This is a genomic window from Segatella hominis (assembly GCF_019249725.2).
In the GTDB taxonomy this organism is placed as follows: Bacteria; Bacteroidota; Bacteroidia; order Bacteroidales; family Bacteroidaceae; genus Prevotella.
Genome location: NZ_CP137559.1, coordinates 1,718,186 through 1,775,856, shown reverse-complemented (window position 1 = coordinate 1,775,856; position 57,671 = coordinate 1,718,186). Strand labels below are relative to the sequence as shown.

Genomic DNA, 57,671 nt, shown 5'->3' with positions numbered 1-57,671 from the left:
GACATCATCGGTATCGAGAAATACAGTTCTGTTTTCTATGGTGCCAAGGTGGACGGTGCCGTTGACCGTAACAATTCTGAGGGTCGTGGCGGTGCCATTCCTTCGCTCGGTGAAATCCGCAACTGCCACATCAATGTGGGTACTGGTAAGGAACTTACTATCCGTGAACTCTCTGAACTGATCGTGAAGACGGTGGGCTTCGAGGGTACGGTGGAGTTTGATGCTTCTAAGCCAGACGGAACTCCAAGAAAGTTGATTGATGTAAGCAAGTTGCACTCGCTCGGTTGGACCCATCAGGTGGAAATCGAGGATGGTGTAGAGAAGCTTTATGAATGGTACCAGAACAGTTTAAAGGACTAAGATATGGAAGTAATCAAAACTGATATAGATGGCGTGCTCATCATTGAGCCTCGCATCTTCAAGGATGCCCGTGGCTATTTCTTCGAGAGTTTCTCTCAGCGTGAATTTGACGAGAAGGTGGCTCCGATACTGGGCCATCCTATCCATTTCTGCCAGGACAACGAGAGTATGTCGTCCTATGGCGTGATGCGCGGACTTCATTTCCAGCGCCCTCCATTCACCCAGTCTAAGCTGGTGCGCTGCGTGAAGGGTGCCGTGCTCGATGTGGCTGTGGATATTCGCAAGGGTTCTCCTACCTATGGCAAGCATGTGGCTGTGGAACTGACCGAGGATAATCATCGCCAGTTCTTTATTCCACGTGGTTTTGCCCATGGTTTTGCCGTACTCAGCGAAACTGCTGTGTTCCAGTATAAGTGCGATGAATTCTATCATCCTGAGGCTGACGGGGGAATCTCTATCCTCGACGAGAGCTTGGGCATCGACTGGAAGATTCCTACAGAGCATGCTATTCTCTCTGAGAAGGATACCAAGCATGATATGCTGAAAGACTTTGACAGTCCTTTTTAAAGGTAAAAAAGTAAAAAGGTAAAAAGGGCTTTGAAGGGGCTTTTGGGGAAATGCTGATAAAGCTGGGTCTAATTGTAAATTGTAAATAGAAATGAATATATTAGTTACGGGTGCCAACGGTCAGCTCGGCAATGAGATGCGTATCGTTAGCAAGAATACTACTGATCATTATATCTTTACGGATGTCAATCAGGTGGAGGGTCTGGAGACTACTTATCTGGATATTACGGATATGGATGCCATCCGAAAGATGGTGAAGGACAATGAGGTGCAGGCTATCGTCAACTGTGCTGCCTGGACCAATGTGGATGCTTGTGAAACCGATGAAAAGTTGGCTGCACTGGCTGAGAAACTGAATGCGGATGCGCCAGAAAATCTTGCCAAGGCTATGAAGGAAGTGGATGGTCTGCTCGTTCAGATTTCTACGGATTATGTGTTTGGTAAGGAACCTTATAATGTGCCTTGCAATCCTGAACAGAAGGGCACTCCTACGGGCGTTTATGGTACTACTAAGCTCCACGGCGAACAGAAAATCATCGCCAGCGGCTGCAAGTATGTCATCATCCGCACCGCATGGCTCTATTCTGAGTTTGGCAAGAATTTCTGCAAGACTATGCTCAACCTGACTGCCACCAAACCGCAGTTGAAGGTGGTGTTCGACCAGTGCGGTACTCCTACTTATGCGCTGGATCTGGCTTATGCCATTGAGACCATCTTAGAGAAGATGAAGACGGCAGAAGCGCAGGAGAAACTGGTAGGAATCTATCATTTCTCCAACGAGGGAGTTTGCTCCTGGTATGATTTCACCCAGATGATAGCAAGAATCTCAGGACATACGGATTGCGACATCCAACCATGTTACAGTTCAGAATATCCATCTCCGGTAACCCGTCCGGCTTACTCCGTGCTCGACAAGCGTTCCATCAAGGAGACCTTCGGCGTGAAAGTGCCTTACTGGGTGGATTCACTTGAGAAATGTATTGCTCATCTGGAGGCTGCCAAGTAATATCCCGAACAGAAAGTAGCTAATTGAAATTATATACTAAAAACATATAGAAATGAAGAATATCATCATAACGGGCGGTGCTGGTTTCATCGGCTCACATGTCGTAAGACTTTTTGTGAACAAGTATCCTGAGTATCATATCATCAACCTCGACAAGTTGACATACGCAGGCAACTTAGCTAACCTCAAGGATGTTGAGGACAAGCCAAACTATACCTTCGTGAAGGGTGACATTTGTGACTTCGATCTGATGCTGAAACTGATGAAGGAGTATCAGGTGGACGGTATTATCCATCTGGCTGCAGAGAGTCATGTGGACCGCAGTATCAAGGATCCTTTCACTTTCGCTCAGACCAATGTGATGGGTACCCTGTCTTTGCTCCAGGCTGCCAAGATCTATTGGGAGAGTCTGCCAGAGGGTTATGAGGGCAAGCGCTTCTATCATATCTCTACCGACGAGGTGTATGGTGCCCTGCAGATGACTCATCCAGAGGGTGTTGCAGCGCCTTTCACAACCAAGGCTTCCAGCGGAAAGAACCACGAGGCTTATGGCGAGGAATTCTTCCTGGAGACTACCAAGTATAATCCTCATTCTCCATACTCGGCTTCTAAGGCAAGTTCAGACCATTTCGTACGTGCCTTCCACGATACATACGGAATGCCTACCATCGTGACCAACTGTTCCAACAACTATGGTCCATATCAGTTCCCTGAGAAGTTGATTCCATTGTTCATCAACAATATCCGTCATCGCAAGCCATTGCCAGTATATGGTAAGGGTGAGAATGTGAGAGACTGGTTGTATGTAGTGGATCATGCCCGTGCCATCGATATGATTTTCCACAAGGGTAAGATTGCCGAGACTTACAATATCGGCGGTTTCAATGAGTGGAAGAATATTGACATCATCAAGGTGGTGATCAAGACCGTAGATCGTCTGCTCGGACGCAAGGAAGGTGAGGACCTTGACCTGATCACCTACGTGACCGACCGCAAGGGACATGATATGCGCTATGCGATAGATTCACGTAAGCTCCAGAAGGAGTTGGGATGGGAACCAAGTCTGCAGTTTGAGGAAGGTATCGAGGAAACCGTGAAATGGTATCTCGACAACCAGGAATGGATGGACAACGTGACCAGCGGTGACTATCAGAAATATTACGAGAACATGTATAAAGACAGATAATAAAAACATTTAAATACGAAGGATGACAGTAAACACAACTCACACACAACCGGTGTGGACAGAAATCGAATATACAGCATTATGCAAAAATCCGTATCTATCAACACCATTCTATGTACCTAAGGAATCAAAGGTGTTTCAATGCAAGGAAGATGGTAGCCGCAAGGAAGCGAGAATGCTCTATCTCGTGTTTAAGGCAGCCAATGCTCCTGAAGATGCTGAATGGGAAGACGACCCTATGCCGGGAGAAATCCTGGTGGGAGTGCTGGATGATGACGATGAAGTCATAGAACCAGCCAAGGCAGTTTTCCTGGGTATGGATCTGGAAGATTTCATTGAGGTAACTGATGAGGATGAAAATACCATTACTTTCGACCTTTTCTGGCGTCATGGCGATATAAAGGTGGAAAAGGCGGAAAAGACAAGAGACGGTTTTGTCTGCAAGAAGGAAGATTTCGGCGATGAAGGTCTGCTGGTCACTTTGACTCCGAAGAAGGAGGGGGCGCCTGTCACCATGCGCCTACAGATTCCTTATCTCGGATTCTCGCTTTATGACAAGAGTGGCAACAAGATGCGCGGTGATGTGGAAATCCCACACGAGAAGGTGGATGATTATCGCTATGAATTTGTGGGCGACGATAGCAACGACCGTTTCTCCCTGCATCTGGACAATGATAGGTTGATCTATATGTGTGTGCTTCGCCAGCATGAGGGCAAGTTGGTTGTGCGCGATCAGCGTGATCGCCTGTCTGTGGTGGATGAACTGCCAAGCGAAGGTAAACTGTCTGAACTGATGATGAATGCCCATGAAGCATTGGTCAAGAACAAGAACTACCGTTGGCGTATTACCTTGGGAGGCAGTACGATGGATGAAGGAAGCGAGGAGGAATTTGTCCTGGAGCCTACTGCTTTGGGCAATTATGCCTACGAGCAGTTCCAGAAGGATCCTGGCAAAATAGATGAGTTGGGTGCTCATCTCATATCTTTGGAACAGAAATATGGTTTCCAATGGTTCTGGCTGAATGATGAAGACTGGCGTCATGATGATCCTATGTTTGAAATGTTCATGAAGCAGCTGTTGGCATTCTCCTATATCAATCAGAAACCTATACAGGGAGACCAGTTGCAGGCACGCAACAACAAGCGCAAGATACGTCGCTGCGCCAAGATGATATTGGCTCATCGCGCTGGTGAACTGAATCTCTGGGATGAGGAGGAAGAGGCACGTAAGGAAATCCTGCGTCTCTTCAGCACTTTCCATAAGGAGTTTACCGAGGAACTGGAAAAGGGTGATGAGGAATAGGGGGAACTCTGTAAGAGAAACATTCAGAATCGTAATGAAATGACAAAGGTTCTATCGGTGAAAATCGGTAGAACCTTTATAAAATAATGCAATATTTGCAAAAAAATAGCTGAATAGGCTGATAATTGGATTTTTTTGTCTAATTTTGCACCTTGGTAAATTATGCGTTGCCAGGAAGGGGCTTTCGGGCCTGTTTGATGGCAGCCGTTACTTGATGGAAAATCACTTGCAAAAAATAGATTTGTCAATCATTAGAATATAATACATTAATAAATAATGAAGAAGAAAATTCAGTTCAGTCTCGTTTATCGAGACATGTGGCAGAGTTCTGGTAAGTTCCAGCCACGTAAAGATCAGTTGGCTAAGATTGCCCCAGTTATTATCGAAATGGGCTGCTTTAGCCGTGTTGAGACGAATGGTGGTGCCTTCGAACAGGTAAATCTCCTCGCAGGCGAAAATCCTAACGAGGCAGTTCGCGCTTTCTGTAAGCCTTTCAATGAGGTAGGTATCAAGACTCACATGCTCGACCGTGGTCTGAACGCTCTTCGTATGTATCCTGTGCCTGACGATGTACGTGCCTTGATGTACAAGGTGAAGGCTAAGCAGGGTACTAATATCACCCGTATCTTCGATGGTCTGAACGATGTGCGCAACATCATTCCTTCTATCAAGTGGGCTAAGGAAGGTGGCATGACTCCACAGTGTGCGCTCTGTATCACCAATTCTCCTGTTCACACGCTCGATTATTATATGAATATCGCTGACCAGCTCATCGCTGCCGGCGCAGAGGAAATCTGCTTGAAGGATATGGCTGGTATCGGTCAGCCTGCATTCCTCGGTAAGTTGACCAAGATGATCAAGGACAAGTATCCTGAGATCATCATCCAGTACCACGGCCACTCTGGTCCTGGTCTCTCTATGGCTTCTATCCTCGAGGTCTGCAACAATGGTGCCGACATCATCGATACTGCTATCGAGCCATTGTCTTGGGGTAAGGTTCACCCAGACGTCATCTCTGTCATCAGCATGCTGAAGAACGAGGGCTTTGAGGTGCCTGAAATCAATATGAGCGCTTACATGAAGGCTCGTGCCATGACTCAGGAATTCATCGACGAGTGGCTCGGTTACTTCATCAACCCAGGCAATAAGATCATGTCTTCTCTGTTGCTCGGTTGCGGTCTTCCTGGCGGTATGATGGGTAGTATGATGGCAGACCTCGGTGGTATGCGCCAGACAATCAACAATATCCGCAAGAAGAAGGGTGAGGAAGAATTGTCTATGGACGACCTTCTGATCAAGCTCTTCGACGAGGTAGAGTATGTATGGCCACGCGTGGGTTATCCTCCATTGGTAACTCCATTCAGCCAGTATGTGAAGAATATCTCATTGATGAACCTCCTCACCATGGAGCAGGGCAAGGGTCGTTTCGTGATGATGGACGACTCTATGTGGGGTATGATCCTCGGTAAGAGTGGTAAGATTCCTGGAACCATCGATCCAGAACTCGTAGAACTTGCCAAGAAGCAGGGCCGTGAGTTCACAGACGTAGATGCTCATACATTGCTTTCTAACGCTCTCGATGACTTCAAGAAGGAGATGGACGAGAACGGCTGGGATTACGGTCAGGACGATGAGGAACTCTTCGAGCTCGCTATGCACCCAGAGCAGTATCGCAACTTCAAGAGTGGTCAGGCTAAGAAGAACTTCCTGGCTGATCTCCAGAAGGCTAAGGATGCTAAGCTCGGCAGCACCTTGACTCCAGCTCAGCTCGCAGAATTCAAGCATGCCAAGGCTGATGCGATTGTAGCACCAGTAGCAGGTCAGATCTTCTGGGAGTTCCAGGGCGAGGGTGAGTGCCAGCCTGCAGTAGAGCCATTCATCGGCAAGGAATATAAGGAAGGTGATGCTTTCTGCTACATTCTTGCTCCTTGGGGTGAATTTGAGACCGTTCCTGCAGCTCTTGGTGGTAAACTCGTAGAAATCAATGCTAAGCAGGGCAGCAAAATCCGCAAGGGTGATGTGATCGCTTACATTGAGCGCAACGCAGAATAATGATGGATTATCAAGCAATTATAGATAAGTATTATCCTGAGGATAATGAACTTCGTCATATCCTCATTACACATAGTCAATCTGTAGCGCGAAAAGCGCTACAGATTGTTTCGTATCATCCTGAATTGCAGCTGGATGCCCAGTTTGTCGAGGAAGCTGCTATGCTCCACGACTTGGGAATCTTCCTGACGGATGCTCCTGGCATACAGTGTTTTGGGTCTCATCCATACATCTGTCATGGCCGTCTGGGAGCTGAAATCCTGCGTGAAGAAGGATATGAACGCCATGCACGGGTATGCGAACGCCATACGGGGGCTGGCATTACATGTAAGCAAATCGTAGAGCAGAATCTGCCGCTGCCTCATCAGGACTTCCTTCCCGAAACGATGGAGGAAAAGGTGATTTGCTATGCTGATAAGTTTTTCAGCAAAACCCATCTCGACAGGGAAAAGTCGATAGAAAAGGCAGAGAAAAGTCTCGCTAAATTTGGCGAAGAAGGAGTGAAACGCTTCCAGGAATGGGAGAAATTGTTTGAAATATAACTTCTCAAAAGATATTGAATGAGAAAACAATCAACTATAGCTGTACTGCTCTTAGCTGCTGTCTGCATGATGGTGGCCAATCCGGGTATGCCTTCTAAGAAAAAGAAGAAGGCTATGGCTGATTCTACCGCTATGGCTGTGGGAGACTCTGTATGGGTGGATTCCTTAGGCAATGAAATCAAGGTGGACGCTGCTAATGATACCCTGCAGATGGATTCGCTGCAGAAGGCTATATGGAAACATAATAAAGTGGTCGATGACAGTATCCGACTGGATAGCTTGAATCGCAAGAAATCCGGTGGCGTGGATGCGCCGGTGCAATATACGGCGGAGGATTCTCTCGTCTATGATGCACCTCATAAAGTGGCGCATCTCTATGGTAATTCCAATGTGAAATATACCAACATGGATCTTTCGAGTGACAAGATTACCATGGACATCGACAAGAGCAATGTGAAGGCTACGGGTACCGCCGACTCTACTGCTGAAGGTGGCATCAAGGGTAAACCAGTCTTCAAGATGGGTTCTGATACCTACGATACGGATACGATTGCCTTCAATTTCAAGAGTAAGAAGGCACTTATTAATAATGTATATACAGAGCAGCAGGATGGATTCCTGACGGGTGCCCGATCAAAACGTGATTCTACTGGAGCTATCTATCTGCAACATGGTAGATATACGACCTGTGATGATCCTCATCCTGATTTCTATATTTCTCTTTCCAGAGCGAAAGTGAGACCGGGTAAGGATGTGGTTTTCGGACCGGCTTATCTCGTGGTGTGCGATGTGCCGATGCCTTTGGCAATCCCTTACGGATTCTTCCCATTTACCAAGAGCTACAGTAGTGGTTTCATCATGCCTACCTATGGTGATGAAAGCGACCGTGGCTTCTATCTCAGAGATGGTGGATATTATTTTGCCGTCAATGACAAATGGGACTTGAAACTCCTGGGTGAAATCTACACGAAGGGCTCCTGGGGTATTTCTGCTGCAAGTAATTACCGCAAACGCTATAAGTACTCGGGAAGTTTCTTCTTCAGTTACCAGGATACGAAGACGGGTGACAAGGGAATGCCTGACTTTGCTGAGCAGGAGAGTTTCAAGGTGCAGTGGAGTCATCGACAGGACTCAAAGGCCAATCCTTTCAGTTCTTTGTCGGCAAGTGTCAACTTTGCCACATCCAGCTATGAGCGCAACAATCTCAACTCGCTCTATAATCCGCAGACGATGACGCAGAGTACGCGTACCTCTTCTGTGAGCTGGAGTACAGGATTCTCAAGTATCGGTATGACGCTCAGCGCTACTGCCAACCTTTCGCAGAATATGCGTGACTCCAGTTTGGCTGTGACACTTCCTGACCTCAATATTTCCATAGCCCGTTTCTATCCTTTCCGCCGAAAGAAGATGGTGGGTGACGAGAAATGGTATGAGAAGATTGCGATGAGTTATACTGGACATATCAGCAACTCGATCAATACGAAGGAAGACCAGTTCATGAAGAGCAATCTCATCAAGGATTGGAGAAATGCATGGCAGCATCAGATTCCGGTGAGTGCTTCGTTCACGCTCTTCAAGTACATCAACATCAATCCAAGCTTCAACTTCTCTGACCGTATGTACACCAATAAGGTGACAAAGTCATGGGATGAACAGAAGCAGACTGAGGTGTGCGACACCACCTATGGTTTCCACAATGTTTATAATTGGAACATGAGTGTGGGTATGTCCACCAAACTCTATGGATTCTGGGTGCCTAATCGCAAATTGTTCGGTGATAAGATACAGGCCATTCGCCATGTTATCACGCCAACCGTAAGTTTCAGTTATGCGCCTGACTTTGGTGCTTCCCGTTATGGTTATTGGGAAACTTATCAGAAGACGGATGCCGATGGTAATGTTTCGCTCGTCAGCTATTCTCCATACCAGAATTCACTTTATGGTGTGCCTGGCAAGGGAAAGACCGGAAGCCTCTCTTTCACTTTAGGCAACAACCTGGAGATGAAGGTCAAGAGCGATAAGGACTCTACTGGTTTCAAGAAAATCAGTCTGATAGATGCGTTTGACATCAATATGAGTTACAATATGGCGGCGAAGGTAAGACCTTGGAGCGATATGAATATCAACCTGCGTCTGAAATGGTGGAAGAACTATACGTTCAATATGAATGCGGTCTTTGCTACCTATGCTTATGAACTGGACGAACAGGGAAATCCATACGTCGGTACTCATACAGAGTGGGGTAAAGGTCGATTCGGCCGATTCCAGGGTATGTCGCAGAACCTGTCTTTCACGCTGACACCTGAGAAACTTGCAAAGCTGTTTAGTGGAAAGAGTGATGATGATGAGAAGGACAGTAAGCGTAAGGACCAGGATGAGGATGAACTGGATACTGATATAGAAAGTAATGTGGACGATACCTTGGAGAAGGGAAAGACTGCTGCCAAGAAGAAGAGTGGTAAGGCTAAGACCGACTCGAATGGTTACATGGCTTTCAAGATGCCTTGGTCGCTGACTTTCGGTTATGGTGTTACCATGCGTGAGGATACGCGCAAGGAAAAGTTCAACAAGAAGTCTATGCGCTATCCATACAAGTTTACCCAAACGCTGAATATGAGTGGTAACGTAAGACTGAGTGATGGCTGGAATATCAGTTTCTCATCCGGTTATGATTTCGATAATCATAAAATGAGTATGACTACTGCAAGCTTGCAGCGTGATCTCCACTGCTTCAATATGAGTTGTTCGGTGGTGCTTTCGCCTTATACAAGTTATAATTTTACCTTCCGTTGTAATGCTTCTACATTGACGGATGCCTTGAAATATGATAAGCGCAGCGGTTATTCTAATGCAGTACAATGGTATTAGAATATTTCTGAAATCTAAGAAATAAAATCAAAAGAGGAATGTCTGGTAATAAAGACATTCCTCTTTTTTGTTTCTTCAATCCCTCTATGCTTCCTCCCTCTTCATTCTACTCCTCTCCCTTCATTTTCCTCTCCTTTTTTTCCTCTCCATTATTTCTCTCTTCCTCTTTCTTTTCCTCCTTCCCTTTTCTAAAATAAAGTAAGATGTGTTTTTTTAGAAGTTTTAATTCAAAAAATTTGGAAAGTTCTAATAAAATCCGTATTTTTGTCCCATTGGAATTATTAATAACTATAACCTAATGATATTCATAAGTATGAGAAAAATGTTAGCACTTTCCTTCATGCTCCTGTGTTCGCCAACTCTGTTCGCACAGACTGTAGCCAACATGGATAGCCTGAAGGCAGAAAAGAAAACAACGGCGATTTCCTTGAAGTTGACGGGCAACCTGACCACTCAAGGTAATTCAGATTTCCGGCAAATGAGAGATCTTTGCTGGCAACTCAGAAATGTAGATTTGAGTGAAGCGACTTGTCCTGTCATCCCTAAGAATGCTTTTCATTCTCGCCATCATCTGCAAAAAATTTTGCTGCCTCAAAGAGTGCAGCAGATTGGTTCGCAGGCTTTCTTTGCCTGTGATAACTTGCAGGAACTTCATCTTCCGATGAGTTTAAAGCAGGTAGATGCAGCTGCCTTTTCGGGTTGTAAAAACCTGAAACATATCGTCATCGAAGGAACTCCACAGTTGGCTGAATATGCTTTTGCCCATTTATCGGGTTTACAGACCGTGAAGGTGAATTCCAAGATTCCTCCTCGTGCAGACATCACGACTTTCTATGGCATCCATCGCAGTCAATGTAAGTTAATCGTTCCAAAGGGAAGCGAGAAGGCTTACCGGAAGGCACCGGGCTGGAGTCTGTTCTTTGCTGACATGAAGCAGGCTAAGGAAATATGTGATCCGATGAAATGCCTGATTCCTGTGCCTATGGATTTGCAGGTAAAGAAAGATGCCCACCTACTTCAGGTGCATGAAAATTGGAATATCGTGGCTGCTGATGGTCTTGCGAATGAAAAGGAACAGGCCGAAAGAATCCTTTCTGAACGTGGCTGCTTGACAAACAATAACACTCAGGTGGGAAATTCCAGACAGAAAGCAAACGTAAAGGGTGGAAGCAAAGAACAGTTGACTTTAACGATGGAAATAGATCCTTCTCTTGCTGACGTAGAAGCTTACACTCTCGAAGTTTTGCCGCAAGGAGTAACGATTAAGGGAAAAACGGCAGCTGGTGTATTTTATGGTTTAATGACCTTTGACCAGTTGCTGCGTGGTAATGGGGCAAAGAACTGCTGTGATGCGATTCCTCAACTGTCGCTTTCAGACCAGCCACGTACCCATGTCAGAGAACTGATGGTGGATCCTTGTCGTACTTTTATCCCTTATGAGCAGTTGAAGGCTTTCATTCCTGAGATGGCCCGCTACAAACTAAATGCCATCCATCTGCATCTGGTGGATGACCAGGCTTGGCGTATCGAAATCAAGAAGTATCCTCGTTTGACGGCTGAGGCAAGCAGCAGATGGGGAATGGATGACATGAATATGCCTATCAAAGGCTATTATACGCAAGAGCAGATGCGGGATTTGGTAAGTTATGCTGCGAAATATCATGTGCAGGTGGTTCCTGAAATCGAAATGCCTGGGCATGAAGTGGCTGCTATCAGCGTTTATCCTGAATTGACTTGCCATGGTGTGCAGGTGCCAATCCGAACTACTTGTGGTGTTTCTGATGAATTACTTTGTCCGGGTAATGAGTTCACTTACGAGTTCTTAGGAAATGTTTTCAAGGAATTGGCTGACGTGTTCCCTTCTCCTTATATTCATTTAGGTGGAGATGAGGCAGGTAATCCGGCACTGGATTGTTGGACCAATTGTCCTAAATGTCAGGCGCTGAAGAAAAAATTAGGTATTACCACGACCGACCGTTCTGAGAATTGGAAATTGCAAGGTTATCTCTTCGACCGCATGATAGAACTCTTGCGCAACCGATATCATAAGACTCCGATGTTCTGGTATGAACTGGATTTCAAGAAAATTCAACCGGGATGCGTTACCTTTGCCTGGCGTTCGGGTCTGACAGAGGAAGCTTTGAAGGCTGCCGTAGAAAATAATGCCCGTATTATGCTTTGTCCAGGTGAACATTGTTATTTTGATTATCCTATGGCGAAGGGAGATATGCCGGAAGTGAATTGGGGAATGCCTGTTACCACCCTGAAAGATACGTATCGTCTTGATCCGGGTTGGGGAATGGGTGAAGATTTTGAGAACAACAATCTCTTTGGCGTGGCTGGTACGCTATGGAGCGAGTGCATTAATACACCTGAACGTATCTATTACCAGGCTTATCCTCGTGCCTTGGCTTTGGCAGAGGCGGGCTGGAGCATGCAAAAGAACCGTTCATGGGAAGGTTTTATCCTTCGTATGAAGCCAACTTTGGAGGATATGATGCGTCGTGGCATCACTTTCTCTATGGAATATTAAAATATGACGGAAGAAAATTAATAATAAATAACAAGTAAAATCAGAGTTTCTACTATTAAATTGTTACTTTTGCACCCAAGATACAACAATTAATGGATAAAAGGATGAAAAAGATTACAATGTTTTTGATGCTGGTGATGGTGCTTGCAGTTCAGACACTCTCAGCAAGATCGGCCAAAGATCTTATCAATGAGTATAAGGCTAAGAATCGTGCGGAATATACCTATGTCTCGCCTGCGATGATGCTGCTTGTCAAGGCAGCTGCTGTGAAATACGACAAGGATGTAGCTAAGGCCATTGACAAGGTGACGGGCGTGCGTATTCTCAAGTTGGACGCTTGCAAGACCAAGGTAAAGAAGAAGTTCTTGAAGGAGTTGGATAACGTCGATGAGGAGGAATACCAGCCTTTGGTGATGAAGGACAATGCTTATGATGGCTTCAGGGTATTGGTGAAGATGGATGCCGATGTTTTGTCGGAGGTGGTCGCTTACAAGGCCAACTATGATAACTGTCTCTTGATAGAAGTGGAAGGAAGAATCGCCATGGATGATATTCAGAAACTCTTGGAGGGAACCAAGATCTTGGAGGATTTGAAATAAAAAATCAAAATATGAGGTAAGAAAAAGGCTTTTGCAACCGAGTTGCAAAAGCCTTTTTGTAATTTTGCAGCCGTAAATGAGAGCCTTGAAGAAATGCCAATAAGGATATAATTAAAATGAAAACTTTCTGGAAATGCCAATATAAATATTGAATTTTCAAGAAGGGTTAATAAAGCTATTGAATATAAATAAAATAATGGATTCAACAATGCGATCAATACCGCAAAGTCGTTAATAAAGGTATAGAATATAAATAAAATAATGGAGAAGGCTAAGCCCTCTCCATTATTTTTTGCAAGTCGCTTTCTTCTCCTACTATCCAAAGGATATCTCCTTTTTCAAATGTACGGGTAGGAGCTATTTTCGTTAAGTTCTCTTGTCCTTCTTCCAATCCCACAACCATACAGTTGTATTTATCGCGGATTCCACTTTCAAGAAGTGATTTTCCGCAGAATTCACTTTTACCGCTGATGATGAGTTGTCGTAGTTTCATCTCCCGTTTCTCTATTTCCAGATCTTCTGGTATGAGATCCGTACTGAGCGCGGTTGCAAATTTCTGCAATTGGTCATCATTACCAATGACTTGTAATTTATCTCCTGGGAAAATGACTGTATCTCCGTTAGGAATATTCAGTCGTTGTGAACCACGCATGATACTGCTCATATCTACACCAAACCGTTCACGGAGATGCAGTTCTTTGAGCGTTTTTCCTCCCCATGAAGAATCTTCCGGTACATCAAAATCGCTGATATGGATGTCTCGGTCCAATAAATGTCCTTCGTAGAGTGGTTTCTTCTCGCCGTTTACCTGTGCCATAATGTCCCTTGAACGCAGGTTGTGAATGAAGAGTCTTTCCATCTTGATGCTTCTCTTCTTGGTCCATCTTGATGCTATCATCAGGGAAACGACTGCAATGCCGATGATTATCATGAGCGCATCGGTGAAACGTGTCAGATAATTGCAGATATAGAAGATGAAAGCCAATGCAATAACAAATCTCACGACGATGGTGAAGAGAAGCGGAATCCTGTTGATGCTGCTTTCTACCCATAGGCGTTTCCACTCACTGCTATGGTTCTTTTTCATGATGATGGCACGCAGGAATGGAGCTATCAGCACGAGGGTCAATATGCCTGTGATGGCGTTAGCATACCAATGCAATTTCCAACCAGGGAAAAGACTTCGGGTGAATGGAAGTACGAAGGTAAACATCAATGCGATGACTGCTGCAGTAAGGATGGAATAGGCTACGGTGTTGATGAGCATTTGTCTGAGAAGAGACTTCCATTTGCTCTGCTGAGTCGTAGAGGGATGGCTCATCGCAAAATGATTCAGTATGTTGATGAGTCGTTTCGGCAGATGCTTCTCCATGACTTGATACGTCGGTGTGGCAAGGCGAATCATATAAGGAGTTAGGAAGGTCGTGATGACAGATACGGCAACAACTACTGGATAGAGATAGTTGCTGATAACGCCTAACGACAGACCTAAGGAAGCGATGATGAAAGAAAACTCACCAATCTGTGCCATGGAAAATCCACAGCGCATAGCTGATTTCAGAGATTCTCCACCGAGCATGAAGCCGAAGGTACCGAATATGGCTTGTCCTATGAGTATGCTACCTACCAATGCCAGAATAGGAATGGCATATTCTATCAGAATCTTGGGGTCAACGAGCATACCTACGGAAACAAAGAAGATGGCTCCAAACAGGTTCTTTACAGGTTCCACCAGTTTGATAATCTTTTCTGCTTCGATGGTTTCTGCTAAGATGCTGCCCATGACGAAAGCGCCAAAAGCACTGGAGAATCCTACCTTGGTGGAGAGTACTGCCATGCCGCAACAGAGTCCTAATGCTACAATCAGAAGGGTTTCATTGTTGATAAGTTTGCGTACAGAACGGAGGAAAAGTGGGATGGCAAAGATTCCTACTATAAACCAAAGGACAAGGAAGAAGGCAATCTTTATCACAGAACCGATCATCTGTTCTCCATCAGGGTTGTTGCCTCCAGCAATGGCCGACAGCATCACCATCATGACAATGGCAAGTATGTCTTCCAGTATCAGAACGCTCATCACCATGCCCGCAAACTTCTGTTGCCGCAGTCCCATATCATCAAAAGCCTTGTAAATAATGGTGGTGGAACTCATGGCAAGCATACCGCCAAGGAAAATACAGTCCATCTTGCTCCACCCAAAGCCATGACCTATGCTGATGCCGAGCATCATCATGAAGAACACGATGACTACGGTTGCAATGATAGGGGAGGCTCCCATTTTTACGATTTTCTTGAAAGAGAAGTCAAGACCGAGTGAGAATAGGGTAAAGATAACTCCGATATCTGCCCAAGTCTTGATATCTGTTTCATCAATGACCGACATGGTATAGGGCATGTGAGGTGAAACAAGAAAACCGGCAACGATGTATCCTAACACAAGGGGTTGCTTGAGCTTCTTGAAAATGATGGTTACGATGCCTGCAACCATCAGTATGAGTGCCAAATCTTTTACTAAAAATGGAATTTCTGCCATTCGAAAGAAAATTAAGTTTGATATGTAAGTGAAAACAGTTTATCGTCTATTGGAGTATTAAGTCATAATATGAAAATAATCTATAGTCCCATCAGCATTCATGCTTTCTGGGATTATAGATTATTATGATTGATACGAAACTTAGTCGTTGTATTCTGCTGTGATTTCCGCAATCTTCACGATGGTCTGTACTACTTTCTCCATTACCTGGATGCTGACAAACTCATGTGGACCATGGAAATTGACACCGCCTGCAAAGATGTTAGGACAAGGAAGTCCCTTGAAACTCAACTGTGCTCCATCGGTACCGCCACGGATAGGTTCTACGCGTGGAGGAACGCCGCTTTCCTGCATCGCTCTCAAGACGATGTCGATGACATGCATGTTAGGGTCGATTTTCTCTTTCATGTTGTAATACTGATCGTAAATCTCAGCCTCACATGTTCCTTCGCCATATTTCTCGTTGATTTTCTTCACGCAGTCAGCAATGAATGCTTTGCGATCTTCAAATTTATCACGGTCGTGGTCACGAATGATATAAGCCAACTTAGCTTCCTCACAGTGGCTTTCAATACCCAGCAAGTGGTAGAAACCCTGATAACCTTCTGTGGTTTCAGGAAGGTCGGTCTCTGGTATCATGTTTTGGAATTCCACCGCAAGTCTGCTTGCGTTGATCATCTTGCCTTTAGCATAACCTGTATGTACACTCACACCCTTGATGCGGATCTTGGCAGCTGCGGCATTGAAGTTTTCGTATTCCAAATCGCCGAGGTCGCCTCCGTCGATGGTATAAGCCCAGTCGCAGGCAAATTTTTCAACATCAAAGTGGTGAGCACCCATTCCGATTTCTTCGTCAGGGTTGAAGCCGACACGTATATCTCCATGTTTGATTTCATCATGGTCTCTGAGATAGCACATAGCCTGTACGATTTCAGCAATTCCTGCTTTATCGTCTGCACCAAGAAGGGTCGTGCCATCAGTTACGATGATGTCCTCGCCTTTATGGGCTTTCAATTCTGGGAATTTATCGACTCTGGAGAAGATGCCTGGACTCAATTCAATATCTTCGCCATCATAGTTGCGGATGACGCGTGCCTTGATGTCCTTGCCACTTGCATCAGGACTGGTGTCCATATGAGATATAAATCCGATGGTAGGTGTCTTTTTCTTGGTATTGCCTTTCAATGTAGCGTAGATGTAACCCATATCGTCCATCTCTACATCGCTAAGCCCCTCCTCTTCCAATTCGTGTTTTAGATACTTGGCGAACTCCAGTTGTTTCGCCGTACTAGGCACACTGTCGGAATCTTCGCTCGACTGTGTGTCAAATTTTGTGTAGTTTATAAAACGTTCTACTAAGTCCATGTTTTTAACTAAATAATGTGATAATTCTTCTGATACAGGATGGCATTCCATTTTAGGGGAAGTGGCTTTCCTGGATAGAGAATGTGTGATCTCGGTGGGACTCAAACCCACGACCTTTTGAACCGGAATCAAACGCTCTATTCAACTAAGCTACGAGACCAAGATATTCATACCTTATTATATATATGCAAAATCTCTTCCATATATACAGTTTGCAGATACGTTTGCAAAATTACTGATTTTATTTGAAATAACCAAATATTTGAGTAAAAAAACTTATTGAGAGGCGTAGGGAAGACTTTTTATTTAGGATAATAAAGAGAAAATGATACGAAAATAGTGCAAATAGATAGTGAAATATTAAAAATCCTATCATTTTGAAAAATAAAATAGAAAAACGCTTGCAGATTAATAATAATTTAGTACCTTTGCACCGTCAAATAGAAAACAGGCGTACTAACCTGCATTTCATTTGTCCCTAAATACATAAAAACAAAGAAAAAATATATATATTATGAGTAATGTAATAAAACCAGTAGGCTATAAGGCACTTCTTGATATGCGCCAAACCGAAATGGGAATCAAACTGATTAAGGAGTTCTTTCAGGCAAATCTTTCCACAGAACTTCGTTTGCGTCGTGTGACTGCTCCTCTTTTCGTATTGAAAGGTTTGGGTATTAATGATGATCTCAATGGAGTGGAACGTCCTGTAACTTTCCCTATCAAAGATTTGGGAGATGCTAAAGCAGAAGTGGTTCATTCTCTGGCAAAATGGAAGAGATTGACATTGGCTGAATATAAAATAGAACCTGGATATGGTGTCTATACCGATATGAATGCTATTCGTGCTGACGAAGAACTCGATAATCTCCACTCTCTGTATGTTGACCAGTGGGATTGGGAGGCTGTGATTGAAAAGAAAGATCGCAACTTGGCATTCTTGGAAGGCGTGGTGCGTCGCATTTATGCTGCTATCCGCCGTACTGAATATCTCACCTGTGAGCATTATCCACAGTTGAAGCCTTTCTTGCCAGAACAGATTCATTTTGTTCATGCGCAAGATTTGCTTGATATGTATCCTGATAAGACTCCTAAAGAGCGAGAGGATGCTATCTGCAAGAAATATGGCGCAGTATTCGTAGAGGGTATTGGTGGTAAGTTGAGTGATGGTAAGAAGCATGATGGACGTGCTCCTGACTATGACGATTGGAGTACTATTGCCGAGAATGGAAAGATGGGGCTTAATGGTGATATTCTGATCTGGTATCCGGTTCTGGAGCGTAGTTTTGAATTGAGTTCCATGGGTATTCGTGTGGATAAGGAAAGCTTGCTTCGCCAGTTAAAGATAGAAGGTAAGGAAGATCGCGAGAAACTCTATTTCCACCAGCAACTCTTAAATGATAAGTTGCCTTTGAGTATCGGTGGTGGTATAGGACAAAGCCGTCTCTGCATGGTCTTGCTTCATAAGGCGCATATTGGTGAAATACAGGCAAGTATCTGGCCTGATGAAATGCGCAAGGAATGTGAGGAAAATGGTATGACTTTGATTTAAAATAAAAATCCTATGGATGTAGCTCGATATGCTTTATCCATAGGATTTTTTAGTTTATCTTAAAAAATAGTTTCTCGTTTTTTTAGATTACTGAAGTTTCGCAAGTGAATAAATATCAACTTGCTTGTTTATAAATATACATATTACGTAGCGTATGGGCAACAGGATTACTTTCGATGAAATCTGCCAGCAACTCTGTAGCATCTATAGAGTAACGCTCTGCTGCTTCCAGAACGAAGTCCAAAATGATAGCCCATATCTTGTCCGTTACGGACAACTCGAGAGTGTCATTGGTAACCTCTGTAAAGAGACCACCGATGGTTTCATACGCTTCAAATCTCTTCACTGTACACAAGATGTTATACTGCATCATTGTCAAAGTGAAGCTAGCAATTTGAGCGGCAAAATGTACAGACTGGCATTTACCAAAGTTCAGCAAGGTCTTGCAATCCTTGTATGCAACTTCGGTAGCCCATCGTCTGGCATAAATACGATACGCTTCAAGGAAGCTAAGAGAAAGGTCTGTGGTCAACAACCCATTCCAGTTTCCCTTGCGTCCTCGTTTGCAAAAGAACAAACGGACTGGCACACCATCCAACTTAACGTCCATTGTACAATAGGTACAGCGAAGTATTTTGTTGTGTTTGCATGCCTTCTCCTTTTGCAGGTGCTTGATGATTTGCTTGGCATTCATCTTGCCATGCTTCGTTGCATAGTTGGTTTTGCCCAGTTTAATCATGCCCAACAGGTGACACTTGATATGTCTGCTGGAAATGAAACGCACAAGCTTAGTGTTTGTAAACCAGCTATCTACGAGCAAGTAATCAAAGCGAACACCTCGCTTGATGGCATACTTGACCATATCTATGGCCTTGTCTGTCTTCTTCATCAGATATTCATCCACACGATCTTTTACCGCTTGCCCTTCGTGGTCCTCGGTATAGCGAGCTTTGCGTTGCTTAGCAGTAAGTCCCTGAACCTTTTGCTTGTCCTTTCCCTCCTCACCATGAAGAGAAAAATCGAGAAAGAGCTGGCTAACGCCATCGGACAACATCATGGTCAGACACTTATAACCAAGGATGCTCTTTTGATGAACATGAGACCAGATTCTTCCTATGAGTTCGGTCGTCATACCAGTCTTAGGTGCATCAGTATCATCAATAATCAAACAAACCGGCTTGTCATGATGAACAGTTGTGCTGCTTGATATCTTCTTTATCAGCTGAAGATTCATTGCATATAGTAACTTGCGCCACTTGACGTTGCCATCATTCATAAAACGATAGAACATGTCTTTATCACAATTGAACAATTTACTCAAGGACGAGTTGGAGTATCGACTCGCATTCTTGACTACGAAGAACGGGAAGAGCATGAGGAGGTTGAGTACCTGCAAAGTGGTGAACTTGCAGTTCTCTTTCTTCTCTACTCCAATCTGGCTGGAGCGTATATTTATATGTTCCATCACACCCATAATGCACTTAATTGCACGATTATCGTCATTTTTTGCGAAAAAGCTTCGCAGATCTGAAATAATTTTTGTATATTTGCTCACGGCTTTGAAGTTTTATCTTTATTGTTTAGCGATTATAAAGATACTCATTTTCTGTGAGTTATACAAACTTCAGAGCCTTTTTTATTCCAAAATTACGTTAAATCACGCTTGTGAATTTTCACTTGCGAAACTTTAGTTAGATTATTGTTTTGAAAAATCTGCCATAGCTGAATTATGCCATGACTAATTTGAATTCCTGTACCAATTTGTCAAGTGCAGGATTTTTCTTTTTCATATCATCGAAGATTTCCCGTTTATTACGTATCTTTCCGATTTCTTCTTGCTTGGCTACACGGTAATTGATAATGATGTCGTCATTGTTCAATCCTAATACAAGTGTACTTCTGATGCGGTTTTTGATTTTTCCGATTTGATCAAGAAGTATCGGATTATCAATGACGATTTCCACCGAAGGATAATCTGTGATTTTGGGAGTCAGCATTTTTAGGCGTTGTGACAAACCATACAGTTCGTTGATACCTTGCATTCTCATACACATACTCATCCATTGACCGTATAAAAGCTCATTATCGAAAGGTTGCTTTTTATCTTCGGCTATTGACGCAGTTTCTGTTGTGTCGCTGATGGCAGAATAATTGTTTTTATCTTCTTCTTTGTGTTTCTTAAGATTCTTGAACGTCATGCCGATACTGCCAAGTTTGATACTTCCCTTAGGTTTGTTGCTTGTTGTAGAAGTATCTTTCGCTGAGGCAGTTTCATTAGTCTCGGATTTTTGGGCAATAGAATGCCCGACAGCAGGAACGGCTTCAATCTTCTTGCTGTCAACTTGCTCTTTACCTGCACCCTGTGAAGCAGGTTTAAGGGGAGCAATCAATTTCTGAAACAGGGATTTTAATCTATGGGGCGTACGCCCCGCACTTGGCACATCTTGATCTTCTGGTTGAGTTATCTGACCTACTTGGATGAGGGTCAGTTCTACCAGCAGGCGCTTGTTTGAACTTTGGCGGTATTGAACATCGCAGTCGTTCATGATTTTTAGTGCCTTATATAAGAAAGGTGTAGGGGCTTTCTGAGCCTGTGCCTGGAATTTGGCCTTTTGCTCTTCACTGGTTTCCAAGAGTGGCAGAGTCTGGGGATCTTTTGCCATCATGACATTACGCACATGTTGGGCAAGACCTTGGACAAGAATGCCTCCGTCGAAACCTTTGTTGAGAATATTGTTCAGCAGCACCATCATCTCGCTCACTTTGTTGGAGAGAGCGAGGTCAACCAAGTTGAAATAGTTGTCGCTATCCAGAACGTTCAGGTCCTCGATTACCTTTTTATAAGTGATGTCGCCCTGACAGAAACTGGCAGCCTGGTCAAAGATAGAGAGTGCATCGCGCATACCGCCATCGGCTTTTTCAGCGATGACAGCCAAAGCCTGTTCCTCATATTTGATTCCTTCTTTTTCTGCTACCATAGCCAGATGCTTAATCGTGTTAGGAACAGTCATTCGCTCGAAATCGTAAATCTGACATCTACTGAGAATGGTAGGCAGAATCTTGTGCTTCTCCGTGGTCGCCAGGATAAAGATGACATGCGATGGTGGCTCCTCCAATGTCTTGAGGAATGCATTGAAGGCAGCAGAACTCAGCATGTGTACCTCATCGATGATAAACACTTTGTACTTGCCAATCTGTGGCGGGATGCGGGTTTGCTCCATGAGAGCCTTGATTTGCTCTACACCATTATTGCTGGCGGCATCAAGCTCAAAGATGTTGAATGAGCGCTGCTCGTTGAAAGCTGTGCAACTTTCGCACTCATTGCAGGCTTCTCCGTCTTCACGGGGATGCTCGCAATTGATAGCCTTGGCAAAAATACGGGCACAGGTAGTCTTTCCGACACCACGAGGACCGCAAAAAAGGTATGCGTGAGCGAGCTTTCCACTCTTCACCGCATTCTTTAAAGTTGTTGTCAAAGCACTCTGTCCAACCACCGTATCGAAGGTCATCGGACGGTACTTTCTTGCAGAAACAATATATTCTTCCATTATTTTTTCTTAAATGATGATGCAAAGATAACAAAAAAATATTATCTTTGCAAACAAATATCGAAATAAATGAGTAAACAATTAGGTGTAATATGGGGCTATCTCTCTCATTATAAGTATCTTATAGTGATTGTTGTGGGCGTTTTGGTAGTAGGTGCAATTGATGACAATAGCATCTACCAGCATGTGAAATACCAGATTCAGATCAATAATTTGCGTTCTGAGATAAAAAAATATACTGCGCGTTATCAGGCAGACACCAAACTGCTGAGGGAAATGCGCGTGGATCCGAAGGCTTATCAGAAAATAGCCAGAGAAAACTATTTCATGAAGGCAGACGATGAGGATATCTTCGTCTTGAGCACCGATTTGCCTAATAATAATAACGAAGAAGATTTAGAAAATGAAACAGTTGAGTAAAATTCAGAGTGCCATATTCCTCTTGGGTGGCGTGCTGATGGTTGTCGGTGCAGGTTGCTATGCGTTTGGATTTATCTATCCTAAAATGTTGCTTTATACCTGTTGGGTGTTCTTAGTAGGTACGGTGCTTTTTAGTGTGATACAAGCCATGCAGTTATACGAAGGAAAATCGTTTGTCATTCATCGTCTGAAGCGCATACAGGCAATGGCGGATATTTGTTTTATATTGTCGGGCATTTCTATGGTTGATACGGTATATGCTTTTGCCCGTAATTGGTTTTCCAACTATGAGACGTATATCACCTACTTTTATAATAAGTGGGTGCTTCTGCTGCTTATCGCAGCTTTGTTGGAATTATATACGACACATCGTATTTCCCGTGAACTGGAGAAGGAATAATGCCAAAAAATACTAAATACAGACGATATTCAATTAAATAGCATAAATTTATTTCCGTACTTCAATTTAAGATTGTACTTTTGTTACCCGAAATACAGACAGATTATGAATAAGATACTTTATGCATTTATCACCTTGTTGGCAATGACATCGTGTGCCAATAGCTACAATATCCAAGGTACGTCTAATGTGAGTACATTGGATGGAAGGATGCTATACCTGAAAATCCTGAAAAACAATGATTTTAAAAATATTGATTCCTGTGATGTTGTGCATGGTCAATTCCATTTTGACGGAAATTTGGATTCTGTGAGAATGGCTAATATTTTCATGGATGATGAGGCTGTCCTCCCATTGGTGCTGGAGAGCGGTGACATTAATGTGAAATTAGATGATGCTCAACAGATAGTTAGCGGCACTCCTTTGAATGATAAACTGTTTAAGTTCTTCAAGAAATACCAGCAGTTGCAGAACCAGCAGATGGAATTGGTGCATAAGCATGACCAGGCTATCATGAATGGTAGTGATATGGAGATGGTAACAAGAAAACTGAATGAGGAAGCTATTCGGTTGGCTGATCAGGAAGATAAACTGGTCACTTCTTTCGTGACCGAGAATTTTGATAATGTCTTGGGCCCTGGAGTATTCTTCATGGTTACCATGAGAAATCAATACCCGATGCTTTCTCCTTGGATTGAGGATATCATGAGTAAGGCTACTGAGCATTTCAAGAATGATCCATACGTGAAGGATTATTATCAGAAGGCTCAGGAAAATGAGCAGATTATGAATGGTACAAGAGATGCAGGACAGGATGCTTCTGCAATGCAAGCACCTCAAGTGGATCCGAATGCAGCTCCTGCTCCAACTGCTAATGATCTGGCTAAACCTACTATTCCGGAGAATCAGGCTGCGGAAGGTAATGGCTTCGGTAATTAATCTGTAGAATTATGATGAGAACATTAATAAAAAACGGAACTATTGTCAATGAAGGACGCTCTTTCTTGGGCGACCTTGTTGTCAATGGTGAACAAATTGAAAAAATATATGAAGGTAAGGCACCTCGTGGAATCTATGATCAAGTCATTGATGCCTCGGGGTGTTTTGTTTTGCCTGGTGTGATAGATGATCATGTGCATTTCCGTGAACCGGGTTTGACACGTAAGGCTGATATTGAGAGCGAGAGTAGAGCTGCCGCCTTTGGTGGTGTGACTTCTTACTTCGAAATGCCTAATACCAATCCTCAAACTACGACTTTGGAGGCTTTGGAGGATAAGTTTGCATTAGGTGCTCAGAAAAGTCATGTTAACTATAGTTTCTTTTTTGGTGCAACCAATGATAATGTAGATTCATTTGATAGATTGGATGTTCATCGTATTCCGGGTATTAAACTCTTTATGGGTTCCAGCACGGGCAATATGCTGGTGGATAAGTATGAGTCTTTGCAACAGATATTTGTTAAAGCCAAGAATTTGGGACTGCCTGTGATGACTCATTGCGAGGATACTGACATCATCAATCGCAATATGGCTGCCTATCAGAAAAAATATGGTGAAGATCCTGATGTGAAATTCCATCCGGAAATCCGTAGTGTAGAGGCTTGTTACGAAAGTAGTAGTCTGGCTGTTAAATTGGCAAAGGAGTCTGGGGCTCATCTGCATATTGCGCATGTGACTACCGCTCGTGAACTTGAATTCTTCGGAAAAGATGAGAATATTACGGGTGAAGCTGTCATTGCGCATCTTTATTTCTCGGATGAGGATTATGCAGACAAGAAAGCTTTCATCAAATGTAATCCTGCTATTAAGACAGTGAAAGATAGGCAGGCATTACGTGAGGCTTTGGCTGATGGGCGAATTTCGGTTGTTGGCACTGATCATGCTCCTCATGAATGGAAAGACAAGCAGGGCGGTTGTGCCAAGGCTGCTTCGGGTATGCCGATGGTGCAATTCTCGTTGGTAAGTATGTTGGAATTGGTGGACGAAGGTGTTCTTTCTATTGAAAGAATGGTAGAGGTGATGTCTCATCATCCTGCCAAACTCTTTCAAGTGGACAAACGTGGCTTTTTGCGCCCGGGCTATCAGGCCGATATTGTTATTGTTCGCCCTCATACTGCTTGGACTGTTCAGAAAGAAATCATCCAAAGTAAATGCGGGTGGAGTCCTATGGAAGGACATGAATACCAATGGCAAGTGGAGCAAACGATCTGTAATGGACACCTTATATATAATAAGGGAGAGTTTGACGAGGCTTATCGTGGCGAAGAACTTACTTTTAGAAAATCATAAATTCTAAGATTTTGAGAAAGGTTTTGACATACGATATTGCGGATATAGTACCGTATATCAATTGGCTCTATTTCTTTCATGCTTGGGGACTGAGTGGTAAGCCTGCAGGCGAAAAAGAAAAAATGAAACAGGAGGCGCTTCTGATGTTGAAGTCTTGGTATGGTAAATATCATACTCATGCTTTGTTTCGATTGATGAAAGCCTGTAGTGATGGGGATGATATCGTCTTAATCGATGATTTGAATGATCAAATCAACGGTCAGACTATTCGCTCGGAGGTTCGTATTCCCATGCTCCGTCAGCAAAAGGTTTCTGCGGATGGGCAACCTAATTTGTGTCTGTCAGATTTCTTGCGCCCCATCTATATGGAAAAGACGGATTGCTTGGGTATCTTTTGTGCTACGGTTGATGCGGAAATTGTGGAGTTGTATCGTCATGATGATTATCAGTCGATGTTGGCACAAACGCTTAGTGACCGGTTGGCAGAAGCCACAGCTGAGCGTATGCATCAGGAAGTTAGAACTACTTTTTGGGGATATGCTGCAGATGAAAAGTTGACGATGGCGCAGCTTCTTCGAGAGGACTATCAGGGTATTCGCCCTGCAGTGGGCTATCCTTCTATGCCGGATACCAGTATCAATTTTATCCTGGATGAAATTCTTGGGATGAAAGAGATTGGTATCAGACTTACTGAAAGTGGTATGATGACGCCCCATGCCAGTGTGTCGGGGTTGATGTTTTCTCATCCCAAGGCACATTATTTTGAACTGGGAAAGATAGGGGAGGATCAGTTGAGAGATTATGCAAATAGACGTGGTATTCCAGTGGAACTCATGCGGCGATTCTTGCAATCAAGTTTGATGAAAAAATGATATATAGAATACTTATACCCATTATATTGGGTATTGTGTTGCCTTATTTATGGATATTCAAGACTGAATTCCAGAAGGTAACTGGTAGAAAAAGGTTTCTGTTGTGGATTCCTGCTATGATAGTTTTGGGATATAGTGTATATTTGGCTTTTCTGCCGAACTTTGTACCGAAAAATCCCTTGCTGGTTGATATCTGGTTCGCTCTGATGGCGGTCTGTGCTGTGCCGGAGTTTGTCTTTGCTTTCTGCAGTTCCTTAGGATGGTGCTGCAAAAGATATTTTCATTTAGAGAAGAATTGGGGACGAACGGTTGGACTCGTTTTGGCTATTGTGGCTTTCGTGACGTTTGTCTATGGATTTACTTTAGGCTTCCGTAAACTGGAAGTGAAACAAGTCACCATATATCTGTCTGATTTGCCAAAGAACTTCGATGGGTATAGAATTGTCCTGTTTAGTGATTTCCATCTCGGTTCCTTTTATGGTTGGAGGTCGGATATTCCCCAGCGGGATATTGACAGCATTCAGGCACAGCATCCTGACATGATTTGCTTTACGGGTGATTTGCAAAATGCACATCCTTCAGAATTAGTACCTTATTATCAGGTGCTTCGTTCGTTGAAAGCAAAGGATGGAGTTTATAGTATCTTGGGCAATCACGATTATAGTTATTATGTTGATGCAGATCCTGATGAACAGGTTGAAATAGAGAAAAGGGTACAGGATTTTGAGCGAAGTTTAGGATGGCAACTGCTGAATAATGAACATCGGGTGGTGTATAGAGGACAGGATTCCATCTATATAGCTGGAACGGAAAATTATGATAAACCGAAGCGGACAAGTGTGGCGAAATCACTTGCATCCATCAAACCGGGAAATTTTATCTTGATGCTCCAGCATATACCAACGCAGTGGAAAGATATGGTTCCTTCCAAAATTAATGAGGTGTATGGATCTAAAGATACGGTTTTAATGGCACCGCAATTGACATTCAGCGGTCATACTCATGCAGGACAAGTTGAGGTCTTGGGCATCCGGCCAACCATGTTTGCCAGTTATGACTATGGTTTGTATGAGCGTGAAGGTTGCCAGCTCTTTACGACTGCCGGATTGGGTGGCGTGATTCCTATCCGTATAGGAGCTACCGCCGAGATTGTAGTTGTCACATTAAAAAGAAAATAAGAATTACCATATAAAAGTATTATCAGCGTAGAAAATATTGAGATTATGAAATATTTATATCGTTTATACCAATTATTGGTGTGCTTGCCTATCTTGGTATTGGCAAGTATTATTACGAGTATTACAACAGTTGTGGGGTGTATGTTAGGTAATGGGCATTTCTGGGGATATTATCCTGGTAAGATCTGGTCACAGTTGTGGATACGTATTCTCCTGTTGCCTGTAAAGGTAGAAGGACGTGAAAATTTGGAGAAAAAGCAGAGCTACGTTTTTGTAGCCAATCATCAGGGAGCCTTTGATATTTTCCTGATATATGGTTTTTTGGGACGTAATTTCAAGTGGATGATGAAGAAAGGTCTTCGTAAGATTCCTTTGGTAGGAGTGGCTTGCGAGTATGCTCATCATATCTTCGTAGATAAAAGCGGACCTTCCAAAATCCGTGCTTCCTATGACAAGGCTCGTGAAGAACTCAAGGAGGGAATGTCGCTGGTGGTGTTCCCTGAAGGTGCCAGAACTTTTACCGGTCATATGGGTGTTTTCCGTCGAGGTGCTTTTATGTTGGCAGACGAACTGCAGTTGCCTGTTTGTCCTCTTACCATCAATGGCAGTTTCCAGGTGAAGCCGCGTATGAAAGATATTTTTTGGGTGTTTTGGCATCCGTTGAAGTTGACTATACATAAGCCAATAGCTCCTATAGGCAGAGGTGCTGACAATATTAAGCATCAGATGACGGAGAGTTATGAGGCAATTATGAATGGTTTAGACAAGGAATATCAGGGTTTTGTAGAAAATCCTGACCAATAAATGAAAAAATAATCAAAAATATAGTGGAATTGTGATAAAAGTCGTATCTTTGCATATCATATTTAACTATAAGAATTATTGGTACTTGATTAATAAAAACTATTATGAAGAGCGATAGCATAGTAATCATTCCTACTTATAATGAGAAGGAAAACATAGAGAAGATCATTCGGGCTGTCTTCGGGCTCGAAAAGCAATTTGATATTCTTGTGATTGACGATGGAAGTCCTGATGGTACGGCTGCTATTGTCAAGAATCTGATGGCGGGTGAGTTTAAGGACCGTCTTTACCTCTTGGAGCGTTCCGGTAAATTAGGCTTAGGTACTGCTTATATCACAGGTTTTAAGTGGGCGCTCCAACAGGGATATGATTTTATCTTTGAAATGGATGCTGACTTTAGTCATGATCCTAATGATTTGCCACGTCTTTATGCTGCTACTCATGATGAAGGGTATGATGTTGCAGTAGGTTCTCGCTATGTTTCGGGCGTCAATGTGGTTAATTGGCCAATCGGTCGTGTCCTTATGAGTTATTTTGCGTCCAAGTATGTTCGTCTGGTTACTGGATTCAAGGTGCATGATACAACGGCAGGATTCGTTTGCTATCGTCGCAAGGTGTTGGAAACCATCGAATTGGATAAAATTCGTTTCAAAGGATATGCTTTCCAAATCGAGATGAAGTTCACTTCTCATAAGATAGGATTTAAAATCAAAGAGGTACCTGTTATCTTCGTCAACCGTCGCGAGGGTGTGAGCAAGATGAATGGAGGTATCTTTGGAGAGGCTTTCTTTGGTGTAATGCGTCTTCGCTTGGATGGATGGTTTAAGAAGTATCCTAAGAAAAACTAAAAAGCGTGACCATACAAGAGATTGAAAATATTTACGGGCGTTCGTCACAGACGAAGGCCCTTTTGGATTTATTGGGGAAAAAACAGATCAAAATGATTTCCCTAAAGGGATTGGTGTGTTCTTCTGCACCAATCTTTTTTGCGTCTGTATATCAACAATTAGGAAAAACCGTACTTTTTGTTCTGGATGATGCTGATGAGGCTGGCTATTTTTATCACGACCTGACACAAATGATGGGACAGGAAAATGTTTTTTTCTTTCCTTCCAGCTATCGTCGTGCCATCAAGTATGGACAAAAAGATGCTGCCAATGAAATCCTTCGAACGGAAGTCTTGGCCCGTTTATCGCAAAATAGAAATTTATTTATAGTTTCTTATCCTGATGCCTTGGCAGAATTGGTTGTTACCAAAAAGAAACTGGATGAGCGCATACTTAAACTTTCTGTTTCTCAAGAGATTGCCTTGAGCAATATTGTGCATACGCTGAGAGATTTTGGCTTTGAGGAGACTGATTATGTTTATGAACCAGGACAATTTGCTGTCCGTGGTAGTATCCTGGATGTATATTCTTATAGCTGCGAATTTCCTTTCCGTATAGATTTCTTCGGAGATGAGATCGATTCCATCCGTACCTTCGATGTGGAAAGTCAGTTGTCGAAAGTCAAGAGGGAATGTATAGAAATCGTGCCTGAATTATCTTCTCTTGAAAGTGAAAAACAACCGATATTTTCTTTTTTGGGTGAGGATACAATTGTTGTCATGAAGGATTTCGTCTTTTTTCATGATCGTATCGAACAGATTTATCATGATGGTTTCTCGGCTCAAAGTTTGACTGAACAGCTGGAAGGGGCTACAGAAATGGAGGCTGAGCAAATCAGACAGCGGATGAAGAAAGAGTTGAATCTCTGTACTACGACTCAGTTGAAAGAGGGATTGGCGGAAAGAGTGCGCATAGAAATGGGGCATGTGGATAAAAATCCAAATGCTTTGGAGGGAGAAGGTAAGTCTTCTGCTTGCATTCATTTTAATATCCAGCCACAACCTTTATTCCATAAGAATTTTGAGTTGTTGGCTAAAACTCTTGAGGATTATCTTCTTCAGAAATATACTTTATATATTTTAGCTGACAGTCAGAAACAGCAGCAAAGATTGAAGGATATTTTTGATAGTGAAGATTTGCAACGTTATCAGATTTCTTTTGTTCCTGTAGATAAAACCATTCACGAAGGGTTTGTGGATTCTGACAAAAAATGCTGTTTCTTTACAGATCATCAGATTTTTGACCGTTTTCATAAATACAATTTGCGTTCTGATTCTGCTCGTGCTGGTAAAATGGCGCTTACGATGAAAGAGTTGCAGGAAATGGAACCGGGCGACTTTATCGTACATGTGGATTTTGGAATCGGTAAGTTTGGCGGCTTGGTTCGTGTTCCTACTGGTGAAAGCTATCAGGAAATGATACGCATCGTCTATAAGAATAACGATAAAGTGGATGTTTCTATCCATTCGCTCTATAAAATCAGCAAATATAGAAGTGCCGATACCGGTGAACCTCCTCGTCTTTCTACCTTAGGTACTGGTGCCTGGGATAGGATGAAGGAAAAGGCAAAGAAACGTATCAAGGATATAGCACGCGACCTGATTAAGTTGTATGCTAAGCGTCGTCGTGAAAAGGGCTATGCTTTTAGTCTGGATGGATATTTGCAGCATGAGTTGGAGGCGTCTTTCCTCTATGAAGATACGCCTGACCAGAATAAGGCTACCATGGAGGTGAAGGCTGATATGGAAAGTTCCCGCCCTATGGACAGACTGGTGTGTGGAGATGTTGGCTTCGGAAAAACGGAGGTAGCCATTCGTGCGGCCTTTAAAGCTGCTTGTGACAGTAAACAGGTGGCAGTACTGGTTCCTACTACCGTTTTGGCATTTCAGCATTATCAGACATTCAAGTCGCGTCTTGAGGGAATGCCTGTGAGGGTAGAATATTTGAGCCGTGCCCGATCTGCAAAGGAAACCCGACAGATTTTGGCTGACTTAAAGGATGGTAAAATAGACATTTTGATAGGTACGCATAAATTGATTTCCAAATCGGTTGTATGGAAAGATTTAGGTTTGCTCATTATTGATGAGGAACAGAAGTTTGGAGTAAGTACAAAGGAGAAACTGCGCCAGATGAAGGTCAACGTGGATACGCTGACCATGAGTGCTACGCCTATTCCTCGTACCCTCCAGTTCTCGCTGATGGGAGCAAGAGATATGAGTATCATGCGTACACCGCCACCTAACCGTTATCCGATCCATACGGAGCTGACCTGTTTTTCTTCAGAAGTGATTGCTGATGCCATCAATTTTGAAATGAGTCGTAATGGACAGGTGTATTTTGTCAATGATCGGATTTCTAAACTTCAGGAGATTAAACTCCTGATAGAGAAACATGTACCTGATTGTCGAGTTGTCATCGGACATGGCCAGATGAAGCCTGAGGAGTTGGAAAAGATTATCATGGGCTTTATCAACTATGACTATGATGTGCTGCTTTCTACAACCATTGTGGAAAATGGTATCGATATTTCCAATGCCAATACGATCATAATCAATGATGCGCATCATTTCGGCTTAAGTGATCTGCACCAGATGAGAGGACGAGTTGGCAGAAGTAACAAAAAGGCGTTTTGCTATTTGTTGGCACCCCCTAAAAGCGTACTTACAACTGAGGCTCGGAGACGCTTGGAGGCTTTGGAAACTTTCAGTGACTTGGGAAGTGGATTTAATCTTGCCATGCAGGATTTAGATATTCGTGGAGCAGGTAACTTGTTGGGTTCAGAACAGAGTGGTTTCATGGAAGATTTGGGATATGAAACCTATCAGAAGATCTTGTCGCAGGCTGTGACCGAGTTGAAGAATGAAGAATTCAATGATTTGTATCAGGAAGACTTGGATCAAGGTAAGGTGCTCACGGGTGACGACTTTGTAGATGACTGTTCTGTGGAGAGCGACTTGGAGATGTATTTCCCTGATTCGTATGTTCCTGGTAGTAGTGAACGAATGCTTTTATATCGGGAGTTGGATTGTATAGAGAATGATGATGATCTGGCTGCTTATAAAAAGCGATTGATTGACCGTTTCGGTCCTGTGCCTCATGAGGCCGAAGAACTGATGCATGTGGTCACCCTGCGTAGATTGGGCAAGCGTATGGGATGCGAGAAGATGATGCTGAAGCAAAATGTTCTTCAATTACAGTTTGTGAGCAATGTGCAGAGTCCTTTTTACAGGAGTGTCATGTTCTCTAAGGTGTTGGATTATGTAACCAAACATGTGAGGATGTGCAACTTGAAAGAGAAAAGCAACAAGCGCTACTTGCGTATTTCTGGTATCAAGAGTGTAGAGCAAGCTGTATCTATATTGAATGATATTGAGCAATAAATGGGGCATAAATTTATCTTTTGTATGAATTTTGTAGTTTTTTGTATCTATTTGGAAGGGAATTTGTCGATAAAAATCCAGAATTCGTATAGAATTTATCGGCAGTTAACAAAATAGGTATATGGAAATAACAAAAAATACATAGGGTGAATTTATTAAAAACTTAATTTTGCAATCGAATTCAAACGCTAAGGATAGATTTGAATATCATGATGGGTTAGAATATCATCACATTAAGAAATATAATGAAGACAATATAAGATTTGATAATTATTGAGTATTTAAGATGTTTAGTAAAAGTTTTATTTAATATTATTGGATTTGTACCTTGAGGTACGGGATGTATATCAAAGTACAAATCCATTAATGCTTAAATAAAAAAAGAAGAGTAACGAAATCTCGTAATCTTCTATATGAATTTCTCTATTATATTATTGTATAAGTAAAAGATGATAAATAGCGTTTCACAACGCCTCTTGTTTTAACCGATTTCCTGCCGTTTTACGATATTTTTCAGATAAGAAGCAAAATTATTGCCTTTTTTTCTTTTATCTCAAATGTTTTTTGTAATTTTGTCGCAAAATGGATTTATCTATTAACAAAATGTAAGAAAAGACATAATAATTAATATAAAAATGATATCACATGAGACAGAAGAAATTTATTTTGCAGGAGAGTGAACTCCCAACACAGTGGTATAATATTCAGGCAGATATGCCTAATAAGCCATTGCCTCCATTGAATCCTCAGACTCACCAGCCTCTCAATGCTGATGATCTTTCACATATATTTAATAAGGAATGTTCCAAGCAGGAATTGGATCAGGAGCATGCGTGGATAGATATTCCTGAAGACGTATTGGAAAAATATACTTTCTATCGTTCTACTCCTTTGGTTCGTGCTTATGCTTTGGAAGAGGCTTTAGGTACTCCTGCTCATATCTATTTCAAAAATGAGAGTACCAACCCTTTAGGTTCACATAAGATTAATTCTGCTCTTCCTCAGTGCTACTATTGTAAGCAAGAAGGTGATACGAATGTCACAACAGAAACGGGTGCTGGTCAGTGGGGTGCTGCTTTGTCTTATGCTGCCAAACTCTATGGATTGGAAGCGGCTGTTTATCAGGTAAAAATTACCATGCAGCAAAAACCATATCGTTCCAGTATTATGCGTACCTTTGGTGCTACAGTAGAGGGTTCTCCTTCTATGAGTACAAGAGCTGGTAAAAACATCATTACCCGTGATCCTCATCATCCAGGTTCATTAGGTACTGCCATCAGTGAGGCTGTAGAGTTGGCTACAACAACTCCTGGTTGTAAATATACTTTGGGTTCTGTGTTAAATCACGTGGCTCTTCATCAGACAGTCATTGGTCTGGAGGCAGAAAAGCAGATGGCTATGGCTGGTGAGTATCCTGATACTGTGATAGCTTGTTTTGGTGGTGGTAGTAACTTTGGTGGAATCGCCTTCCCTTTCATGCGTCATAAGATTAAGGATGGAAAGAATACTGAATTTATTGCAGCAGAACCAGAAAGCTGTCCTAAGTTGACTCGTGGTAAGTTTGAATACGACTTTGGTGATGAGGCTGGTTATACACCATTGCTTCCAATGTACACCTTGGGTCATGATTTCAAGCCTGCGAATATCCATGCTGGCGGTTTGCGTTATCATGGTGCCGGTATGATTATTTCTCAGTTGATCAAGGACGGATATATGCATGGTGTGGATATTCCTCAGTCTGAGTCTTTTGAGGCTGGTATGCTTTTTGCCCGCACAGAGGGCATTATTCCTGCTCCAGAGAGTTGTCATGCTATTGCTGCTACGATTCGTGAGGCTAAGAAGGCAAAGGAAGCCGGAGAGGAAAAGGTTATCCTGTTCTGTCTGTCTGGACATGGACTGATTGATATGCCTTCCTATGAGAGCTATATCAATGGTGACTTGCATGACTATGCTGTCCCTGATGAGGAAATTAAGAAATTCCTTGCTACAGTTCCTAAAGTCTAAAAAAATGATGGATAGGTATAATCAGCATAACAAACTTGAATATTAAAGACTTGAAAGAATATAACAATAAAAAAACGAGAATGCTAATTTGCATTCTCGTTTTTTTATTGTTTATATAGCTGTGATTCTTTCAATCAATGAGATAGACCTCTGTTATTTGCTCAGCCATTCTTCAATAGCCTTGGCAATTACTTCAAAGCTGGTGGTAGGCTCAAAACGAGCTACAACCTGACCTTTTTTGTTAATCAGGAATTTAGTAAAATTCCATTTGATGTCATTACTCTCTTTGTAGTTAGGATCAGCTTCGCTGAGCATTTTGTCGAGCACAGGATAGAGAGGATGAGATTCATCCCAACCAGCAAACCCTTTGCTTTCCTTCAAGAATTTGTAAAGAGGAGCAGCGTCATCGCCATTTACCTTTATCTTTTTGAAACGAGAAAATTCTGTACCGTATGTAAGTTTACAGAATTGGTGGATGCTTTCGTCTGTTCCTGGAGCTTGTTGACCAAACTGGTTGCAAGGGAAGTCTAAGACTTCAAAACCCTGAGAGTGATAGGTCTCATATAATTTCTCCAGTTCTTCATACTGTGGAGTAAAACCACATTTTGTGGCAGTGTTGACGATGAGTAATACTTCATTAGCATACTCTTTGAGGGAAACATCCTTTCCCTTTCTGTCCTTGACAGAGAATTCGTAAACAGTTCTCATTTTTGTTTGTATCTATATATTTTATTCTTATTTCTTCTTTTAGAGTGCAAAGATACTATTTTTCTTTTAGAAGAGTAAATTATGACTGATAATTTTTCTAAAAAAGTAAGAACTTAGAAAATAAAAAGACCCAGGATTTTCACAAACCCTGGGTTTTTTGAACTTCTGTATGGATAACTACTTGTATCTTAAGAAGTTCACAAAAAATCTATCATTTAACTTTTCTAAGAACTGATGCAAAAGTATAATAATTTTCTTTTTTTATGGTGTATTTTTTGTTTTTTAGGGTATATCAAACTGTTTTTATTTGTTTTTTTCCCTATATTCACTTGGAATTATACCCATTTCTTTCTTAAACACCTTAGAAAAATATTTCGGATCACTGAAGCCTACAGCGAATGCAATGCTGGTCAGCGTTTCATCTGTATCCCGTAACATCTCGATGGCTTTCATAATTCTGATGTGACGGACGAAATCAATAGGAGTCAATCCTACCGCATTTTTGATTTTTCCATAGAGTACACTGCGACTCATGCCCATGGCCTGTGCAATATCGTCGATCTTCATGTCTGGATCAGAAATGTTTTCCAAGACAAACTTCAGCACTTTCTTGATGGTATGATCCTGTATGCTAATGGTAGATTCGCCAATCGTAATACGTTGAGGCTCCTCTGTTTTGTTTTGAACAGTCGTGTTATGACTCGTTTGCGTTTCGTCTCCAACATGAATGTTTCTGAGCAATTCTTGTTGCAGACTCTTGCGATAGTTGATGGCCGCTTCAATTCTGCCTTTCAGGTAAGTGGCAGAGAATGGTTTGGTCAGATAACCATCGATTCCTTCTTCAAATCCCTTGAGGTGGTCTTCCAGACTGGCCTTGGCAGAGAGTATGATGATTGGAATATGGGAGATATTGCTGTCCTGCTTGATGTAGTGTACCATGGTGATTCCGTCCATGACAGGCATGGTAACATCAGTTAAGATGAAGTCTGGTACAAATTTGCGTGCCATTTCAAGACCTCTCTTTCCATTTTCTGCAAGCAACACATTGTAGTCTTTTTTCAGAATAGTATCCAGGAAGGTGCGTAGGTCCGCATTGTCTTCTACCACGAGTATGGTGATATTTTTTTCTCCCTTTTCAAATTCTTCTGCAGAGTCTAAAGCTACATCTTCTATGTAGTTCTTGGCATTTGAGTCTTCTATCTCTCCATTTTCTTGGATTGCATGAGAATCTTTGTCAAGACCTCCATCTTCATAGAAATTGCTATTGTTGTCAAATTTCAGCATTTGGTTGACCATCTGGTACATCTCTCTGGCATTCCTCTGAACCAATGTCAAGAGGTTTCTGCCTTCTTCTGAGAGTCCTTCTTCATTTTCCAGCACTTCTGTTATTGGACCGCCTATCAGAGAGAGAGGGGTTCTCAATTTGTGTGAAGCATTGCTGAAGAAATGGTTCTTCAGTACACTCATGTCATGGCTGAGTTTTTGTATTTGTCGGTTGTTATACATATAGAATACTAAGCCAAGACCTAAGATGAACAATATGAAAAGAATGACTTTTCCCAATATGCTCTCCCAGAAAGTGGGTTCGATTTCTATCGGGAGTTCTGCGATATATTTACCCCAGACTCCATGTGTATTGGTGGCTTTTACCTTGAGGATGTATTTACCATGAGAAATGCGGTTGAAACCAATCATATTTTGACTTCCTAATGGAATCCATACGCCTTCTGGTGTATGACCTTCCAAACGATATGCATAGTATGTCTGATACTTTCTGGTATAGTCAAGTGCTGCAAAGGTAATGGTCAGATTTCGCTTGTCTGAAGGAATGACCAGATTTGGCCTATGCAGGATAGGAATGGTATGAGCCTCTCCGTTGAAGTGCAGAGAGGTAAACAGTATTTTCGGTTGATAGGTAGTCTTTTTGAGTACCTTTGGATTGAAGGTAATACTTCCCATCGGTGTTCCTAATGTGATTTGATCTGTAGAAGGATCGTGGAATGGGCGGCATTCTGTAAACGTCATGTGGAAATCAAAATCGTTTGGCCCAAAAACATCTATTTTTCCTGTGCTTGGATTGAATTTATCGACACTGGATTCCCTGATAATCCAGATATTTCCTGCATTATCTTCTATCATACTCTGTACGATACCTTCGTCCAGGTTGATATTCTTGACGAATTCGACTCTTATATTATTTTCTAATAATGATTTACTGGTTGTAATTTGCAGACAACCACCTAATGTAGAGATATAAGTATCTCCGTTAGAACGAACCAATGTATAGTTGACATCGCTTGCCATGAGGGAAGCTGTATCACCTATAATATGATTAGAATGATAGAATTTAATCTTGGAATAATCCTTGAATTCGTCGGAGAATGTAACAAGTCCGTCGGTTGTTGCTACTAATATGGTACCTTTGTTGGTACATGTAATTCGGCGTAATCTTTGGTAGGGCCCATTCTTGAACCAGTTGAGTTTATTTCTGTTTGAAATGAAGCGATAGGTGCCGTTTACTCTTTCTGCAATAGCCAATCCTCCACAAGTTGCAATCCAGATTCTGTTTTGTCTATCGCTTACAATATCATAGATTCTATCATTAGGCAGAGAGTATGGGTCTGCCGGATTATGGGTGAAATGCTGCAATTCTCCGTCTTTCAAAAGATAGAGCCCGTCTCCCTTTGTTCCTATCCACATGTATCCCTGACTGTCTTCGTAGAGTGCATAGATGCCACAGGTGGAGAACTGAACTGGTGTTTGTGATAATTGACCACTTGGGGTGATGTAGCCAAGCTTCTGATGCTGGTCATTGCTAATCTTTAAATATCCAGAGATAAATCCATCCCAATAGTTACGATTACGGTCAAGTGTGATGGCGCGTACTTCGCTTTCTGTATTTTCAACTTGGCTCAGCGTATATTCATGATATTTGAAGTTGATTTGTGTAAGGTCATGAATACCCGTTACCCAAAGAATTTTTTGGTCTGAAATTACGTATTTAGTGATTCTTGGAATACTTGCATTGCCTTGAGAGTTGCTTTGCAAAACATAAGGTACCAATTCTTTTTTCGCTCTGTCATAGTAGCAGAATGTACCTCCGTTAGGTATCATCCATAGCGTATTGTGTTCATCTTCCATGATGAAATATTTTTCGCTGACAGTACGCAAAACTGGATTTTCCTGGTCTGCAAACAACCATTTCTTTTCCAATGTATTTGGATTGATGATGGTTACACCCATACCGTCAGTAAATGCCCATAGCTGGTCTTTGCTATCTACGTATATCTTCTTGACTTCTGCTACAGGCTGGTTAGGGTTCTGAACACTTACAACTTCAGATTTGAATGTACGTGGATTATAGACTACTACACCGATATTTGTGGCTATCAGGAGTTGATAGCCTGTATTTTTTAATTCATTGATTTTTGTGACTCCTTCCGGCATCGGAATCATGGAGATATGGTTTCTGGTTTCATCAAAGACGGCAACTCTGCCATCTGCTGTAGCCAGGTAAATGGTGTTGCCTACCTGTCGGAACCATTTAAATGGAATTGGAGTGGTGAATTTGGTACCATAGATGTGAGTACCCTTGTCTGTAAGAATCCATTCACGCCCCTTTTTGTCGGCGGTAATATACCAGATATTTCCACTTGGCAGGCTTTTAGTTCCTCCCATGATGAGTTTTGGATTGTCGTCTGTAAATTCTTTTCCTGAAATTCTGATTGCGTATTTGTGGTCAGCTGTAGTTATCCAACTTGCTTTTGGACTTAGGGTGTAAACTTTATCGGCATAAAGATGGATGTTGAACTTCTCGTTGATTTGATCCTCTATGTTTACAAAGTCGCACAAATGGGTATCATATATGTAGAGACGACGGTCGTATGTAATACACCAAAGGTCATAGTTGGTGCAAGGGAAGATATTGCGAATACGATTCGTACTGAGGACATCTTGGTTATCAGGTAAGTCACGGAAAGTGTGGAAAGTATAGCCGTCATAATATGACAGACCATTATAGGTAGCAAACCACATCATGTTGTCTGCTCCCTGACATAAGTCTGATATGTTGTTGGCAGCAAGTCCATCCAGAATAGAGAACTTTCTGATGTCACAATAGGGTGTTCCGCAATATCCGGATATTGATAATAACCCCAATATAATAATGTGTATGATTCTTCTGGTCATATTCTTAAGTTAATATTTTCGACAAAGAAAATGCAAACGAGCGCAATGAAAACTTGTTTTCAAATTGCCGAGTGCAGCTTTTCTTGGACAAAGATAAACAAAAAACTTGTAATTTCCAAATTGTTTAGGGATATTCCATTACATCATAGGGATTTCTCCCTGTTTTTTTCCTAAAAACCCTTTGTTGGTATGATTATTTGGCGTATCTTTGCAGCAAATAAACAAAGAAATGTAATTTAAAGACTTATATGGATATGAAAAATTTAAAGACTCTCTTGACGATGGCTATCGTGGCTTTGATGAGCCTCAGTTTCACATCTTGCGATGAGGACGCTGACATTGGCGATACTTTATATGGCACTTGGAAAGGCTATATGGATATTGGATTGACGTATGGTGATCATTATTATGCTTCTACCACTTCTGAGATAACGTTTGTTCCAAGCAACTCTTATTCCGACCACGGAAAGGGGTATTGGATAGACCGATACAGCAATGCTCCTTGGAATTACGTTGCTAATCACATAGAGTGGGCGGTGAGTAATGGTGTTATCAATATTCACTTCATAGAGGAAAACTCGTATGCTACGATTTATAACTATTCTTTGGATGATGATTATTTCTATGGAACGGTTGAATGTGGAAATAGCAGCGCGGATTTCAGATTGGTGAAGACGGCTTCTCCTAACAGTTGGAATTATGACTGGTATGATAGTGATGATTGGTATGATTCATGGGGATATGGTTGGGCAAAGCCTCATCTGGGAACTATCGATGATACCCGTGCTTCTTCCTCAGATTCTGATTCGCTGAAATATCTGAGAAGAGTGGTCAATTATAAGAATAAGTAAAGAGATTTGCTGTTTCCTCAGGGAACAGATTAAAAAGAAAGGGACGAGATATGAAATATATAAAATCTTTGTTGATGTTGGCTGCGATAACAGTAGCATCCATGACATTTGTCAGTTGTGACGATGATCCTTGGTATGATCCATACGGCTGGAGCAATAACTATGGCGACTGGCACTGGAATAATGATTATTGGAATCAGGGTGGTAATGGAAACAACCAAGGTGGTGATGAACGTACGGCGATGGCCCAGACTCTCTGTGGAGAATGGGACGGTGAGATGGATTATTCTTATATCAAAGAGGATGGTGAATCGCGCAGCACAGATGTTTATTATACGACCATGAAGTTCTTCCAATATAATCAGAATTCAAAATCTTATAGTGGAGAGGGTGTGGAGACTGATTATCTCTTGGATTCTCAAGGAAATGTCATTGAAGATAAGAGCCAGACCTTGGATTTCTCCTGGTACATAGAGGATAATGGAGATATTTATATCAAGTACAAGAAAAGTGGGGCAACCTTTGTGTTAGACTATGGTTCTTCTCAGGCTGGTTTCCATTTGGGATATGAAGACAAGAAGGGATATGATACTTTCTTCGGTTATATGATAGGAACAGGAAGCGTTAAGGGCGATGTTATCTATTTTGATTTTAAGCGCTTGAACGATACCAATAATGCCAAGGCTCAGACTCGTGGAGCAGATGTAACTGAGCATAAATCATTTGGTAAGGCTGCTTATCAGAGTCCGATTAAGGGAACGTCTTCTCGTTTTAATAGCAGAAGATAAACCTTGTGTTGGAGGAAAAGTTAAGAGGATGCATCAAACGAATCGTTTCGATGCATCCTCTTAACTTTTCTGTATTGTGAAATGTTGTAAAGTATCAGAGAACTTAGTTTGTTGTTTTCCAAACAGTTTGCAAATAGGATGGTGTGATATTCACGTTCTCGATCTGTCTTTCCTCATCATCAGGAAGATTGCAGAAGAAGTCAATACCAGTAAGTTCCTCAAGTTTGGCAATATTGATAATATGTGCGCTCAACTTTTCTGTGGAAGGATAATCTTTGTGTTCAAACCAGAATCCGATGGCTTTATGACCGGATTTGTTTTTGATCATGACTGCTGCAAAAAAGTATTTAGGAACTATAAATCTATTTTTTGTGTAGCCCAAAATCTGCTCAGACTTGTCAATGGTTCCACCTTTGCAGACATACATAGTATCATTGGCATGCGTAGCTTGAGTGCTCATATTGTATGTCAGAAAGCTTCTGATTTTTTCTTCCATTTTTTCCCAAATGCCGGTATTGAATTCTCCTCTCTGAGGCTGCATATTGGTCATATAGAAAGTCTGTCCATTTACATCCATGCTGCAGATTCTGTCTTCAGAAGCAACGATATGTCCTCTCTGGAAGTAGGTGATTCCTTCACTTGGCATGCTGGAAGAGCTAAATTCTTTAATACTTGGTTGCAAGTTAGCAGGAATTTCTGGGTCTATCTGGAAAGGATCTCCTTTCCAAGTCTTACCATTCCATGATACTCCTTCTTTAGACTTCCAGTTCTGTCTATTCCAGCCTTTCAGGTTGTTACTCTTATAGACTGCATAGCAACTCCATCGCTGTGATTTCTTACTGGTATCAAATTCTGTGCAGAAGTTGACACCGTATTGGTCAGTTTCGTGAACGATGATTGTACTTGTTCCACCTTTCACCTTTGGAAATTCCAAACGTGTGATTTCGTTAGGCATTCCTGGGGTTACAACATTGGCGTTGGTATTCGTATTGACGATTCCACCACCAGGACCGTCATTATCGCTTCCACAGCTACCTACTGTGAGTGCAGCGAGAAGCATCAAAAGGTAAATCTTGATTCGTTTCATAGAAGTCGTGTTAGAATATAATTTGTAATATAAAAATAGTCATTCTCGTAGAAATGTATAAAACCGAAAAAAGTGCGTACCAGCGTATATGCAACTACGCTCGAACGCACTTTTGTATCTTGCGATAATATATCCTTTAAATGAAAAGGTATATTACTTCTTCAACTTACCGTAACGGTTCATGAAGCGGTCAACGCGACCTGCAGTATCAACAAGCTTGCTCTTACCTGTATAGAATGGGTGAGAAGTGCTAGAGATTTCAATCTTTACTACTGGATAAGTCTCGCCTTCGAACTCAACAGTGTCGTTAGTCTTGCATGTTGACTGAGAGAGGAACATGTCGCCATTAGACATATCTTTGAATACTACAGGACGATAGTTCTCTGGATGAATACCTTTTTTCATTTTTCTTTTTTATTTTTATTGGGTTATTAAAAATAGACGTTATGGGGATGTTCTTCGCATCATCTCATGTCCTTTCGGTGCATGCCCATTATAGCCTTTACACTTAACAGGGTGCAAAGTTACGACTTTTTCTTCTTTCTGCCAAATATTTCCTGATGTTTTTCTTTCTTTTACTCTTTTTTTATTATCACAGATATATTGCCCTGTCTTGTCCTAGAAAAAGTTGACACAGTATAAATCAACTTAAAAATAACAAATATGGACAAAGACAAAATGGATTTAGCGTTGAGCATAGCTCGCAGTTATTATCAGTATCATGTACCAGTTAGAGAAATTATGGCAAAAATGTCAATTAGCAGTACTTCAGTTTACAGAATTCTTGGTAACTTTGCAACCAATAATCCACAAATCGTAGAAGAAATGAAGCAAAATGCAACACCAGAAAATCTCTCGCAGGAGAACATTGAATTGAAGAAACGCTTGGCAGCTATGGAGCAAGAACTCCATGAGGCAAAGATGGCAGCTGCCGCCTATAACAAGATGATTGATATTGCAGAGCGTCTTTATAAGATTCCTGTGCGAAAAAAATCTGGACCCAAACAGTAAAGGAACTTCGTGCAGAGGACAAAAACTATAGTGTTTCTGGCCTCTGTAAACTGTTTGGGTTTACTCGTCAAGCGTATTATCAGCACGAAGACAATATGCTTGCAGCCTTGGCAGAGGAATCGTTTGTAATAGAGTATGTTAAGTCTATTAGAAAGCAAGATCCAGGTATCGGCGGTCGTAAACTCTGGCTGATGTATTGCAAGGAGTTTGGAGAAGAGAACGCCATGGGACATTGCCGTTTCGAGGATATAATATCAAGGTACAAGTTGGGAGTGCGTTCTTCCAACCGAAAACCTCGTACAACGGACTCTCGTCATGGGTTACCCACATACCCCAACAAGATAAAAGAACTGATACCATCATCACCCAATGAAGTTTGGGTGAGCGACATTACATATCAGAAGATTTGGGATGATGCCGAACAAGGCACTTATCATTTCTGCTACATTTCTTTGATTACGGATTATTACACAAAAGAAATCATTGGCTATTCTGTCGGTGAGTCACTCTCCACCAGGTTCCCTTTGAAAGCCCTAAACATGGCCTTAATGCGCATGGAAAGTTATAAGGATATTATTACACCAATCCATCATTCCGATAGAGGTGTACAATATGCTAGTAACGAATACATCAAATTACTAAGGGAATACGGTATCATACCTAGCATGACAGAATGTGGCAATCCGAAGGATAATGCTGTAGCAGAGCGTGTCAATAACACGTTGAAGAACGAGTTATTCATGGGGCTTTCTTTTACTTCTTTACAGGAAGTAGAAGAGGCTTTAGAAAGGGCAGTACACTTTTACAATGAGTTACGCCCTCATGGAAGTATCGGGATGCTAACACCAAAGGAAGCTGCGAAACAAAAGGGAAGTTTAAAGAAAAATTGGACAAGTTATAGGGAAAAGTACATAAAATCCTTGTCAGTTCAGGAAAAATGATTAATTTTGCAGCAAAATTGTAAAAACCGCGATCCACCCCTAGGGGTGGGTCCTTTGTCTACTTCTATTAGGAACTAGAATGAAGTATGTAAATACTAACTAGGAATAAGATAGAAGATTGACAAGTAGAATTAGGAATAGAGAAAATAATTGTCAACTTACAATAGGAATAAGGAACTATGTAGTCAACTAAATATAGGAAACTACACCCAAATTGTGGTTCTCGGTTTGGGCACTCGTTGCCCGCCTCGTGATCCCTCGTTGCTCGTCTCTTGTTCACCAGTTCCCCATCACGTGTTCATCGAGGGACCGCTTGAAGGGCATATCTGGAACTTCTGGAGGAATTTGACAGAACACAAGAAACATAGCTGAAAACAAAATCCCCATTGCCTGATGAGAGGCAATGGGGAAATATGAAAACGCCAAATATAGTTTATTTAATGATAACAGTCTTGCCGAGAGTCAAAGTGAGATCGTCAATGAGAACATCACCACCTGGCCTCTTAGCATTCATGATAACGATGCAATATTTTCCATCTGATGGAATGACCAATTCTTGCTCGACAAGTGTCCATTTTGTGTTTGGGATATCGTTGATGTAGCCTGAATATACGTAGTTTCCAGCTTTACCTTCTGCTGTTATATCAACAAAACCAGACTGTACAGATGCGCCTGTTGCTGTAGCTGCCTTTACATAATACTTAATCTTATAAGTGCCTGCTTTAAGCTCCATTTCCTTGTAGCCAAGGCGCTTGTTGGCTGTTGTAGAACCACCTACCTTTACAGAATACTTTCCGTTATGGGCGTCTGTGCTCTGAGTGAGAGTAGCATTACATGCTGTAGAGGCTGTCTTCCAGTTGTTAGGCTTGCCGTCTACCCAAGTCTCGAAATCACCGTTAGGTGTTGTTGTGTCGCCAGTAGAAGGTGTGTCTGGAGTCTCGCTGCCACCCTCGATGCTGGTCTTGCCATTTACTGAGATGAGTTTGCCGCCCTGATTTGTCTCAGGAGTGTTACCCATGTAGTTGATAAGTTTGGCACAAACTACAACCTCGTCACCAATCTTGAGTTGACCATCGCCTTCTTTCCATTTCTCGCCACCAAAGTAGTAAGTGCGGAATATCAGGAATTTTTGACTGTTTTCATCATCAGCAATATAGAATGTGGCGTTACCGAATTGTGCTGCGAACTGATCCTTAATTTCTTGAATCTTACCCTTGATGTAGTATTCCTTATCTGAAACCTCACCTGATCCTAAAGAAGTAGCCAAGTTGTTAGCAGCTATGCTGTTGAAAGGATCAGCCTCTGTACCAGTACCCTTGGCTTCGCCTGCAGGTGTATCTGGAGTAGTGGTTCCACCTTGACCATTAAGAGATACTATATAGTTGCCAACGAGGAATTCTTTTGTACCTTGGTAGTTATCAACCTTTCCACAGATGACAACTTCATCGCCTGGTTTCAAAGCATCTTCTCCAGAGAACTTTGTACGGTTAGGACCTGCATAGCCATTATATACATAGAACTGATTTGTAGCTGTACCATCTTCTGAAATATAATATTTCAAGCTACCATATTGAGGATCGAAGCTTCCCGGTTTTACAGATACAACCTTACCCTTAACATAGATTTCTGTTTCTGCACTTCCGCCTTCGTCAATATACTTTTCTACTGCAGCAATATTGAATGGGTCTGCAGCTGTACCAGAACCTGTAGGCTGAAGTTCTGGAGTCTCTGGCTTAGTAGGCATGTCGTAAGGAGCAGGAACGTCCTCGCAACTGCTGAAAGTAAAGGCTGCCATAGCCAACACTAACAATGAATATATAATCTTTTTCATATTGTTATTCTATTTAAAAATTTCTAATGGATGAATTACTTGATAGAGATGAGGTAGTTTCCGCTGTCAATTTCTGGAGTGCCATTGTACATCGTCAATGTTCCATAGATGACAACCTTCTTTCCTACGGCAAGGGTGCCCTTTGTCTCTTCTGTCCATTTCTGGTTGTCGAGATTGAAGCCGCGGAATACCTTGATCATCTTGCCGGCAACAGCCTTTCCATCTTCAGAGATAGAATATGTAGCATTACCGTACGAGCCTGTATCAACGCTACCTACCTCGCAGATGATTCCGGTAGTATAAACTTTATCTGTTGTATATTTACCAGCATTGATGAGTTTGAGCGCGTTGGTCACAGTGTAAGGTTCTTCCTTGGTTCCACCAGGAACATTCAGCGCAGTCTCTACATCATTGCTTGTACGGATCAGAATCTGCCAAACATTGTTGAAACGGGTGAAAATACCTGTAATGTTGACAGGGTCCTTTGGCAAAGCGACATTGGCAAACTTGGCATAAGCTGAAGTGCGAACCAAGAGGTTGGAAGCACTGATAGGTGTTTGGGTTTCTGCATCAGTCAAGTTGCGGTTCACGCAGTTGGTCTTGTCCTTTTCTGTCTCTGGGGCATAAACGGCCTTACCGTCAGCCTGAGAGAACTGTACATTCTCAATGCGCATCAACTTGCCAGAGCAAGACTTCAGATAGTCAGCATCCTTGATCTTGGTCTTGTCGAACACCTCTACCAAACTTTCAGCCTTGGCTGCGTCTGGAGAACCCAAAATCTTGAAATGCTTGTTCCACTCGTAGCGGTCAACCTTACCGATAGACTGTGCACCCGTAGTGCTGTTGGTATAGACACCGCCCAACTCAGCCTGAGAACCGTAACCACCAATGTAGAGGCCCTTCAGATTGATGAGAATTTGCTGACCAACAGGAAGTTCGCCATAGAGAGCACCCTTGTTGATGCAAACCAAGATACCACCCGTCTCGTCCTGCAGACAAACCTCGTTGTAAAGGTTGCCACCGAGATCATTACCAGTAATGTAACCTTTGATCTGGATGTCCTTGTCTATCTGTTCATATCTCTTATTAGCAATGAGGCTGTTGTAGTCTTCCTTCAGCTGTGCAATTGTGATGACATTCTTCTCCTTGATATTATTGTCACCGACAGGAGCCGCAGGCACCTTAATCGTATTATCAGGATCAGCATAACCATCGCCCATGCAAGATGCAAAAAACATACTGGCAAAAGCCATTGCTATGAATAATATTTTTTTCATATCTTTCCTTTTTATTAGAATCTATAAGAAACCTGGAACATACCATTTGTTCCGAATACGTAATACTTCTTAGGGTTCTTGGAGAACTTGTAAACGCGCTCCTTGCTGCTATCACCATTACCTGAGAAATCGCTTCGGCTCTGCTCATAACCGCCAGATACGATCTTCTGGTTGTTCAGAATGTTGGTAATCATCAAGTTGAAGTTCAAGCTGCCGTGCTTCAAGCGTACGCTCTTACCGATGCTGCCGTCAACCATCCAGCCACCATGACCTTTAGACTGGTCTGTATAACCTGGCATCAGGTTGCCGAAGTTGTCGAATGCGTTGAGGCGAGATAACTCAGACTGGGTGCGGTAGATAGGTGCGTATGACAGGTAGATGCGGTCGTAGTAGTTGGCATTGAGGTCGATGAACCAGCCACCTGCATGATAGCTCAAGCCAAGGCTTCCTACGTTGAGAGGAGTTCCGCTCTCGCGCATACCTTTAATATATGTCATTTCAGTATTCAAGTCGCCTGTGACAGACTCAGAACGTGTAGTCTCAATATTCTTGAGGATTCTGTTGTCGCTCAAAGTACCGATAGCCTTGAAGTTGAGGAAAGATGTGAGTTTGAAGTCGAGACCCAATTCTACACCATAGTATTCCTTCTGCAAGCCAGGAAGACTGAAATATACGAACGAGTTGTCCATATCACTATAGAAGTTCTGCCACTCAGTAACATGGTCAAGACGGCTATAGTATGCATTCAGGTTGGCGTGCATCCATGAGTTCTGGTATTGGTAAGCGAACTCGCTGCTGAAGATATGCTCATCATGCAAATCTCTCACAAAGTCATTCTGAATCTCAGGAGATACGAATGCTGTGTTAGCCTTAGGTGGCTGCCACTCGTAGCCAACACCTAATTTGAACGCATGACCGCGACCGGCGTCGAAGCTGATGCTACCCTTGGCACCACCTTCGCCCATTCTGGCGATTCCGCTGTTGCCATAAGAGTTTTCAGCAGCCATACCATTGCGCATATAGCCATGACGGCGCATATTGGTCTGACCCAACTTAGCGCTGAACATAGTCTGGAATCTGCCTAATTCTGCAGTGTAAGATGTCCAGAGCAAGCCCTTCATCACTTCAATCTTGTAATCATAACCGAACTTGTCGCCTTCGTTGACTGGGGCGTTAGGACGGTTTAAGTCATACTGAACTCTTGGATCAGTAGCTGGATACTTTCCGAGAGCGTAATTATTGATGTTGTGGAAGAGAGAGCCGCCAAGCATATCCTCCAAAGTCTGGTAGTGACGGTTGCTGTTGCTGGCAAAGATGAAGCCGCTCACCAGTTTGGAGTTCTTGGTTACCTTTGCAGTAAGCGTAGATGACAAGGTGAGGTTCAAGTTGTCATTATGCTTAGCCTGGATGTAGTACATTGTTTCGTTGCCAGCCTTTGCTGCATTTTCGTTAGCATAGTAGAGGCGGTCCCAGTCAATCTGGCGGTTAGCCTTGCTTGCTGTCCAGAAATCGTATGAGTTCTTCCAGCTCTGCCATGTATTAGGGTTGTTGTTGACAGAAGAAGGATTCCAGATGTCATAGTAGCTGCTTGGCATGTTCTTCCAGTAATCTGGCTGTGGGTTCTCTGCATTGTTGTAGTTGAGCTTGGTGCTCTTGTACATAGAGTACTTGGCAAATGCAGAAGTTGTGAGTTTCAATTTATCATTGATGTCCCAGTCCCATGTTGCGATAGCAGAAGGAGAGAAGTCGTTGACAACGCGCGAATTGCGCTTGTGGCCGTTCTGATAACCCCAGTAAGGGTTGTAGTAACGGTCGTTGGCGAGCCAGTAAGCCTCGTCGGTAGAAGCACCCTGTGTAGAGCGCTCGGTAGGGTTGCCCCAGGTAGAGATACTCAGGGAGTGACCATTGTTCCACTTCTTCTGAACACCGATGTAGTAAGATAAAGCATTGTAGAATGTACCCTCCACATAACCACGGTTGGCCCATCGGTAGGTGAGACCGGCACTGAATGCCCAGCCACGGTCGTTGAAACCGCTGCTGTAAGTGTAGAGACCACGAAGTGTGTAATTTCTGTTGGCAGCAGCAACTGAGGCATACTGACCCACTTGCATGCTTCCGGCACGGAAGTCGTAGTTGTTGCTACCAGCCATGCCTGTCATAGAATAGTTGTTTCCTTCGAAAGGCAAAGCAAAATCTACATTTCTGGAGAAACGGTTCAAGCCACCGATGTTGGAGAAACGGAACTGACCGCTTTCCATGTCGTTGACAGGTGCTCCATTGATGTAAACCTCGTTATACTTTTGATTGAAGCTACGATAACGGTAACGCATAGGAGAGAAGAGGAATCCTGCCTCCGATGCATAAACGTTAGAGGTAGAGTTGAGAATGGTTACATTCTGAGACATGTCATCATCCTCACCCAACTGTGCTTCGGTGAATGTGAATGCGTTCTCGTCCAGGTTGGATGCAGCCTTTTGCTCAACATTCTGTGCAAAAGCCAGCGGACCATAACAGAGCGCAAGCATTGCTAATTTTACCTTTTGTTGCATAGTTTATAGTTTAATTACTAATAATGTCTGCAAAGTAACAAAATATTTTTTAAAATTAAAAGTTTTTTCGTTTAAATTTTGATTAAGTATGCGGTTTTTTCAAATAAAATGCCGATATTTGCATTCTGATAGCGAGTTTTCGCACATTTACTAACTTAAGATTTTTGATAATCTAAATAAAATAATAAATTTATGAAGAAAAATGTATTGATGTTTGCGGCCTTCTTGATAGTCAGCTTGGCTGCTTTTGCCCAAGGGCAGAAACGATTCAATCTCTATGCTGTAGGTTTTTATAACCAGGAGAATCTCTTCGATACTTGCCATGATGAGGGCAAGAATGATTACGAATATCTTCCTGCCAAGGGATGGAACGGAATGAAATATACCAATAAGTTGCGCAACATGGCCAAGGCGCTTGCCGACATGGGTACGGATAAGTTGCCTAAGGTGGGGTGTGCTTTCATCGGATTGTCAGAGGTGGAAAATCATAAAGTGCTGGACGACTTGATAGAGCAGGCTCCTCTGAAGGCCCGTAATATGAAATATTGTCATATAGAGGGTCCAGACCGTCGTGGCATTGATTGTGCTTTCCTCTACAATCCTTCTCTCTTCTCTGTGAAGAATGTAAAGTTAGTGCCTTATGTTCAGGAGAAGGCAAAGGACAGTGCTTATTATACTCGTGGTTTCCTCACTGTTCGTGGTGAAATGGCTGGTGAGGATGTGGCTGTCATCGTTTGTCACTGGCCAAGCCGTTTTTCTGGTCCGTTCTATCGGGAGTCGGGTGCCCGCCAAACCAAGGCTGTCAAGGATAGTCTGCTCCGCATCAACAAGGATATGAAGGTGTTTGTAATGGGCGATATGAATGATGATCCTACCAATAAGAGTATGCATGAGGTGTTGAGTGCCAAACCGGAGATCAGTCAGGTTGGACCAAACGATATGTACAATCCATGGTATAATATTTTGGCTAAGCAGGGTAAGGGCACCTTATTCTATAATGGCAACTGGAATCTCTTCGATCAGATTGTGATTACGCCAAACCTGCTCAACAAGGATGCTAAGAATAAGGATTTCTCTACATTGAAGTATTTTGCTCACCAGGTTTTCCGCCGCGATTATCTTATCCAGCAGGAAGGTCAGTACAAGGGTGCTCCGCTGCGCACTCAGGCTGGTGGCAGATGGCTCAATGGTTTCAGCGACCACTTGCCTGTAGTCATGTACCTGGTGAAGGAGGTGAAGTGATTTTTAAAGGTAAAAAGGTAAAAAAGTAAAAAGGTAAAAAAATAAAGAAAATGATAGAGAGTCATCCTTTCGAACCTTGGTTGCCCAAGAATGCGCATCTCCTGATGCTCGGTACTTTCCCGCCTTCACCCAAGCGCTGGTGCATTCCCTGGTATTATCCTAATTTTCAGAATGATATGTGGCGCATCTTTGGAATTATCTTTTTCGGAGATAAACTTCATTTCGTGGATGTAGAGCATAAGCAATACAGGCTGGAGGCTATCAAGGAATTTCTTGGAGAAAAGGGAGTTGCTCTCTTTGATACGGCGCAGAAAGTGATTCGTACCAAGAATACGGCTTCTGACAAGGATTTGAAAATCGTGGAACAGTCTGATCTGGATGGAATGCTGCGAGCTTTGCCGGAATGTAAAGCGGTGCTGACGGCAGGACAGTTGGCTACCAAGGTGTTTTCTGAACATTATGGTATTACTGAGACTCCTGCCATGGGAGGATACGTGGAGTTTTCTTTCGAGAATCGCACGTTGAGGCTCTATAGAATGCCAAGCAGCAGCCGGGCTTATCCTTTGGCAGTTGAGAAAAAAGCAGATTTCTACAAGAGAATGTTTGATGATATTCTTTGATTTCTGATGAGATCTCTGGGTTTATTCTATATATATAATGTACGCGTACAATAAATTAATATTAACGAATCTATGGAAAAAGATAAAATAACGATTATCGGTATTGCAGGAGGAACCGGTTCGGGCAAGACAACTGTGGTCAAGAAAATCGTGGATGCTTTGCCTCCTCATTATGTGGCTGTGGTTCCTCTGGATTCCTATTATAATGATACGACGGGAATGACGGATGAGGAGCGACATGCTATCAACTTCGATCATCCTGATGCTTTCGACTGGAAATTACTCCATAAGCAGTTGGCTGATTTGCGCAATGGAATTGCCATCGAACAGCCTACTTACAGTTATCTGAAATGTAATCGTGAGAAGGAAACGATCCATGTGGAACCGAAGCCGGTCATCATCATCGAGGGAATCATGACTTTGCTCAACAAGAAGCTGCGTGACCTGATGGACCTGAAGGTTTTCGTGGATGCTGACCCTGACGAACGACTCATCCGCAATATCCAGCGCGATACAATAGACAGAGGTCGTACGGTTTCGATGGTTGTGGACAGATATCTGAAGGTGCTGAAACCTATGCACGAGCAGTTTATCGAACCCACCAAGCGTTATGCAGACATCATCATTCCGCAGGGTGGTGAAAACGAGAAGGGTATCGGAATCCTTTGCAGTTATGTGACAGGATTGGTGGAGAAACTCGGCAAATAATCGTTCTCAGGCAAATTGTCTTAGCAATAAAAATCCTCGTTACGAATCGTTGTGTTCGTAGCGAGGATTTTCTATTTTATCGCAATCGTTTTCTGTTTGCGAGGATTTCTTAGTTGCGATGAATGACGGTGCCGTTTGCCTGATGGGTGGCCAGCACAAGTACTTCAGCTATCTGGACGTGTTCAGGAGCACTGGCTGCATAGAAAGCCACATCTGCCACATCATCACCATTGAGCGGTACGATTCCGTCGTAAACTCTGTCGGCACGGGCGTTGTCGCCATGGAAGCGGATGTTGGAGAAATTGGTTTCCACCAATCCTGGTTTTACATTGGTGACGCGCACTTTGGTGTGAGCCACGTCGATACGGAGTCCGTCTGTAATTGCCTTGACGGCAGCCTTGGTGGCACAATAAACATTGCCTCCTGCGTAAGCAGCATCACCGGCAACACTTCCGATATTGATAATGTGTCCATGATTTCTGCTGACCATTCCTGGCACGATGAGGCGGGTCATGGTGAGAAGTCCCTTGATATTGGTGTCTATCATCTGATCCCAATCCTCAAAGTCTCCCTCGTATTCTGGTTCCAGTCCACGAGCCAGACCAGCATTATTGATGAGTACGTCGATATTCTTCATGTGTGAAGGAATATAATCAACGGCTTTCTGGGCAGCTTCACGGTTGCGAACGTCAAAAGCCAATGCAAGGACCATAATGCCGTAAGCATTTTCGAGTTCTTTCTTGATGATTTCCAACTTGCCTGTGTTTCTTCCTGTAAGAATCAGGTCGTATCCGCCTTGGGCAAATCGGCGTGCACATGCTTCACCGATACCGCTGGTAGCTCCTGTAATCAAAGCGATTTTGTTTGCCATAAGAGAGGGTTTTATAAATGTTAAATGTGAAATGTTAAGTGTGAATATAGAATCTTCTTCATATAGGATATAGGGTATTCTATAGTTTGGATTCTTCTATATATATAATAAGGTGGGGAATAGAAGCAGATTATAAGATCAGAACTCTTACCTCTGCGTTTCCCATCTTTTCTATCTCGTTCATAGGGCGCTTGAAATAAACGCTCTGAATAGCCTTGTTGATAATGCCGTGTCCTACGGCAAGAATAGTTTTGTCGGGATAGGTCACCTTGAGCCAGGTGAGGAAATTCTGTGCGCGTGATTTCATCTTTTCGATAGATTCGATGTTGTCTGGCCAGTCTTTCGGATTTTTGGGAAGACTTGGGATGAACTTACCTGTGAAATCGCCCCAGTCGCGCTCCCGTATCAGTGGGGTTGTAATCATGGCTTGTTTCATGGATTTCTCGTCCTGAAAATGAGGTAGGGCGATTATCTCACAAGTCTGGATGCTGCGGTAGAGATCGCTGGATATGAATACATCGATGTGGTCATTGGCCATCTTGCGAGCTACTTCCTCAGCTTGGGCAATGCCGGTGGCGTTTAACTTGCCTGGTGTTTGTCCTTGCATAATCTGGGCTGCATTATCTACAGTCTCACCATGTCTAACTAAATACAATTTTGTCATAATATCCTTAATTTGCCAACAAAATTACAAAAAAAGTTGGATTTATCAAAGATAGTTTGTATTTTTGTAGAAGTTTTTTTAATAGTTTGTCGAATATTAATCTAAAAAGAAATATGAAAGTAATACATAGTTCATTTTTCCGTGCAATCTGTGCGATTATCGTAGGTGCACTTCTCATTCAGTATCGTGAACAGACGGTTACTTGGATTACCATAGCCATCGGTGTGTTGTTTTTCCTCTCGGGAGTCATTTCCATCGTTACCTATTTCAGTGCCAAGAGAAATTCGGGTAAAGTAGGTGTTGTTTATGATGCTAATGGAAAGCAGCTCACGGGGTTGACTCCTCATTTTCCTATTGTGGGAATAGGCAGTCTCTGTCTGGGTTTGATTTTGGCTCTGATGCCTAATACGTTCATCAACAGTCTGATGTTCATTCTTTCTGTCATTCTGATTATGGGCGCATTGACGCAGTTTATGAATCTTGCTACGGCTCGCAAGTTGGGACGTGTGGGAATTGTTTATTGGATTTTTCCTTCCATCATTCTCCTGATTGGTTTGCTTGCTGTCATCAAACCTTCAGCCATAGCCTCTGCTCCGCTCTTCATCATCGGCTGGACCATGCTTATCTATGGTGTTGTGGAATGTATCAATGCATTCAAGATTGCCAACAATAAGCGGAAATGGACGAAGGCAGAAGAAGTGAGTTCTTTTACGATGGGAACAATGGACGAAGGAACTTATATTGAGGAAATCAAGGAGGAAGAAGAGAAGAAAGAGTGATAGTATCGGTATGACAAAAGTGATGCAATCATTATGAAAAAGAATGATAGTCTTGGTATGAGAATAATAAAAGAATCCCCAATAGTTTTACGGAATGGAAAACTATTGGGGATTTTCTATATACTTTTGTTAAGCAAGGCTTCTTGCTTACTATCTGATGGCTTTTATAATTGGAACTTATAGCCCAAGGTAAACTGAAAGACGGAGTGTCTGTCGTCTGATCTCATCTTGATGCCTTCGTTCTCAATGTAACCGTCAGCGACCTTTGTGACACCGAGATTGTAGCGAGCATCAATGACGAGTCCATTATATTCGTACGACAAACCGATAGGGATGGAGAAGTCAACGGTGTTGATTTTGTAGTTGGTGTCAGCTTGCTTGAAAGCCTCGTCTATGTCAACGCTGATACCGCCAACGCTAACTTTCTTATTGATACAGAAACCTGGTTGGATGCCGGCTTTCAGTGCCAAACCTTTGACAACATAGACGTTGGCGAGGATAGGGATGTTGATGTAGTCGAGTTTGAGGGTTCCGTTGTATTCGTCAAAGTCGCTCTTAGCACCTTGCATAGAGTACATCAAAGCTCCAGTGATAGCGAACTTTTTGGTGGCTTGGTAACCGAGTTCAGCTCCACCTGTGAAACCGATTCTTGAAGTGGCGTTGTCCTCGTCGGTGAGGCAGGCGATATTCAAACCTACCTTAGGTTGTAATGTGACAGAACCAACGGCGCTTTGAGCAAATGTACCGAGTGAAAACACTGCCATAGCGGCTGAAAGAAATAGCTTTTTCATAAAACTGCTTTTTAGTGTGAATAAATTATAAAAAGAACCCATAGGTACTCTTGCAAGAACCTATGGGTTTATGCTTTTTGTTAGATTTTTAGAGCTTGAACTTGTAACCAAGTGTCAACTGGAATACAGAGTGGTTACCATCACCCTCATCGAAAACCTTGGTGCAACCGATGTTATAACGTGCATCCAGGCAGAAACCCTGATATTCGTATGAGATACCTACAGGGATAGAGAAGTCGAAAGACTTAACACCATCAATTGTCTGGTAACCTGTGTCTCCCTTGTAACCTGCAATGCTACCCTCTAACTTTTGCTTGTGTGTCAAGTTGAATGCTGGCTGAACACCTGCCTTGAGAGCGAGACCTGGCGCAACGTAGATGTTTGCTAAAATAGGAATGTTGAGATAGTCAGTCTTGAGTGTAGCTTTTGCGTTGGCAATTTCTGTATCTTCATAAGAAAGATTGCCAGACCATTTTGCACCTTGCATGGAATAAAGCAAACCTGCGCTGATACCTACTAATGGAGATACGTGGTACTCAGCCTCAAGACCACCAACGAAACCTGCCTTGTAATCTGCGTCGTTGTCGCCTGTGATAGAAGTACAGTTCAAACCAACTTTTGGCTGGAGAGTGAAATCACCTGCTGAATACTGTGCGAAAGCACCTACTGAAGACAGCACGAGAGCTGCCATTGCAATAATCTTTTTCATAATCTCTAATCTAAATTTAGTTAATACTATTTGTTTACTTTTTACTTTATATATTAGAATTCTACTATATTTGCTAATAGAGGCAGACGGGGGAGCGTTTTGCTGATCCATCTTTTCTGTTGATATGGAAAGCATATTTGCAGGCCGTTTGTTTCTGTTAGCGAGGGCAAAGGTATAGTAAAAAACAATAGGATGCAAACTTTTGGATGAGTTTTTTGCAATTTAAGGTAAAATATTTCCTCTTTCTTCCCATTTGGAATACTATGGCGTATATATTTGGAATATAGATACGAAAAATCTCCCACAACTTGAAGAAAGTCAAAGTTGTGGGAGATTTAAATATGAGGATATCCTACAGTTTGAATTTATAACCGAAAGTCAGAGAGAATACCTCGTGCTTGGATTTGTCGCTATAGTCTCTGTTGTCGTCGCAGAAAACGCAACTTTTATTCCTCTTCCTCCCAGTCTTCGTCTTCAAATCCGAACATGGCTGGGTCCACGAAAGCATCCAGCGCACGTCGTTCCTTCTTAGTAGGACGACCTGTACCTCTGGCTCTGTCCACGAAACCGCTGATGCGGCTCATTTCCAGCAGTTCATACTGCTTAGGGTCGGTTACATTCTTATAGACAGCAAAGAGCATTTTAGCACCAACTCGTTGCTCAATGCAGTCGAGCACTTCAAAAGAGTAGGTGATAGGCGCCTTTTTCACGCTGACCACATCTCCTCTCTTGATCATGTAGGATGGTTTTCTGTTTACGCCGCCCACGGTGACGCGCCCATTCTTGCAGGCATCAGCCGCAATACTGCGTGTCTTGTAGATTCTGGCAGCCCAGAGCCATTTGTCTATTCTTGCTGTTTCTTTCATTTCATTTTTTTCCTAACTTGTTGTATTGATTCATTGTAATGTCAATACCTTGTAGGACGAAGCTTTTGATGATGTCCACACCGAGGTCGATGGCAGGTTGCAGTTCCTTCATGTCTTCCTCTGTGTATTTTCCGAGCACCCAGTCCACCTGTCCTCCGCGTGGATATTCGTTTCCGATGCCCATGCGCAGTCGGGCGTAGTTCTGTCCGATAAGCTGCTGGATGTGTCCCAGTCCGTTGTGTCCGCCGTTGCTTCCGTTGGCTTTCAGTCTGAAAGCGCCGAGCGGCAGAGCCAGTTCATCGCTGATGACGAGCAGCCTCTTCTGATCTATCTTCTCCTGATTGAGCCAGTATCTTACGGCGTTGCCGCTGAGGTTCATGAAGGTGGTAGGTTTCAGAAGGAACACCTTACGTCCCTTGATGGAAGTTTCGGCCACGAATCCGTAACGCTTATCCTCAAAATGAATATTGGACGCTTTAGCAAAAGCGTCCAATACCATAAATCCCGTGTTGTGTCTTGTTCCTGCGTATTCATCGCCTGGGTTGCCAAGACCACAAATCAAATATTTATCCAATTTGAAAAATCTAAATGTGTTTAAATTTACGGGTTGTCAATCAAGATTACTCAGCAGCAGCGTCATCAGCCTGCTGTGCAGCGAGCTGAGCGTTACGTGTCATCTTGATAGAGCAAACTACAACAGCCTTGCTTGTAGCCAACTCAAGACCCTCGAATGAAAGGTCACCTACCTTGATGCTCTTACCGATCTTCAAAGCAGTAACGTCAATATCGAGGTGCTCAGGAATTACCTGGTAAGGAGCTGTTACGTTGATCTTACGGATAGAAAGGTTCATACGACCACCATCACGAACACCCTGTGCGAGACCTACCAACTTCACTGGAATACCGATAGTGATAGGCTTCTTGTCGTTCACCTCGTAGAAGT

General features: G+C 42.6%; 47 protein-coding genes and 1 tRNA gene (2 of these 48 running past the window's edge). 29 read left to right on the top strand and 19 right to left on the bottom strand.

From position 1 onward, the window contains the following. The 10 genes from KUA50_RS07375 to KUA50_RS07330 all read left to right on the top strand — a co-directional run. Nucleotides 1-360, top strand: the 3' portion of a protein-coding gene (locus KUA50_RS07375) for a GDP-L-fucose synthase family protein (protein WP_022110870.1). It extends 849 nt beyond the left edge of the window; the window shows 360 of its 1,209 coding nt (coding positions 850-1,209); its start codon lies off the left edge, out of view; the stop codon is at nucleotides 358-360. 3 nt (nucleotides 361-363) lie between these two features. Continuing rightward, a complete protein-coding gene (gene rfbC, locus KUA50_RS07370; protein ID WP_022110871.1) occupies nucleotides 364-927 on the top strand; it encodes a dTDP-4-dehydrorhamnose 3,5-epimerase in 564 nt (187 codons plus the stop codon). A gap of 91 nt (nucleotides 928-1,018) precedes the next feature. Continuing rightward, a complete protein-coding gene (rfbD, locus tag KUA50_RS07365; RefSeq protein ID WP_218458028.1) occupies nucleotides 1,019-1,933 on the top strand; it encodes a dTDP-4-dehydrorhamnose reductase in 915 nt (304 codons plus the stop codon). A gap of 52 nt (nucleotides 1,934-1,985) precedes the next feature. Further along, on the top strand, nucleotides 1,986-3,119 hold the full coding sequence (locus KUA50_RS07360; protein ID WP_218458026.1) for a dTDP-glucose 4,6-dehydratase: 1,134 nt from the start codon (nucleotides 1,986-1,988) through the stop codon (nucleotides 3,117-3,119). Between the two features lie 22 nt (nucleotides 3,120-3,141). Then, complete coding sequence (locus KUA50_RS07355; protein WP_256624362.1) at nucleotides 3,142-4,422, top strand: hypothetical protein; 1,281 nt, start codon at nucleotides 3,142-3,144, stop codon at nucleotides 4,420-4,422. A 276-nt stretch (nucleotides 4,423-4,698) separates the two neighbouring features. Next, complete coding sequence (locus KUA50_RS07350) at nucleotides 4,699-6,474, top strand: oxaloacetate decarboxylase (RefSeq protein WP_022110875.1); 1,776 nt, start codon at nucleotides 4,699-4,701, stop codon at nucleotides 6,472-6,474. Between the two features lie 2 nt (nucleotides 6,475-6,476). After that, nucleotides 6,477-7,016: an HDIG domain-containing metalloprotein gene (locus KUA50_RS07345; protein ID WP_218458041.1), complete on the top strand. Its 540-nt coding sequence runs from the start codon at nucleotides 6,477-6,479 to the stop codon at nucleotides 7,014-7,016. Nucleotides 7,017-7,034: 18 nt separating this feature from the next. Further along, nucleotides 7,035-9,884: a putative LPS assembly protein LptD gene (locus KUA50_RS07340; RefSeq protein WP_218458025.1), complete on the top strand. Its 2,850-nt coding sequence runs from the start codon at nucleotides 7,035-7,037 to the stop codon at nucleotides 9,882-9,884. A 313-nt stretch (nucleotides 9,885-10,197) separates the two neighbouring features. Further along, nucleotides 10,198-12,417 (top strand): family 20 glycosylhydrolase, encoded by a 2,220-nt coding sequence (locus KUA50_RS07335; RefSeq protein WP_218458024.1) that lies wholly within the window; start codon nucleotides 10,198-10,200, stop codon nucleotides 12,415-12,417. Nucleotides 12,418-12,521: 104 nt separating this feature from the next. Then, complete coding sequence (locus KUA50_RS07330; protein WP_218458023.1) at nucleotides 12,522-13,016, top strand: DUF4252 domain-containing protein; 495 nt, start codon at nucleotides 12,522-12,524, stop codon at nucleotides 13,014-13,016. Nucleotides 13,017-13,287: 271 nt separating this feature from the next. Here the strand turns inward: KUA50_RS07330 and KUA50_RS07325 are convergent, their stop codons facing one another. The 3 genes from KUA50_RS07325 to KUA50_RS07315 all read right to left on the bottom strand — a co-directional run bounded on the left by KUA50_RS07325 (nucleotide 13,288) and on the right by KUA50_RS07315 (nucleotide 17,074). Then, a complete protein-coding gene (locus tag KUA50_RS07325) occupies nucleotides 13,288-15,549 on the bottom strand; it encodes a cation:proton antiporter (RefSeq protein ID WP_218458021.1) in 2,262 nt (753 codons plus the stop codon). 141 nt (nucleotides 15,550-15,690) lie between these two features. After that, on the bottom strand, nucleotides 15,691-16,914 hold the full coding sequence (gene pepT, locus KUA50_RS07320; RefSeq protein ID WP_022110882.1) for a peptidase T: 1,224 nt from the start codon (nucleotides 16,912-16,914) through the stop codon (nucleotides 15,691-15,693). Nucleotides 16,915-17,000: 86 nt separating this feature from the next. After that, nucleotides 17,001-17,074 (bottom strand) — tRNA-Arg (locus KUA50_RS07315). 354 nt (nucleotides 17,075-17,428) lie between these two features. On the opposite strand from KUA50_RS07315, the gene asnA reads away from it, so the two are divergent. Then, the gene (gene asnA, locus KUA50_RS07310; protein ID WP_218458019.1) at nucleotides 17,429-18,466 is read left to right on the top strand and encodes an aspartate--ammonia ligase; all 1,038 of its coding nucleotides are present in this window, start codon (nucleotides 17,429-17,431) and stop codon (nucleotides 18,464-18,466) included. Between the two features lie 115 nt (nucleotides 18,467-18,581). Here the strand turns inward: asnA and KUA50_RS07305 are convergent, their stop codons facing one another. Both KUA50_RS07305 and KUA50_RS07300 read right to left on the bottom strand, forming a co-directional pair. Beyond that, nucleotides 18,582-20,021: a transposase gene (locus tag KUA50_RS07305; protein WP_413777421.1), complete on the bottom strand. Its 1,440-nt coding sequence runs from the start codon at nucleotides 20,019-20,021 to the stop codon at nucleotides 18,582-18,584. A 172-nt stretch (nucleotides 20,022-20,193) separates the two neighbouring features. Beyond that, on the bottom strand, nucleotides 20,194-22,014 hold the full coding sequence (locus KUA50_RS07300) for a DNA polymerase III subunit gamma/tau (RefSeq protein ID WP_218458123.1): 1,821 nt from the start codon (nucleotides 22,012-22,014) through the stop codon (nucleotides 20,194-20,196). Between the two features lie 69 nt (nucleotides 22,015-22,083). Here KUA50_RS07300 and KUA50_RS07295 point away from each other — a divergent pair, with 69 nt between their 5' ends. From KUA50_RS07295 to KUA50_RS07250, 10 genes are all read left to right on the top strand, one after another. Further along, on the top strand, nucleotides 22,084-22,434 hold the full coding sequence (locus tag KUA50_RS07295; protein ID WP_022110885.1) for an FtsB family cell division protein: 351 nt from the start codon (nucleotides 22,084-22,086) through the stop codon (nucleotides 22,432-22,434). Then, nucleotides 22,418-22,834 carry a hypothetical protein gene (locus tag KUA50_RS07290; protein WP_134842375.1) on the top strand — a complete coding sequence of 139 codons (417 nt, stop codon included), beginning with the start codon at nucleotides 22,418-22,420 and terminating at the stop codon, nucleotides 22,832-22,834. The genes KUA50_RS07295 and KUA50_RS07290 overlap by 17 nt, the downstream gene beginning before the upstream one ends. Before the next feature lie 105 nt (nucleotides 22,835-22,939). After that, nucleotides 22,940-23,773 (top strand): DUF4369 domain-containing protein, encoded by an 834-nt coding sequence (locus KUA50_RS07285; RefSeq protein WP_218458125.1) that lies wholly within the window; start codon nucleotides 22,940-22,942, stop codon nucleotides 23,771-23,773. A gap of 14 nt (nucleotides 23,774-23,787) precedes the next feature. Then, nucleotides 23,788-25,122, top strand: coding sequence for a dihydroorotase (locus KUA50_RS07280; RefSeq protein WP_218458145.1), 1,335 nt, complete (start codon nucleotides 23,788-23,790; stop codon nucleotides 25,120-25,122). Between the two features lie 11 nt (nucleotides 25,123-25,133). After that, on the top strand, nucleotides 25,134-25,994 hold the full coding sequence (locus tag KUA50_RS07275; RefSeq protein WP_218458127.1) for a vitamin B12 dependent-methionine synthase activation domain-containing protein: 861 nt from the start codon (nucleotides 25,134-25,136) through the stop codon (nucleotides 25,992-25,994). Beyond that, a complete protein-coding gene (locus KUA50_RS07270) occupies nucleotides 25,991-27,172 on the top strand; it encodes a metallophosphoesterase (RefSeq protein ID WP_218458129.1) in 1,182 nt (393 codons plus the stop codon). The genes KUA50_RS07275 and KUA50_RS07270 overlap by 4 nt, the downstream gene beginning before the upstream one ends. A gap of 45 nt (nucleotides 27,173-27,217) precedes the next feature. Next, nucleotides 27,218-27,976, top strand: coding sequence for a lysophospholipid acyltransferase family protein (locus KUA50_RS07265; RefSeq protein ID WP_022110891.1), 759 nt, complete (start codon nucleotides 27,218-27,220; stop codon nucleotides 27,974-27,976). A 104-nt stretch (nucleotides 27,977-28,080) separates the two neighbouring features. Continuing rightward, nucleotides 28,081-28,824 (top strand): polyprenol monophosphomannose synthase, encoded by a 744-nt coding sequence (locus KUA50_RS07260; RefSeq protein WP_218458131.1) that lies wholly within the window; start codon nucleotides 28,081-28,083, stop codon nucleotides 28,822-28,824. A 5-nt stretch (nucleotides 28,825-28,829) separates the two neighbouring features. Beyond that, entirely contained in the window at nucleotides 28,830-32,243 is a 3,414-nt protein-coding gene (gene mfd / locus KUA50_RS07255) for a transcription-repair coupling factor (protein ID WP_218458133.1), read from the top strand. Between the two features lie 645 nt (nucleotides 32,244-32,888). Then, on the top strand, nucleotides 32,889-34,247 hold the full coding sequence (locus KUA50_RS07250) for a TrpB-like pyridoxal phosphate-dependent enzyme (RefSeq protein ID WP_218458135.1): 1,359 nt from the start codon (nucleotides 32,889-32,891) through the stop codon (nucleotides 34,245-34,247). A gap of 153 nt (nucleotides 34,248-34,400) precedes the next feature. On the opposite strand, the gene KUA50_RS07245 is transcribed toward KUA50_RS07250, so the two are convergent. Beyond that, on the bottom strand, nucleotides 34,401-34,955 hold the full coding sequence (locus KUA50_RS07245) for a glutathione peroxidase (RefSeq protein ID WP_218458137.1): 555 nt from the start codon (nucleotides 34,953-34,955) through the stop codon (nucleotides 34,401-34,403). A 303-nt stretch (nucleotides 34,956-35,258) separates the two neighbouring features. After that, entirely contained in the window at nucleotides 35,259-39,143 is a 3,885-nt protein-coding gene (locus KUA50_RS07240; protein ID WP_256624378.1) for a response regulator, read from the bottom strand. A gap of 254 nt (nucleotides 39,144-39,397) precedes the next feature. Here KUA50_RS07240 and KUA50_RS07235 point away from each other — a divergent pair, with 254 nt between their 5' ends. Both KUA50_RS07235 and KUA50_RS07230 read left to right on the top strand, forming a co-directional pair. Next, entirely contained in the window at nucleotides 39,398-39,994 is a 597-nt protein-coding gene (locus KUA50_RS07235; RefSeq protein ID WP_218458138.1) for a hepatitis A virus cellular receptor 1, read from the top strand. 50 nt (nucleotides 39,995-40,044) lie between these two features. Then, the gene (locus KUA50_RS07230) at nucleotides 40,045-40,782 is read left to right on the top strand and encodes a hypothetical protein (protein WP_218458140.1); all 738 of its coding nucleotides are present in this window, start codon (nucleotides 40,045-40,047) and stop codon (nucleotides 40,780-40,782) included. Nucleotides 40,783-40,885: 103 nt separating this feature from the next. Here the strand turns inward: KUA50_RS07230 and KUA50_RS07225 are convergent, their stop codons facing one another. Both KUA50_RS07225 and KUA50_RS07220 read right to left on the bottom strand, forming a co-directional pair. Next, nucleotides 40,886-41,869 carry a DNA/RNA non-specific endonuclease gene (locus tag KUA50_RS07225; protein ID WP_218458142.1) on the bottom strand — a complete coding sequence of 328 codons (984 nt, stop codon included), beginning with the start codon at nucleotides 41,867-41,869 and terminating at the stop codon, nucleotides 40,886-40,888. 153 nt (nucleotides 41,870-42,022) lie between these two features. Next, nucleotides 42,023-42,274 carry a type B 50S ribosomal protein L31 gene (locus KUA50_RS07220; protein ID WP_006847266.1) on the bottom strand — a complete coding sequence of 84 codons (252 nt, stop codon included), beginning with the start codon at nucleotides 42,272-42,274 and terminating at the stop codon, nucleotides 42,023-42,025. A gap of 258 nt (nucleotides 42,275-42,532) precedes the next feature. On the opposite strand from KUA50_RS07220, the gene KUA50_RS07215 reads away from it, so the two are divergent. Both KUA50_RS07215 and KUA50_RS07210 read left to right on the top strand, forming a co-directional pair. Then, on the top strand, nucleotides 42,533-42,880 hold the full coding sequence (locus tag KUA50_RS07215; protein ID WP_218458243.1) for a hypothetical protein: 348 nt from the start codon (nucleotides 42,533-42,535) through the stop codon (nucleotides 42,878-42,880). Further along, nucleotides 42,862-43,821 (top strand): IS3 family transposase, encoded by a 960-nt coding sequence (locus tag KUA50_RS07210; protein ID WP_218458244.1) that lies wholly within the window; start codon nucleotides 42,862-42,864, stop codon nucleotides 43,819-43,821. The genes KUA50_RS07215 and KUA50_RS07210 overlap by 19 nt, the downstream gene beginning before the upstream one ends. Nucleotides 43,822-44,254: 433 nt before the next feature. Here KUA50_RS07210 and KUA50_RS07205 read toward each other — a convergent pair whose 3' ends face one another. The 3 genes from KUA50_RS07205 to KUA50_RS07195 are packed head-to-tail and all read right to left on the bottom strand — an operon-like array spanning nucleotide 44,255 to nucleotide 49,478. Continuing rightward, nucleotides 44,255-45,652 (bottom strand): hypothetical protein, encoded by a 1,398-nt coding sequence (locus KUA50_RS07205; protein ID WP_218457709.1) that lies wholly within the window; start codon nucleotides 45,650-45,652, stop codon nucleotides 44,255-44,257. Nucleotides 45,653-45,687: 35 nt separating this feature from the next. Continuing rightward, nucleotides 45,688-46,929 (bottom strand): DUF5689 domain-containing protein, encoded by a 1,242-nt coding sequence (locus KUA50_RS07200; protein ID WP_218457710.1) that lies wholly within the window; start codon nucleotides 46,927-46,929, stop codon nucleotides 45,688-45,690. A gap of 14 nt (nucleotides 46,930-46,943) precedes the next feature. Continuing rightward, nucleotides 46,944-49,478 carry a TonB-dependent receptor gene (locus tag KUA50_RS07195; RefSeq protein ID WP_218457711.1) on the bottom strand — a complete coding sequence of 845 codons (2,535 nt, stop codon included), beginning with the start codon at nucleotides 49,476-49,478 and terminating at the stop codon, nucleotides 46,944-46,946. A 192-nt stretch (nucleotides 49,479-49,670) separates the two neighbouring features. Between KUA50_RS07195 and KUA50_RS07190 the strand changes: the two genes are divergently transcribed. From KUA50_RS07190 to udk, 3 genes are all read left to right on the top strand, one after another. Then, the gene (locus tag KUA50_RS07190; RefSeq protein WP_022110922.1) at nucleotides 49,671-50,720 is read left to right on the top strand and encodes an endonuclease/exonuclease/phosphatase family protein; all 1,050 of its coding nucleotides are present in this window, start codon (nucleotides 49,671-49,673) and stop codon (nucleotides 50,718-50,720) included. Nucleotides 50,721-50,770: 50 nt separating this feature from the next. Next, nucleotides 50,771-51,340: a uracil-DNA glycosylase family protein gene (locus tag KUA50_RS07185; RefSeq protein WP_134842414.1), complete on the top strand. Its 570-nt coding sequence runs from the start codon at nucleotides 50,771-50,773 to the stop codon at nucleotides 51,338-51,340. Nucleotides 51,341-51,412: 72 nt separating this feature from the next. Continuing rightward, complete coding sequence (udk, locus tag KUA50_RS07180; RefSeq protein ID WP_218457712.1) at nucleotides 51,413-52,048, top strand: uridine kinase; 636 nt, start codon at nucleotides 51,413-51,415, stop codon at nucleotides 52,046-52,048. Between the two features lie 109 nt (nucleotides 52,049-52,157). Here udk and KUA50_RS07175 read toward each other — a convergent pair whose 3' ends face one another. Next, the gene (locus tag KUA50_RS07175) at nucleotides 52,158-52,919 is read right to left on the bottom strand and encodes an SDR family NAD(P)-dependent oxidoreductase (protein WP_022110925.1); all 762 of its coding nucleotides are present in this window, start codon (nucleotides 52,917-52,919) and stop codon (nucleotides 52,158-52,160) included. A 130-nt stretch (nucleotides 52,920-53,049) separates the two neighbouring features. Beyond that, nucleotides 53,050-53,583 carry a histidine phosphatase family protein gene (locus tag KUA50_RS07170; RefSeq protein WP_022110926.1) on the bottom strand — a complete coding sequence of 178 codons (534 nt, stop codon included), beginning with the start codon at nucleotides 53,581-53,583 and terminating at the stop codon, nucleotides 53,050-53,052. A 113-nt stretch (nucleotides 53,584-53,696) separates the two neighbouring features. On the opposite strand from KUA50_RS07170, the gene KUA50_RS07165 reads away from it, so the two are divergent. Further along, nucleotides 53,697-54,362 (top strand): HdeD family acid-resistance protein, encoded by a 666-nt coding sequence (locus KUA50_RS07165; protein ID WP_218457713.1) that lies wholly within the window; start codon nucleotides 53,697-53,699, stop codon nucleotides 54,360-54,362. Nucleotides 54,363-54,526: 164 nt separating this feature from the next. On the opposite strand, the gene KUA50_RS07160 is transcribed toward KUA50_RS07165, so the two are convergent. The 5 genes from KUA50_RS07160 to KUA50_RS07140 all read right to left on the bottom strand — a co-directional run. Further along, nucleotides 54,527-55,153, bottom strand: coding sequence for a porin family protein (locus KUA50_RS07160; RefSeq protein WP_218457714.1), 627 nt, complete (start codon nucleotides 55,151-55,153; stop codon nucleotides 54,527-54,529). 88 nt (nucleotides 55,154-55,241) lie between these two features. Further along, on the bottom strand, nucleotides 55,242-55,862 hold the full coding sequence (locus KUA50_RS07155; protein WP_218457715.1) for a porin family protein: 621 nt from the start codon (nucleotides 55,860-55,862) through the stop codon (nucleotides 55,242-55,244). Nucleotides 55,863-56,308: 446 nt separating this feature from the next. After that, the gene (locus tag KUA50_RS07150) at nucleotides 56,309-56,728 is read right to left on the bottom strand and encodes an RNA-binding S4 domain-containing protein (protein WP_118116442.1); all 420 of its coding nucleotides are present in this window, start codon (nucleotides 56,726-56,728) and stop codon (nucleotides 56,309-56,311) included. A 1-nt stretch (nucleotide 56,729) separates the two neighbouring features. Next, nucleotides 56,730-57,302: an aminoacyl-tRNA hydrolase gene (gene pth / locus KUA50_RS07145; RefSeq protein ID WP_118116440.1), complete on the bottom strand. Its 573-nt coding sequence runs from the start codon at nucleotides 57,300-57,302 to the stop codon at nucleotides 56,730-56,732. Nucleotides 57,303-57,348: 46 nt separating this feature from the next. Further along, nucleotides 57,349-57,671, bottom strand: partial view of a 50S ribosomal protein L25/general stress protein Ctc gene (locus KUA50_RS07140; protein WP_218457716.1) — the 3' portion only. 286 nt of this gene lie beyond the right edge of the window; the window shows 323 of its 609 coding nt (coding positions 287-609); its start codon lies beyond the right edge, outside the window; the stop codon is at nucleotides 57,349-57,351.

Excerpts from the sequence above, each read along its gene's own strand:
- KUA50_RS07260 (WP_218458131.1), top strand. The coding sequence starts at position 28,081 with ATGAAGAGCGATAGCATAGTAATCATTCCTACTTATAATGAGAAGGAA.
- KUA50_RS07345 (WP_218458041.1), top strand. The coding sequence starts at position 6,477 with ATGGATTATCAAGCAATTATAGATAAGTATTATCCTGAGGATAATGAA.
- KUA50_RS07220 (WP_006847266.1), bottom strand. The coding sequence starts at position 42,274 with ATGAAAAAAGGTATTCATCCAGAGAACTATCGTCCTGTAGTATTCAAA.
- KUA50_RS07230 (WP_218458140.1), top strand. The coding sequence starts at position 40,045 with ATGAAATATATAAAATCTTTGTTGATGTTGGCTGCGATAACAGTAGCA.
- KUA50_RS07295 (WP_022110885.1), top strand. The coding sequence starts at position 22,084 with ATGAGTAAACAATTAGGTGTAATATGGGGCTATCTCTCTCATTATAAG.
- KUA50_RS07355 (WP_256624362.1), top strand. The coding sequence starts at position 3,142 with ATGACAGTAAACACAACTCACACACAACCGGTGTGGACAGAAATCGAA.
- KUA50_RS07225 (WP_218458142.1), bottom strand. The coding sequence starts at position 41,869 with ATGAAACGAATCAAGATTTACCTTTTGATGCTTCTCGCTGCACTCACA.
- KUA50_RS07195 (WP_218457711.1), bottom strand. The coding sequence starts at position 49,478 with ATGCAACAAAAGGTAAAATTAGCAATGCTTGCGCTCTGTTATGGTCCG.
- KUA50_RS07170 (WP_022110926.1), bottom strand. The coding sequence starts at position 53,583 with ATGACAAAATTGTATTTAGTTAGACATGGTGAGACTGTAGATAATGCA.
- udk (WP_218457712.1), top strand. The coding sequence starts at position 51,413 with ATGGAAAAAGATAAAATAACGATTATCGGTATTGCAGGAGGAACCGGT.
- KUA50_RS07335 (WP_218458024.1), top strand. The coding sequence starts at position 10,198 with ATGAGAAAAATGTTAGCACTTTCCTTCATGCTCCTGTGTTCGCCAACT.
- KUA50_RS07350 (WP_022110875.1), top strand. The coding sequence starts at position 4,699 with ATGAAGAAGAAAATTCAGTTCAGTCTCGTTTATCGAGACATGTGGCAG.
- KUA50_RS07240 (WP_256624378.1), bottom strand. The coding sequence starts at position 39,143 with ATGACCAGAAGAATCATACACATTATTATATTGGGGTTATTATCAATA.
- KUA50_RS07340 (WP_218458025.1), top strand. The coding sequence starts at position 7,035 with ATGAGAAAACAATCAACTATAGCTGTACTGCTCTTAGCTGCTGTCTGC.
- rfbD (WP_218458028.1), top strand. The coding sequence starts at position 1,019 with ATGAATATATTAGTTACGGGTGCCAACGGTCAGCTCGGCAATGAGATG.
- KUA50_RS07250 (WP_218458135.1), top strand. The coding sequence starts at position 32,889 with ATGAGACAGAAGAAATTTATTTTGCAGGAGAGTGAACTCCCAACACAG.
- asnA (WP_218458019.1), top strand. The coding sequence starts at position 17,429 with ATGAGTAATGTAATAAAACCAGTAGGCTATAAGGCACTTCTTGATATG.
- KUA50_RS07235 (WP_218458138.1), top strand. The coding sequence starts at position 39,398 with ATGAAAAATTTAAAGACTCTCTTGACGATGGCTATCGTGGCTTTGATG.
- KUA50_RS07165 (WP_218457713.1), top strand. The coding sequence starts at position 53,697 with ATGAAAGTAATACATAGTTCATTTTTCCGTGCAATCTGTGCGATTATC.
- KUA50_RS07175 (WP_022110925.1), bottom strand. The coding sequence starts at position 52,919 with ATGGCAAACAAAATCGCTTTGATTACAGGAGCTACCAGCGGTATCGGT.
- KUA50_RS07265 (WP_022110891.1), top strand. The coding sequence starts at position 27,218 with ATGAAATATTTATATCGTTTATACCAATTATTGGTGTGCTTGCCTATC.
- KUA50_RS07155 (WP_218457715.1), bottom strand. The coding sequence starts at position 55,862 with ATGAAAAAGATTATTGCAATGGCAGCTCTCGTGCTGTCTTCAGTAGGT.
- KUA50_RS07270 (WP_218458129.1), top strand. The coding sequence starts at position 25,991 with ATGATATATAGAATACTTATACCCATTATATTGGGTATTGTGTTGCCT.
- KUA50_RS07280 (WP_218458145.1), top strand. The coding sequence starts at position 23,788 with ATGAGAACATTAATAAAAAACGGAACTATTGTCAATGAAGGACGCTCT.
- KUA50_RS07200 (WP_218457710.1), bottom strand. The coding sequence starts at position 46,929 with ATGAAAAAAATATTATTCATAGCAATGGCTTTTGCCAGTATGTTTTTT.
- KUA50_RS07290 (WP_134842375.1), top strand. The coding sequence starts at position 22,418 with ATGAAACAGTTGAGTAAAATTCAGAGTGCCATATTCCTCTTGGGTGGC.
- KUA50_RS07185 (WP_134842414.1), top strand. The coding sequence starts at position 50,771 with ATGATAGAGAGTCATCCTTTCGAACCTTGGTTGCCCAAGAATGCGCAT.
- KUA50_RS07300 (WP_218458123.1), bottom strand. The coding sequence starts at position 22,014 with ATGGAAGAATATATTGTTTCTGCAAGAAAGTACCGTCCGATGACCTTC.
- KUA50_RS07215 (WP_218458243.1), top strand. The coding sequence starts at position 42,533 with ATGGACAAAGACAAAATGGATTTAGCGTTGAGCATAGCTCGCAGTTAT.
- KUA50_RS07190 (WP_022110922.1), top strand. The coding sequence starts at position 49,671 with ATGAAGAAAAATGTATTGATGTTTGCGGCCTTCTTGATAGTCAGCTTG.
- KUA50_RS07150 (WP_118116442.1), bottom strand. The coding sequence starts at position 56,728 with ATGAAAGAAACAGCAAGAATAGACAAATGGCTCTGGGCTGCCAGAATC.
- KUA50_RS07360 (WP_218458026.1), top strand. The coding sequence starts at position 1,986 with ATGAAGAATATCATCATAACGGGCGGTGCTGGTTTCATCGGCTCACAT.
- KUA50_RS07160 (WP_218457714.1), bottom strand. The coding sequence starts at position 55,153 with ATGAAAAAGCTATTTCTTTCAGCCGCTATGGCAGTGTTTTCACTCGGT.
- KUA50_RS07205 (WP_218457709.1), bottom strand. The coding sequence starts at position 45,652 with ATGAAAAAGATTATATATTCATTGTTAGTGTTGGCTATGGCAGCCTTT.
- KUA50_RS07325 (WP_218458021.1), bottom strand. The coding sequence starts at position 15,549 with ATGGCAGAAATTCCATTTTTAGTAAAAGATTTGGCACTCATACTGATG.
- pepT (WP_022110882.1), bottom strand. The coding sequence starts at position 16,914 with ATGGACTTAGTAGAACGTTTTATAAACTACACAAAATTTGACACACAG.
- KUA50_RS07330 (WP_218458023.1), top strand. The coding sequence starts at position 12,522 with ATGAAAAAGATTACAATGTTTTTGATGCTGGTGATGGTGCTTGCAGTT.
- KUA50_RS07285 (WP_218458125.1), top strand. The coding sequence starts at position 22,940 with ATGAATAAGATACTTTATGCATTTATCACCTTGTTGGCAATGACATCG.
- rfbC (WP_022110871.1), top strand. The coding sequence starts at position 364 with ATGGAAGTAATCAAAACTGATATAGATGGCGTGCTCATCATTGAGCCT.
- KUA50_RS07245 (WP_218458137.1), bottom strand. The coding sequence starts at position 34,955 with ATGAGAACTGTTTACGAATTCTCTGTCAAGGACAGAAAGGGAAAGGAT.